The following is a 57,115-nucleotide window of genomic DNA, read 5'->3' on the forward strand; positions in this document are numbered from 1 at the left end:
GTTGTTGCCCACGTTGGCGATGACCGTGTAGCCCTCCAGCTCGACCTCGGCGCGTTGGGCGGTCTTGAACTCCTGCACCGGCTGGAAGAGGTCGCCGAAGTCGCGGCCGTGCAGGCCGTCGACCGGGTAGCCGGCGCGCCGGAGCGAGCAGCGGGTCAGCGAGTCGATGAAGTCCGGGCGGGCGGTGATGAAGATGACCGCGACGCCGCGCGAGTGCGCGTAGGTGGCCAGGTCGAGGGAGGGGCCGACCGCGGGCTGGCTGAAGGGGTGGAAGTGCGTCTGGAGCGTCGTGTTGTCGATGTCGAACACGATGGCCGGGCGGACGGCGGCGTCGGCACCGGAGGTGCGCTGCTCGACGTAGCCGCGGGCCCCGGTGAGGGACGTCCGGACGTCGGCCAGCCACTGGCTCTCCGTCACGGTGGCGCGGGCGGCGGCCTGCGCGACGGCCGGGGCCGACTGGACGGGGGCGGCGGTCGCGGGGGAGGCCAGGCCCGCGACGAACACGCCGGCCAGGGCCACGGGGAGCACTGCTCTGCCGGCCTTGCTGATTCCTGTCATCGGGAGCCCTTCTGTCGTGGTGTCGGGAGCCCGCGCGCATGTTCGACGACGCGGACATGGCGAATGTGACACACCGTGGGGGAGGACAACAGGACCGTGTTGCTTACCAGCAGGTAACAATCTTCTGTGCAGCCGGCGTGTGAACACCGGGCGAGGCTCCGCACGGGTCCGGGTCCGGGCGGCGCGGCGCCCGGACGCGTGCGGTGGTCAGCCCACCAGCCTTAGCCGGGTGGCCGCCACGCCCACGCGGACGGTCTGACCCCAACTGAGCTCCAGCGCGTCGCTCTCGATGCCGTCGCCGAAGGCGACCAGGTGGTCGGATTCGACGGTGAGGACCAACTGCTGCTCGGCGTCGAGCAGTCCGTGGACCCGGCTGGTGCCGGTGGCGGGCGAGGGCCAGGCCTCCCGGACGAACCAGGCGAGCGCGGGCGCGGTCGAACCCGGCAGGGGGAGCGGGCTGCCGCGCTCCAGCCAGGCGGAGCGGCACCAGCCGGTGGCCCCGGTCCCGGTGCCGACCAGCACGCCGGAGGAGGCCTGCGCCTCGCCCGCCCCGCCGCCGGTGTCCGTCCCGTCGGGCCCGCCGCCCGGCCCTTCGACCGCGCCGCCCGCCACCGAGAGCCGGTACCGCGCCGTCTGGTGCCCGGGCTGGCCGACGTACACCTCGTTGAGCGCCAGCAGCCGTTGGGTGTCGTCCGCCACCGCCTCGACCATGGTCCGCTCCTCCAGGTGCCGGTCGGCGCCGTGGTGCGCGGCGGCCGGCAGCAGGAGGGGCAGCGCGTCGGCCCGGTGGCGGACCAGCACGCCGGGGTTGCGGCCCGGGTCGGCGTCCACGCCGATCACCGGCTGGCCGTCGAGGTACTTGGCGACGTTCGCGACCAGGCCGTCCTGGCCGACCACGACCACCACGTCGCCCGGCTCGAAGAGGAACCGCGGCAGGTCCGCGCGCTCGACCCTGGTGCGCCGCCAGTCCAGCGGGACGGCGGCCGCGGCCCGGGCCAGCGCCTCGGCCCGGTGCCGGTGGCGCTGCTCGACCTCCGCGAGGGAGCGCCCGCGCGAGGAGAGGAAGAAGGCGGCCTGCCCCGGGGTTCCGTGGTGGGCGATCAGCTCCTCGTACTCGGTGCGGCGGTGGACGAGGACCGCGCGCGGTGCGAGGCTCACCGCTCGCCCCCGCCGGCGAGCTTGGCGAGCAGGCCGGTGACGACGTCGGGGGAGAGGGTGACGCTGTCGATCCGGGGGAGGTGCTCGGCCAGCCGCATCAGCGCGAGCGCCCGCAGCACGGCCGGATCGGCCTGCTGGTGGGCGGTCAGCCAGGCGCCCTCGGCGGCGGCCCTGGCGTCGCCGAGGGCGCGTGCGGCGTCGGCCTCGGCGGCGGCGAGCCGGGTACGGCGCTCCGCCTCGGCCTCGGTGCGGACCCGGTCGGCGACCGCCTCGTCCTCGGCCTGGAGCCGGGCGTTGGCACCCCGCTGGGTGATCAACTGCTTCTCCCGGCGGGCCAGTTCGATCTGGTTGGCGAGCTCGTTCTCGGCGATTCCGCGCTCGTGCTCGACGGCCACCGCCCGCCGCTCGAAGGTGGCCCGGTCGGCCTCCTGCTGGACCAGCTCGCGGGCGGGGGTGCGCAGCGCCCGCTCCACCTCGGGTTCGGGGCGCAGCGCTACCACCCGGACGGCGATCACGGCGAGCCCGGTCTCGGTGATCCGCGGTTCGGCGGCCAGCCCGGCGGCCATCCGGTCGCGGACGGTGCTGACGCCGTCGGCCAGGGCGGCGGCGAGCGGGGTGCGGGCGAGCAGGCCCAGTGCGTGCTGCTGGGCGGTCTCGGTGAGCAGGGTGGCGATCTGGTCGAGCGGGGCGGCGCGCCAGGCGCCGGTGTCGGGGTCGATCCCGAAGTCGACGCGGACCGCTGCGGTCGCGGGCTCGGTGATCCGATAGGTCAGCGTGGCCTGGACGGTGACGTCCTGGAAGTCGGACGTCCGGGCGTGGAAGAGCATCGCGAGTTCGCGGTCGTCCACCGGCACCTCGGAGAGGGCGGCGCTGAGCGGGCGGAACCAGAACGCCAGGCCGGTGCCGTCGTGGGCGACCTTGCCGCGGTTCAGGTGGCGGATGTGGGCGGTGGGGGCGGCGCGCAGGTGGCGCAGTCCGAAGCGGCGGGTGATGTCGGCCATGGAGGCACCTCTTTTCGTCACTCAGACGATATTGGGCGCCCGCCGCTATCGTCAAGGTGACGAAAAGCGCTGGTCGGAGCAGCCGCCCCGGTCCCCGGCCGGGTGCACCCGCGCGGGCGGGCGCCGCCGTGGGAGGATCGGCGGGTGCTGAGGATGCGAACGAACACGCGGCGGAAGCGGAGCCCCGGGCCGGCGCGCCCTTCGGTGGCCCGGGTCGCGGCCGCCCTGGCCGCAGCCGCCGCCCTCGGAACCCTCGCCGTCGCCCCGCCCGCCCTTGCGGCCGACGGTGCCGGCCAGGCGTTCACCATCACCGACCCACGGATCACCGAGTCCAGCGGGCTCGCGGCCAGCCTCGCCCACCCCGGCGTGTACTGGACGCACAACGACAGCGACGACGGCCCGTACGTGTACGCCGTCGACTCCCGGGGGCGGACCGTCGCCACCGTCACCCTGCGCGGCATCGAGCCGCGGGACGTCGAGGCGATCTCGGTCGGGCCCGGCGGGCGCATCTACGTCGGGGACATCGGCGACAACCTCGGCGGCAAGTGGTCCGAGGTCTGGATCTACTCCTTCGCCGAGCCGACCGAGCTGCGCGACCAGTCGGTGGACGTGATCCGCTACCGGGTGCGCTACGAGGACGGGCCGCGCGACGCCGAGGCGCTGATGGTCCACCCGGTCACCGGCCGGGCCTACATCGCCAGCAAGAAGCAGGGCGGGGGTGCCCTCTACCAGGGCCCGGAGAAGCTCGCGCCGACCGGCATCAACACCTTCCGCCGGATCGCCGACGCGCCCTGGGTCACCGACGGCGCGTTCTCGCCGGACGGCACCCGGCTCGTGCTGCGCGGCTACTTCTTCGCCACCCTCTACCGCTGGAAGGACGGCGCGCCGGCCGAGCTCGGTGCGCTCTCCGCGCCCTGGCAGAGGCAGGGGGAGTCGGTCACCTTCACGGCCGACGGCCGGGCGGTGCTCTACGGGAGCGAGGGCAAGGACAGTCCGGTCTGGCGGGCGCCGCTGGACGACGACGAACTCCCCGACACCGTGAAGCCGTTGCCCGGGTCCTCGCCGTCGGCCGCGGCCGGCGCGGGTGCGCCACCGGTCGGCTCGTCGGCCGACCCGACCTCCGGCGCCTCCGCCGGGGCGGCCGCAGCCGCCTCCTCGGACGGGCCGTCGGACCGGGCGCTCGGCGTGGTGTTCGTCCTCGCCGCCGTCGCCGCCGTCCTGGGCCTGCGCAAGCGGCGGAAGGGGTCCTGACCGGCGCCGGCGTGAGGCCGGAACCCGTTCCGGCGCGGCCCTGTCAAGCGGTCGCGGCCGAACGGCCGTGGGCGAACGGTCCGTTCGTCGCGGGGGTGCGCCGCCGACCGGGTTCCCGGCTGGTCCCGCCGAGGTGAATCTGTCGCCGATTCGTGACAAAGGTTGGCCAACACCCGCCCCACGCGGGGTTTTCGTGGACGTAGTGTTCCGGCTATGTCACGGAAGAGTCGCCGCACCTCCACCCCCGACCCGGGCGACACCTGGGTCACCCGCCCCCGCCGCCGCGAGACGCCGCTCGGCCTGCTGGGCCACGGAGTGAAGTTCCTCGGCTACAGCACGCTCGCCGGCGTACTGCTCGCGGGGGTGGCCCTGCCGGCCGCGGGGGCGCTCGGGCTGACCGCCAAGAGCACCGCCGACAGCTTCGACGGCATCCCGGACGACTTCAAGACCCCGCCGCTGAACCAGGCCTCGCAGATCTACGACGCCAACGGCGGCCTGATAGCCAAGGTCTACGAGCGCGACCGCACGGTGATACCCGCCGACCAGATGTCGCCGCTGATCCGCACGGCGCAGGTGGACATCGAGGACGCCCGCTTCTACGAGCACGGCGCCGTCGACCTCAAGGGCGTGCTGCGCGCGATCACCAAGAACGCCGAGAGCGGCGCCACCGTCCAGGGCGCCTCGACGCTGACGCAGCAGTACGTGAAGAACGTCAACGTGGAGAAGGCCGGCGACGACCAGGCGGCCGTCCTGGAGGCCCAGCGCAAGACCCTCGGCCGCAAGATCCAGGAGCTCAAGTACGCCATCAAGCTGGAGGAGGACCTGACCAAGGAGCAGATCCTCACCAACTACCTGAACATCACGTTCTACGGTCACCAGGCGTACGGCATCCAGGCAGCCGCCCAGCGCTACTTCAGCAAGGACGCCAAGGACCTCACGCTCCCCGAGGCCGCCATGCTCGCCGGCCTGGTGCAGAACCCGTCCCAGTACGACCCGAAGCTCCACCCGGTGGCCGCCCAGAAGCGCCGCGACACCGTCATCGACAAGATGGTCGAGAACAAGCACGTCACCGCCGCCCAGGCGCAGGAGGCCAAGGCCGCGCCGCTGGGCCTGAGGTACAAGGAGCCGCAGAACGGCTGCATCACCGCCAACGCGGGCATGGGCTTCTTCTGCGACTACGTGCGCCACGTGGTGAAGCAGGACCCGGTCTTCGGCAAGACCGCCGCCGAGCGGAAGAAGCTCTGGGCGGAGGGCGGTCTGAACATCTACACCACGCTCGACCCGGCGAAGCAGGCCGCCGCCCAGAACGCCGTGACCAAGCGGGTCAACGTCACCGACCCGGTCTCCGCGGCCATGACGATGGTCGAGCCGGGCACCGGCAAGATCCTGGCGATGGCCCAGACCCGCCCCTACGGCCTGGACCCGAACAGGAACCAGACCGTCGTCAACTACAACGTCGACGCGGCGATGGGCGGTGGCAACGGCTTCCAGCCGGGCTCCAACTTCAAGCCGATCGTGGCCGCCGCGGCACTGGAGGCCGGCCTCCCGCCGACCCAGCAGTACTCCGCGCCGAACCGGATGGACTGGCCGACGATGGCCACCTGCTCGGGCAACTGGAAGAACCTGAAGAAGGGCACCAAGGAGGGCAGCGTCCCCAACGAGTCCGCCAGCGAGGTCGGCCCCTACGACCTGAAGAAGGCGATGGCCCTCTCGGTCAACACCTACTTCGTGCAGATGGAGCAGGAGATCGGCCTCTGCGCGGTCAAGCAGATGGCCAACAAGCTGGGCATCGCCACCACGGCCAGCGGCGAGCCGCTCAAGGAACTGCCCGCGATGGGCCTCGGCACCCAGGAGGTCAGCCCGCTGGTGATGGCGAACGTCTACGCCACCTTCGCCGCCCGGGGCACCTACTGCGCGCCGGTCGCGATCAGCAAGATCTCCACCGTGGACGGCCGCGACGTGCCGGTCACCCCGGTCAAGTGCAACCAGGCGATCGCCCAGACCACCGCCGACGTGATCAACACCGTGCTGCTCGGCGTCACCGAGAAGGGCACCGCTCGCGACCTCGACCTCGACGACGGCCGGCAGATCGCCGGGAAGACCGGTACCGCGGACGAGAAGAAGGCCGCCTGGTTCAGCGGCTACACCGCCAACCTGGCCGCCTCGGTCTGGCTCGGCGGCCCCGCCAAGGGCGTCCCGATGAAGAACATCAGGATCGGCGGCAGGTACTACGACGAGGTCTTCGGCGCCACCGGGCCGGGCCCGATCTGGCGCCTGGGCATGAACCAGGCGGTCAGGGGCATGCCGGAGGAGACCTTCCCGACCGTCTACATCCCGGACCCGCCCAAGCGCGAGCCCACCCCCAGCCCCGGTGCGAGCGGCAGCCCCGGGTGGCCGACCGTCGGTCCCGGCTCCAACCGCCCGGAGACCGCGCCGGGCTGGCCCGGCGGCGGACGCACGCCCAATCCCCGGCCCGGCAACCCCCGCACCACCCCGACCACCGGTGGCGGCCAGGACGGCGAGGGCTGAAGCCCGTTCCCCGCCCGCGCCGGCCTCGCGCCGGCGCGTGCCCGCCGACAGCCGTGCCCGCCGACAGCCGTGCCCGCCGACAGCCGTGCCCCGGTCCGTCCGACGGTCCGGGGCACGGCTGGTTCCGTTGCCGGAAAGGTCAGTCGACGCCCTTGGCGGCCCAGAAGTCCTGGCGGGCCAGGACCGAGGTGTCGGACTGGTCGGTGAAGAAGCCGTCCACCCCCAGCTCGAACAGGTAGCGGGCCCAGCCGATCGCGTCGCCGTAGGAGTTCGGGTCGGTGCCGCGCCGGTAGTCCACCGGCAGGAAGGCGTTCTCGTTGCGGACGGTGTACGGGTGCAGCAGCAGCCTGGCCGCGTGGGCGTCGCGCACCAGCGTGGTGGGCGGCTGGAGCCTGCCGTCGGCGTCCACCGGGGCGATCAGCTGGGTGGTCGGGCCGATGCCGTGCGCGAAGGACGCGATCCAGCGCAGCCCGTCCGGCTCCACCAGGTCGGCCACTGTTCGCGGGTCCCCGGCGAGCACGAAGTCGTACGGCCGGCTGGTCGCGCCGCTCAGCAGCTGGATCCGCGGGTTGTCGACCAGCCTGGCCAGCCGCTGCAGGCTGCTCGGCTCGAACGACTGCAGGATCGCCCGTCCGTTCCGCCCGGCCAGGCCGGTGCGGCGCAGCTCGTCGGCGAGCCGCTCCTCCAGTGGCAGGCCGATCGAGCGGAAGTAGCTCGGGTGCTTGGTCTCCGGGTAGAGCCACACCTCGCGGCCGAGCTCGCGCCCGCGCTTGCGTGCGAAGTCCGCGAGCTCGCGGAAGGTGAGGATCTGCCAGCGGCCGTCGTAGAGGGTGTTGCGCTGGCGCTGCTGAGGCAGGCGCTCCTTGGCGCGCAGCGTCTTCAGCTCGGAGAGGGTGAAGTCCTCGGTGAACCAGCCGGTGAGCGGCTGGCCGTCGATGGTCTTGGTGGTCCTGCGGCCCTCGAACTCGCGGTGGTCGGCGACGTCCGTGGTCTCCGCGATGTTGTTCTCGTGCCGGATCACCAGGTGGCCGTCCCTGGTCGGCACCAGGTCCGGCTCGATGACGTCCGCGCCCAGTTCCAGCGCCAGCTCGTACGAGCCGAGGGTCTCCTCCGGGCGGTAGCCGGGGGCGCCGCGGTGGCCGATGACCAGCGGGTGCGGCAGCCGGTCCAGCCCCGTGCCGGTGCGCACCGGCGGACGGGTCCCGGTCGGGCGGGCGGCGGCACCGCGCCCGTCCTCGCCGGCCGGGCGTCCGGCGTCCGGCTGCTCCTCGCCGCCCGCGGCGAACGCGTCCCCGGCGCCGGCCGCGAGCGCGGCCGCCCCCAGGCCGGCGACGCCGGACGCCCGCAGGAACCAGCGGCGAGAGGACTCGGCGCCCGGCGCGGAATCCGCCGGGCTGTTGCCGTCGAGCGGACGGTACGTCATGGATGCTCCTAGGGCCTGTTTCAAGTTCAGATCTTCGGTTTCGCCGTTTCCGGACGCTCGGCGGTTGCGTCCTGGTAGAAGTTCGGCGTGACGCGTGGTGATCTGACTGATGCCGAGTGGGAGTTGGTGGAGCCGTTTCTGCCGTTGGGCGAGCGCGGCCCGATCCCGGACCTGCGCAGGCACTTCAACGCGGTGATGTGGCGGTTTCGGACCGGGAGTCCGTGGCGTGACATCCCTGAACGCTACGGCTCCTGGTCGACCGTCTATGGCCGGTTCCAGCTCTGGGCGCTGTCGGGCACCTTCCAGACGCTGATGGACGGGATGATCGCCGAGGCCGCCGCTCGGGGGCAGGTCGATCTCAGCCTGGTCAGCGTGGACTCCACAGTCGCCCGCGCACACCACCACGCGGCCGGTATGGTCGTCGACTCCGCGCTCCTGGAGGAGCTGGAGAAGGCCGTCGCGGAGGAAAAGGGGCTTCGCGAAAGGGGCAAAATGCCTCGTTAGCGGAGGCGGCACCCCCTGTCGACGACCCGGCACGTGAGGAACGCCGCCGTGTCCGCCGGCGCCGTAGAGCCCGGCTACGGGCGGCCGAACTGGGCCGCTCGCGCGGTGGGCTGACCACCAAGACCCACCTCGCGGCCGAGCGCCGCTGCCGGCCACTGTCGTTCGTCCTCACGCCCGGACAGTCTGCTGACAGCCCGCGCTTCATCGAGGTGGTCGAGCGAATCAAGGTCCGCGTCCCGGTCGGCCGACCCCGCACCCGACCCGACGCGATAGCCGGCGACAAGGCCTACTCCTCCCGCGCCAACCGCAACTACCTGCGCCGCCGCCGGATCAGGGCGGTCATCCCGGAGAAGGCCGACCAGGCCGCCAATCGTAAGAAGCGGGGTTCACGCGGCGGTCGCCCCGTTGCCCACGATCAGGAGCTCTACAAGGAGCGCAGCACCGTCGAACGCTGCATCAACAAGATCAAGGAGTGGCGGGGCCTGGCCACGCGCTATGACAAGACCCCCGCCAGCTACCTCGCCGGACTCCACCTGCGCGGTGCCGTCATCTGGCTCCGCAGCCTCAAACCCGAATGATCCGAACTTGGAACAGGCCCTAGCTGGCACAGTTGGCGTGGAGGTGCGGGGTCTTCGCCCGCAGACTAGGAGCCGTGACGCCCGGCCGGGTGGCCGTCCGGCGAACTGCGGGAGAAGATCCGCCACCCGTCCACCCGCCGGCGGGCGCCCGGACGTAGCCGGGCAGCCGCCCGGCCGAGCTCTGCCTCAGACCCGAATCCGCAGGTAGTGGCCGACGGTCCGTCAGTTGATCTCTGTGCTGGCCGTTGGCCCGGGTTCAGGGTTTCCGGGTAGGCCGACGGTCCGGCTGTCGTGCCGGGTGGACGGCTTTCCAGGGCGGGGATGGGTGGTTCGGGCCGGTAGGGGCGGTAGGTCAGGTGGCCGTCAGGTGCCGGTGGGCTCGAATCCGGGCCAGCGTGTTGGCGATCAGCTCGCGGGCTTCGGCGGTGAAGTGGAGTTCGTGGCGGCGGGCGGTCGTGGTCCAGCGGGCGGCGCGGCGGATCAGCAGCCGTCGCACGGTGGCGATGCGGCGGCGGGCCCGGCCGATCGGGGCGAGCGTCTGCAGCCAGGCGGTGAGGTTGTAGGCCAGCAGCGCGCCCCACATCCACATGCTGTTGACGGCGTGGGAGCCGGACGGCAGGTGGTTGAGTCCGGCTCCGTGCGCGGTGTCGCGGAACAGTTCCTCGATCCTGGTGCGGCGGCGGAACTCCCACTCCGCCACCGCGACCTCCTCGTCCAGGTCCAACGGCTCGTTGGTGGCGATGAACGAGTAGGCGTATGCCTGTTCCTCCAGGCCTTCCAGGACCAGGGCGAGCTGGTCCTTGCCGACGGTGCGCGAGCGGCGCGAGCGCGGGTCGGCGGACAGTTCGGCGGCGTCGTAGCGCACCCGTCGCGCGATCACCCGGGTGCCTTCGGGCCAGCCGGGTGGCGCGTAGTCCAACAGTGCGACCTGCGCGGCCGGGTAGTCCAGGGCGTCGATCCAGTCGTCGACGTGCACGGCGGCCACCGCCCGCCACAGCGGTCGGCTTCGCGGTACGGCAAGCCTGAACAGCGCCCGGCGGGCGACGATCTTCTCGGCGACCCTCCCCGCGTAGTAGCCCGTATCGCCCTGGATCAGGATCTGCCCGGTGGCTCCGGCCGTGCGCACGGCGTCCACGGCCCGGTCGATCTGGGCAGGGGCGACGGTGCGGCCGTCCGAGCGGCCGTCGAGGAGATCGGCGGCCAGGACGGTGCCGGCCTGGGCCCAGTGCGCGGCGTGCACCCGCCCCGAGACCTCGCCCTTGTAGGAGCGGACGACCCGTTCCTTGCGGGTGGAGAACACCTCGACGTCCTTGGCGTCCAGGTCGATAGTGACCGACCCGGACAGGATCGGGGCCCGATCCCTGGCCGGCAGCGCGGCGAGCGCGCGGGCGGTGACCTTGGCGCACGCGGTCTCGATGCCCTCGCGCTGCACCTGGCCGAAGCGTGCCGCCAAGGTGGCGGCGGTGGTCGCGGCCGGGAGTGGCGCGGGCAGCAGCCCCTCGCCCACCACGTCCGCGCGCAGCCGGTCGAAGCCGACCAGGTGGTCCTCGCCGGTCAGCTGAACCACCGCCGTTGCCAGCGCAAACTCCCCACCCGACAGGCCCCGATCACGTACCTTGACCGGCCCGATCCCGGCATCAAGAGCGGCCGTGACCCCCAGCACCCGGTCCAGCTCGGCCACCAGCACCAGGCCGCCGTTCTCGGTCAGCGACCCGTCCACCCCACCCACCCGAGCGTCCAACCTGGTCCAGCGCCCGCCGGAGGTGCGGGAGGCGGTACGACGACGCGATATCTTCTTCACCAGACAGGTGTCCTTGCAGGTTGAGTGGTTAGGCGTAGAGAACCTCGATCATCTCAAACCAGCACGGGCACCTGTCGCCGTATCAGCCCGACGTACGCCGCACTACCTGCGGATTCGGGTCAGAGTTCGGCCAGCAGCTTCCGCCCCTCGGGCCAGTCGCCGAGCGCGGAGTCCGAGTTGATGTGCCCGAGCGCGCCCACCTCGACGTACCGGGCACCCCAGGCCTCGGCGAAGCCCCGCCCGCGCTCCGGGCTCACCCACGGGTCGTCGGTGCTGTTGACCACGATCGCCGGGAACGGGAGCGGCTCCCGCGCCACAGGGCGGAAGCCGAACAGCGGTGGGACGTCGGCGGTGTCGATGTCGGCGGGCGCGACCAGCAGCGCGCCCCGGACGGGCGCCGTCCGCACCGCCGGTGCGGTGGCCGCCCAGCGGGCCACCGTGGCACAGCCGAGGCTGTGGGCCACGAGCACGACCGCCCCGTCGGCCGCCGCACCGTCCACCGCCGCGTCCAGAGCGGCCACCCAGGCCTCCGGCTCGGGGTGGTCCCAGTCTTCCTGCGCCACCCGCCGGAACGCCACCGGGTCCGCGGCCTCCCAGCGGCTCTGCCAGTGCGCCGGCCCCGAGCTCTGGTAGCCGGGCAGGACGAGGTACGTGGTGCGGTCCGGCATCGGTTGCGGACTCCCTCCCGTGCGGTGCGGTCGCGGGTCCCGAAGTCTAGGGGCGTCGCGACCGGTTGCCGGCACAGGGGTGCGCGGTCCGGTGGGCTGTTCGGATTGTCGTGGACTCGCCGTGCGCGCCGCGCCCGCCCGCGATCCGTCGTGCTGGCCACACTGGGCAGGCGAGACCGGCCTGCCGGTCGGCGCGTGCTGGCCGGCCCGAACCCGGTCCGGCCAGCGACCCGGATCGGTAGAAACCCGGATCGGAAGAACCATGATCTCAGTTGCACCGGCCGCGGCCTCCGCGGTCCTCTTCAAAGGCGGGCCGACCTTCGTCGACCTGCTCCTCGACGCCAGCGAGCTCCGACTCGTCGTCACCGGGCCGGGCATGCTCTTCGAGCGCCTGGACCTGGTGACCGACCTCACCCCTTTCGAGGGGCGCACCGCCCAGCGCCTGAGCCAGCTGGCCGACGCGCTGGAGGGCACCGTCCACTGCGGCCTGATCGGCATCGAGGAGGCCCCGGTGAAGGTGGTCAGCCACCGTGCCGGCGCCGCGCTGCAGATCGGACTCGGGCCGGCCTCGATGTATCAGAGCGAGCTGCTCCTGCGGACCCGCACCGGCGAGACGCTGCGCGCTCTCCTGTACCGCCTGCTGTCCGACGACCCGGGCCGCACGTTCGTCGCTGGCCTGTACCCAGTTCCGGCCACCGGCCACATGGAACACCATGACGACCACGACCACGGCAGCGGTCACCACGACCACGGAGGTTCCGGCCATGGACATCCGTAAGAGCGCGATCCGCCTCACCACCCAGGAACGGGACCACTTCCTGGAGGCGCTGATCCGGTTGAGGCAGCGCCAGGCACCCGGGGCGCCGGCCGGGGTGAGCGTCTACGACCAGTTCGTGGCGCTGCACGGCGCAGTGATGGCGGTGACCGTCCCCGGGTTGCCGCCCGGCGAGCGCGTCAACTTCGGGCACTGGAACATCGGCTTCTGCGCGTGGCACCGCAAGTACCTGCGCGAGTTTCGAGCTGGCCCTGCAGGCAGAGGTGCCCGGTGTCACCCTTCCCTACTGGGACTGGGCCGACCACGTCGGTGCGACCGGCAAGCTGTTCCACAAGGACTTCCTGGGCTCGCTGCGCACCGGCGCGCCCGCGCCGGTGACCGACAGCGTGCTGCGGAGGTCGGTGCCGCCGGCCGAGCGGCCGGCGTGGTGGCCCGCCAACGCTCCCGGGTTCCCGATCCATCCGCTGCTGGAGGACTCCTTCGGTACGTCGCTGGCCCGGGGCAGTGTGCAGGTGAGCTGGCCGCCGCCCCCGGCGTTGATGACCCAGTTGGAACAGCTGGTGGTGGACCAGGAGGGGGTGCACCCCTTCTGGTTCTTCTGGGTGGTCCTGGAACAGGGCATCCCGGCCGTCCTCCCCACCCACAACACGGGCCACAACTTCATCGGTGGCCACATGTCGTCGCAGGCGTTCTCCCCGAACGACCCGGTGTTCTGGCTGCACCACGCCAACGTCGACCGGATCTGGGCGACCTGGCAGGCCGGTCGGTTGGCCGCGGTGGTCGGCTCCAAGCCGTCGGACCACTACCCCCCGCCCGACCAGTTGTCGCCGTTCGACCTGAAGCCGGCACCGCCCGGCCACCGGCTGGGCGACGCGATGTGGCCGTGGGTGGGCGGCGCGGCCGGGTACGACGTGATGAGCCTCGGCCCCCAGGTCAAGGCGATCCTGCCGGACTTCTCCGCGCAGGCCGCGGTGACGGTCGACGACATGCTGGAGGTCGACGCGGTCGGCTACCGCTACGAGCCCCCGGGCGGCCCGTGACGTGACGGGCCGCCGCGTGTGAAGCGGCGGTTCGAGGGTTCGTCCCCGCGCGGCCACACCTGCCGTGGCCGCGCGGGGGACCGGCCTCGCACCCTGGCGGGGAACCCGGTCGGGTCGCCTCAGGCAGGCAGGCAGGCAGGCAGGCAGCCAGGCGCGGTGCTGGGGAGGACCTTCAACCGGTCACGCGTGTGGCGAGGCCTCCTCGGCGAGGCGGGCCTGGCCGTAGTCCCAGACGGTGACCACGCTGCGGTCACCGCCGGTGTTGGCCCGGACCTCGACGTTGACGTCCGACAGGAAGGACGTCAGGTACGGCTGGCGGCCGGACCACCGCTGCGCGAACCAGTCGCCGGTGTCCGGGCGGAGCAGCAGCTCCGCCATCGGGCGCCCGGCGACCACCACCACGTCGCCCGGGACGGTGGGGAAGCGGGACCAGGACAGGGCCGTGGGCGAGGCCGGAAGCCGGTGGGCGCGCAGCGAGCGCTCGGGTTCGAGGACCGCCGTCCACCGCGGCCCCGAGCCCTCGTCGCGCAGCCGCAGCACCGCGCCGTCCCCGATGCCGAAGGCGATGTGCTGGCGGACGCCGTCCCGCTCCCGGTCGTCGAGTTCGGAGAGCACGGCGAACAGGGACGTGGCGGCGGTCCGTCCGCGCTGCGCGTCCCGGCCGCCGAGGAGGGCGGTGGCGCCGTCGGCGACGAGCTGCACCGAGCGGGCGACGCCGCCGAGGGCGACGCCGAGCATGCCGGAGACCTCCGGGTCGTAGCCGGCGCCGAACAGCCTGCCGCGCAACCGCGGCGCGTAGTCAGCGAGTTGCTGGGACAGCGCGCGGCAGGCCGCGGTGGCGGCGGTCTGGCTGAGCGGTTCCCCCGGGGCGCCGGAGGCCACGGAACCGAGCAGGACGGGCGAGCCGAAGCCGTCGATCCTGCTGAGCAGCACCGCGTCCCGGCGGTGCTCCTTGCCACGGCGGTTGCTCTCCCCGCGGACCGAGGCGGCGCGCACCACCAGCGGGCCGAGGTCGGCGCCGTCGACCACGCTGTCGGCCACGGCGTCGCGCCCGAGCGGCAGTTCGCGCGGTACGGCGGGCGACGGGGCCTCGACGGGCTCCGCCCGGGCGGCGGCCAGCTCGTCGAGCTTGGCGCCGAGCGCGCGGGCTTCCTCCTCGGCCCGGGCCCGCCCGCTGCTCTCCGCGGCGAGTTCGGCGCTGAGCGCGTGGATCCGCTCCTCCGCCGTCGCCCGCCCGGACGCCTCCGCGTCGAGCTGGGAGTGCAGCAGGCCGACCCGGTCGGACAGGCTCCGTCTCGCCGCCTCGGTCTCGGCGCTGCCGGACTCGCCGGCGGTGAGCTGGGCGATCAGGTGGGACCGTTCGGCGTCCAGCAGACGAAGGTCGTGCTGCAGCCGGGCGATGTGGTTCTGTGCCGACTCGTCGGCGAGGCGGTGCTGTTCGTCGCCGCGGGACTGACGGACGGCCTGCCAGATGTTGGCCCCGACGCTGAGCATCAGGAGTACGAGCAGGAACACGGTCACGGTCTCTCCTCTCGGGTGCCGCGGTCGTGCGGGCCGCGGTGGGCGCAGTGGTCGTCGGGCGTGGGACGGCCGTCGGGTGCCGGGTGGTCGTCAGGGGAGGGGAGCGGGGCGGAGGGCGGAGCGGGGTGCGGGTCGCCGGTGGCACGGCCCGGCCGGTCCCGGTCGGTCCGCGCGGCGGTCCGCAGCCGGTGGGCGGCGCGGCGGGCCGGCGGCGCGGCGGTGTAGACGTCCAGGCGGTGCCAGAGCTCGGCCCGCCGGGTGAGATCGGGCGGCGCGCCGGACCCCGGAGGGCGGGGCAGCCCGTGAGCGTCCAGCGCCCAGCCGAGTGCGGCCGCCTGTGCCCGCCCCTCCAGCCGCACCTCCTGGAGGGCCGAGGTGAGCCGGGCCAGGGTGAGCGCGGTGACCATCCCCTGCGCGCCGTCGACGGCGGGTCGGACGACCTGGCGCAGCAGGCTCTCCAGGCCCGAGCGGGCCCGGTCCCGGGGCCACCAGTCCGGGACGACGGCGTACACCGGGAGGGCGGCCGCCGCCGGACCCCACCACTCGCGCCGCCAGCGCCGGTGCCAGCCGGCGACGGCCGACAGGCCGACCCCGTGCCAGTCGTGCGCAGCGGCCACCACCATCACTGCCTGCGGTGCCCCCGGCCCGGTGAGTGCGGCCGTGGCCGGCTCGGCGGCCCGGCGTTCCGGGCCGTCCGGCGGGCCGGAGCGGTCGGCGACGGCGAACAGCAGCAGGTGGCTCCTGGCCGGATCGGCCGAGCAGTCCGGCACCGACGGGTCGCCGGGGCCGACAGGGCCGACAGGGCCGACAGGGCCGACAGGGCCGCCGGGCTCGTCGGAGCCGGGGTCGCCGCGGCTGGTCAGTTCGCCCTCCAGCCAGGCCCGGATCGGGGTCGCGGCCGGCCCGGCGACCGCGATCCGCAGCCGGGGCACGGTTCCGGAGGCGAGCAGTGCGGCGTCGCGGGCGAGGCCGGGGTCCAGCCCGCAGGCCCGGCCGAGCGGCAGCCCGGAGAGCAGGCCGGCGGCACGCGCCACCACGGGATCGACCGGCGGCGGGCCGGCCGGGCGGAGCCCGGCGTCGGGGCGGCCCGCGGGCCGGTCGTCCCCGGCCCGGGCCCGGTCGGCGCGGCTCACCGGCCGGTCGGGGCGTGGCCGAGCAGCAGGCGGCCGCGCTCCGAGGCTTCGGTGGGCGGCGCCAGCGGTGTGGTGAGCACCCACAGCACCGTCCGCGCCTGGTCGCTGCGGTGCAGCGCGTTGCCCGTGCACCACTTCGCCCAGTACTCCATGTTCCAGTCGGCGATCTCCTCGGGCGACGCCGCCCGCCGGCCGAGTGCGGCGGCCGGGGCTTCGAGCAGCGCCGACACCCTGGACCGCCACTCCCACCACCAGCTGCCCCGCTGGGCCGGGTCCTCGTGGCAGAGCCGGCCCAGGGTGGCGTCCAGCTTCTGGGCGGACCGTGCGACGGTGGCGGCGCCGCGGACCTTGCTGAGGCTGCTCAGCTTCGCCGTCCAGGCCTGCGGCAGGCGTTCGGCCTGTGCACGCGACCACGGCACGTTGTTCTCGGCGTACCCGCCGAGCGTGCGGTCGACGGCGAGCAGCCGCCTCGCCTGCGCGATCCGCACGGCCCAGGGCAGGACGCGCGCCTCCTCCGGCTCCGGGACCTCCGCGTCGTCGAGCACCGTTCGCACCTCCGCACGGTCGGCCTCGGACGGCTCCCCGGACTCCGGGACGTCCAGCGGGACGACGAACGCCTCCTCGAACACCCCGGGCAGGGCCGGGACGAGGACGTCCGGGCCCCCCTCGACGACCACGTCGAGCAGCAGGGCGGCCTCGGTCAGTTCGGCGCGGCGTACGGCCACTCGCTCGGCCGGGATCTTCAGCACGGCGAGGTGCAACCGGAGCCAGAGCCCGGCCGGGTCGGGGGTGTCGGCGTCGTTCCGGAGCTCGGAACCGTGCCGGAGGTCGGGGTGAGCGGCGGAGATCGCGGCCAGCCGGGCGGTGAAGGCGGCGAGCGGCTCCGCCTCGGACGACGGCTCGGGGCCGGCCTGCCCGCCGTGCTCCGCCTGCCCGTCCTGCTCCGCGGGCTCCTCGTCGGTCGGCCCGGTCCGGTCGGTGGACTGGGCGGACTCGGTGGACGCGGTGGGCGGGGCTGGCTGGGCGGGTTCGGCAGGCGGTTCGGCGTCCACCGAGTCGTCGGAGTCCGCTCCGTCCGTGGCCTCCGTGGCCCCGGGCGGCGTGTCCCCCGGCCCGTCGCCGCCCGGTGCCCGGTCCGCGGTGTCGCCTTCCCCGCCCGGCCGCGCCTGGGGCGGCGCCGGGGCCACGGCCGGGGTCGGAGCCGGCCCCGTCCCGGGCCCTGCCGCCGGTTCCCGCCCGGCCGCCGTTCCCGCCCGGGCAGCGGGCCCCACCACCCGCCACAGCTGCCAGGCGAGCGCGGCGAGCAGCCGTTCGGCCTCCCGTTCGGCCGCCTCCTCCGCCGCCGTCCCCTGCGCCTCCGCGGGCCCGGCGGACGGTGCCACCGCCTCCACCGCGCGGCGGTTGAGGCCCGCCATGAAGGCGTACAGCTCCTCCAGGAACGCCGTCCGCGCGGGGGACGGCAGCAGGAGCAGCTCGTGGGCCAGCTCCGCGGCGTCGTGCAGCAGCAGGCCGAGCCCGTCGGCGGACGCCTCCCCGGGCCCGGGGCTCGCGTCCGGTGTGCTGGTCGTCTCCATCAGTGCCTCCCGCTGGTCGGGTCCCAGTAGCTGTTGAACTCGCGCCGGCCCGGCTCCATCTCGGCGCGGTACACCCACCCCGGCCGCTGCTCGATGTGCTCGAAGGAGTCGGCGTCCGGGTACGGCACGTGGCCGCGGTGCACCCGAAGCCAGCCGTGGGCGTCGAGGGTGAAGCGCAGGTCGTCGGCCGCGGCCTCGCTGTTGGCCGGTGGCACGGCGAGGCGGCCGAGCCGGACCGGCTCGCCCTGTGCGGGCTTCAGCAGCACGTCGAGGTGGGGGGCCGTGCCGGCGGGGCTGCGCAGCCGGGCGCTTCGGCCGGGCACCGGCGGGATCTGCGGGTCCGGCCGGGCCGAGGTGTGGAAGAGCAGGTCGAGGTAGTCGCGCGGATCGGCGCCCTCGGGGTGGGCGGGGAAGACCTCGGTCAGCGCGCCGGGCTTCCCGTCGGGCCGGGCGGGGGAGACGCAGATCGCGCCCGGGACGGAGAGCCGGCCGAGGTAGTGGTCGAACACGAGGGCGCCGTCCGCCGCCCCGTGGAGGTCGAGCCCGAACTCGCCGCTTCCGGTCTCCGCGGCGCCGACGTGGTAGTGCGGGTCACCGTGGCAGAGGAGGACGAAGAGCCGCAGCCGGTTGTCGACCTCCGCCTGGAACCTGATCTCGGGCGTTCCCTCGAAGTCCCAGACCGCGGGGGTGGCGTACCGCTTGTACTCGGGGATGCGCTCGATGTCGAGCAGGCCCCACTGGATGGCGTCGCTCCCCGCACGGGGGCGCTGGACGTCGATCCGGCGCACCACCCGCCGCCAGCTCGAACGCAGGCCGAGCCGCCCGTCGGGGGTGAGCTCCTCGTAGGGCGTGCCGGAGCGGAACAGGCTGTAGAGCACCCCGCTCTGGCCCAGCAGACCGAAGTCGCAGGGCAGGCAGGCGAACAGGCCCTTGGTCTCGACGGCCAGCTCGGAGGCCTGGACCTCGCTGTTCCCGGCGTCGTCCGCGTGGAGGCCGGCGGCGTGGCCCTGGAAGCCGCGGATGGTGTGCAGCCACGCGGCACCGATGGAGGTGGCCTGCTTGGCGAGGTAGCCGGTCTCGGTGTGGATCCGGCTGGGGTTCCAGACGGCGGTGCGGCGGGTGCCGTCGCCCTGCTCGGCGAGCAGGCGGGCGGCGAGCCTGCTCTCCAGCGCCCTGCGCACGCCCTTCATGGCGCTGGTGCGGCCGGAGAGCACGACCTGGTCGAGGACGGGTTCGGCCCGCCCGTTCCCCGGCTCCGCCCTGGCGAAGGCGTCGGCCACCAGAGCGGCGGCCATCGTCGCGGCGTGCTCCAGCACGGGCTGGACGAGCATCCGGAACTCGGCGACCGGCAGCTCCACCGCCGCGGAGGGGTGGGACAGCAGGACGCCCCCGCCCTCGGTGAGCTCGATGATGTCGGCGGGGTCGATCAGGTACGGCCGGTCCTCCTGCCCCAGCACCCGCTTGGCCTGCTCCGCGATCCGCCACAGCCGGTGGAAGCGCTCCTTGCGGACGGCCACCTCGTCGGGGTCACCCGGTGCGGCCGCCCCGGACCAGTCGGTGGGCAGCACCCGCTGGAGCTCGGCCCGGACCGGGCGGGAGACCAGTTCCTTGCGGTGCTCGCCGGTCTGCTCGGCGACCTGGACGGACAGCGGCTTGCCGCCGTGCCCCTCCATCGTCCGGCCGGGCCCCAGGGCGTCCACCAGCCGGGCCTTGATCCAGTACAGGACGTGCAGCGTGAGCAGGTCGCCGCCGAGCTGTCCGTGCCCGATGGTGCCCAGGATCCGCGGGCTCAGCTTGTAGTGGCGGCCCGCGACGAAGGCCCTGGCCGGGTCGGCGAGCCGGGTGTCGTCGGTGAGCGTCATCTCCAGCAGGGCGATGTCGCTGGTGCCGCCGCCGATGTCGACCACCAGCATGATCCGCTGCCACTGGTCGGTGCGGCCGGGCACCGGGCGGGCGGAGGCGCGCAGCGACTCCAGGCCCAGTTCCAGGTTGGCGGTCAGATCCCGCATCAGGAAGTACAGGCCGGCGGCCAGGCCCTCGTCGATGCGCAGGTCCACGGTGTCGATCGACAGGCCGTCCTGGACCAGCCGGCCCAGCTTCTCGCGGTCCTGCGGCAGCGCCGAGGTCGGGTAGGTGAGCAGCGCGGTGCCCATCCTCGGCGGCTCGCCCTCCTCGCCGTCGTCCACGTGCCGTTCGGCGCCCTCGATCAGCAGCCGCAGGAGGTGCTGAATGAGGTGGACCGGTGCCGGCAGGCCGTCCCGGGGGCCGGCGCCGCGGTGCTCGAAGAAGGTCCGCTTGAGGCCGGTCACGCCGTCTGCGTCCTCCGCGCACAGCTCCCAGCCGGCGTCGTCGTACCAGGAGACGCCGGGGCGGTCGAGCGGCTCGGAGGCCCGGCGGATCGCGGTCGCCGGGGCGAAGGTCTCCCCGCCGTGGCCGTCGGGGTACGGCACCGGGCGCAGCGAGTGGATGTCCAGCGGCGGGGTCGCCACGGTGGCGGTGACCAGCCGGTGCAGGCGGTCCGCCAGCCACGTCTGCAGCTGCTCGTCGCCCACGGCGCCGGCCCGGATCGCCTCGACGCGCAGCAGGACGGCGGTGGCGACGTCCAGCTCGCCGAGGCGGCCGAGGGCCTCGGCGCCGGTGAGCGTGCGGTGCTGCTGCCGGTCGAGCTCCAGGTGCTCGGCCCGCAGGCCCTCCAGGGCCCGGCACCAGGACTCCGGGGCGTCCGGCGGCGGGGCGGTCAGCGCGGCGAGCTCGCGGCCGAGGGCCCGCTGCTGGGTCGCGTCCACCGCGCGGTCGGAGATCACCGAGGTGTCGACCACCGTCGCGGTGGACGCGGTGGTGCCGAAGTCCACCGCGACCACCCGGCCCTGCTCGCCCCGCAGCCGGCGTCCCCGGGCGCGGGAGTCGCGCAGGACCAGCGGCGGCGGCTCCACGTCCGGTGCCGCCGAGGGACTCACCCCCGGCGGCAGGAAGGTGAGTTGGACGGCCGCGTGGGCGGCCCCGGGGGCCAGCGCGCCCGAGTAGCCGACCTTCCAGGAGACCACCACGACGAGGGGTTCGCCGGGCGGGTCGGCCGGGTCCCACGGGTCCGGGTGGACCACCTCCAGCGGCAGGCTCGCGCCGGAGACCAGCACCCGGCGGCCGGTCACGGTCAGCCGGGTCGGGTCCGCCGGGGCCCAGACCGCGCGCAGGGCGGCGGCCAGCGCCGCCGGGCAGGGCGCCCCCTCCTCGTCGGCCACCTCCAGCCCGGCCGGCAGATGGGCGGTCAGATTTCCCTGGTAACCCGCCGGTTCGAGGACCACGGTGGGCAGCAGGTAGCCGTTCTCGACCGCGAGGAGCGAGAACTGGCGGGCACCCTCGGCGACGACCGCGTCGCTGCGCAGCGCGCCCCGGTCCGGAGCGGTGAAGCCGATGGTCAGTGCGGAGGTCATGCGTCGCCCTCGTTCCACTCGCGGAGGATGTCGTCGATGTCGCGGACCGCCTGAGGCAGCGGACGCTCCTCGGCACCGTCCGGTGCCCCCAACGGTGCCCGGAAGTCCGCCGGGCTGAGCAGGGACCGGGACGCGTCGGCGAACACGCGCGTCAGCTCGGCCAGCGCGTAGTCCATCAGCCGGTCGAGCTCGTCGCCGACGCGGGCGGCGGCGGCCTCGGCCATGGCGGCCCGCAGCTGCGCCAGCGCCAGCGGGTGGCGCCGGCGCCGGTCGTCGGCGCCGGAGGGCACCTTCATGCTGTGGTGCCAGGGCAGGGCGTGGCGGGACTGCGCGGGGAAGTCCGCCGCCCAGTCGGCGGCCTTCGGCATGGCGTCCTCGGCCAGCGCCGCCTTCAGCTGATCGGTGACCTCGGCCATGTCCAGGGCGAAGGCCACGTAGTCCAGCAGCCCCACGTCGTGCCGGCGCCGCTGGTAGACCTCGGTCAGCAGCCGGGCGGACTCGTCGTCCTCGTCGCGCAGCCAGCGCAGCAGCGGCCCGCAGTCGCTCTGCCAGTACGCGCCCCAGGCGTCCAGCCACTCCTGAACGGCCGCCAGGTTCCGGGCCACCGCGTCGTCGATGGTGGCCTGGAACGTCTCCTGGTAGACGACGGTGACGTCCGGCGAGATCGAGTCGTCCTGGCGCTGGTCGCGTTTGGCTCCGGGCCCGATCTTGCTGCGCCGGGGCACCTCGCTGCGCGACACCAGCAACTCGGGGTTGTCGCAGGCGCGTTCCATCAGATGGTTCCAGGGATCCCAGCGGTAGACCTCGTTGCGGACCTGCCGGCTGACCTCGGCGAAGGACGGCGGCAGCGGGCCCTCGGGCGTCTCGTCCTGCGGGTCGCGCAGCTGCCGGAGCTGGCGGGTCGCGCGGTGGAACACCGCCCGGATCTCCTCGAACCGCGTCGCCGCGCTGACGTACTCCTCGGAGGGGGCCACCAGGTCGAGGCAGAGGCGCCGCCGCAGGTCGCGCAGGGCGGCCTCCAGCTTCTCCTTGGACTGCTGGGCCCGCTCGGCCTTCTGGCCGACGCCGTGCTCGCGCACGTGCGCCTCCAAGAGGTCGCGCAGCGCCTTGAGCCCGCCGTCCTGGTCGTAGCGGTGCAGCCGGGCCGCCCAGTCGTCGCCGGGGTGCTGGGCCTCCAGCCGGGCCACCGTCTCCTGCCAGTGCGGCAGCGGATCGGTGCGCAGACCGGCCAGCACCCGGTCCAGGACGGCCCTGGTCTCGGGCGAGGCGCCCTCGTAGCCCAGCCCGTACGCCTCGATGGCGGCCACGGCGGATACCGCCACGATCCGGTCGGCGCGCCGGCCGACGTACTTGCCGCCCTGGATCCGGATGCCGTTGAGGGCGTCGGTGAGCGGGGCGCTGCCGTCCCCGGCGGGGGGTGCGCCGACCCGGTCGAAGAGATTGGCCGCGACCAGCGCGGCGTCGGCGAGCGCGGCGGGCGTGCGGTCGTCGTCGGTGAGCATGTCCCAGAACGACAACGCCTCACGGGAGTAGGGACGTTGCGCGTGCAGGACGACCAGGATGGTGTGCATGTCGGCCAGCACCCGACGGCTGAGGTTGCGGTCACGCCCGTACGAGCCGACCGCGCCGATCCCCGGGAAGTCCAGGACCTGCACCTCGTGCTCGTGCATCAGCCCGCCGATCTCCCACTCCTCCGGGGAGACGAACACGGTCTGCTCGACCCGCTCGATCAGCGGGAAGCTCGCCCGCAGCGCCTGGCCGTCCTCGGCCACCTTGGCCCGGGTGAAGTGCACGGACTCCACCCGCGGCGCCTCGTCCGGGGTGGCCTCGACCGGCGGCAGCAGCAGCGCGGCGCGTACGGCGGCCGAGTCGATGTCCAGCGCACCGCTGTCCACCAGGTCGCGCTGGCCGCGCAGCGCGTCGCGGATGCGGCAGAGCTCGACCACCGCGTCCCGGTGCGTGGCGGCGATGGTGAGCGGGTTCACCGTGACCACCCCCTGCCCCGGTCGGCCCCACAGGCACGGGTACCAGCTGTTGAACGCGCCCCAGCCGCGTTCGTCGAGCACCGGGTTGTGACCGCCGATCAGCTCCCGGGCCCGCAGCTCGGGATGCCGGGCCTCGATCCCGTCGACCAGTTCGGTGAGGATGTCCCCGACGCAGGAACCGAGCTGGGCGGTGCTCATGTAGCGGATCAGGGTGCGCGGGGCGACCTCGGTCCGGCTGCCCGGCCCGCCGCGCACGAGCCGCAGCACGGTGATGTTGCCGGTGGCGGGCCGCTCCTCCACCGCGAGCAGGTCGGGGCGGCCCAACAGGGTGCCCACCAGCAGTGACTTGCCGACGCTGTACTCGCCCACCACGGCGATCGAGACCGGGGCCTCGGCCCGGGCCCGGAGCTCACCCGCGAGGTCGAGCACCTGCTCGCGCAGGGCGGCCTCCTCCGGGCCCTCCGGAGGGTCGAACCCGGCCAGCAGTACCTCGACGGCCTGGGCGAGATCGCTCAGCGCCGAGAAGTCCATCGAACGCGACAACGGTCAACTCCTTGGAATGCGAGGGGCTTCGGCCGGAGGCGGGCCCGGGGGCCGGCCAGGTCGAAGTGGACGAGTGCCGGGAGCCGAGGGGGAAGGAGCGGGGGCGGGGCGTGTGCGGGGGTTCGGAGGTGCCGGGTGGCCGGGCGCCCGGGTGCTCAGGTGCGGATGAAGAACAGTTCCAGGCGGACCGTCCCGGGACGGCCCTGACCGTCCAGGTACGGGCGGATCAGCCGGCGGTCGTCGGGCGGGAAGAATCCGGGCGCGACCGCGTGCACCAGCGGCGCGGCGGCGTCCGCGAGGTCCTGGCTGCGGCCGAGGTCGACCGCGCAGTGCGAGCAGCCGGCGGCCGTGCCCCAGACGAACACCAGCGCGGCGCTGCGCCCTGTGTACGGCCCGATCTCGGCCTTCAGCCGGTTCGCGAAGGCCGTGCGGGCGGCGGAGCCGCCGCCGACCAGCCCGTCGGCGTCCACCTCGACCACCACCGACGTGCTGTTCGGGTCCAGCCCGGGCGGCGGGGCCGGGGCCGTGGGGGTGGGCTTCGGCGTCGGCTTGGTCGATGCCGGGTCCGACGACGCGGACGACGGGATCGGGGCCGAGGACGAGGGTACGGCGACGGGGAGCGGGGTGCTCTGGCCGCCCAGCACCACCAGCACCATGACGACCATCAGGTCGGCGAAGAGCCAGCCGGCACCGGCCAGCAGCCAGGTTCCGCCGCGCCGGGTCATCCGGCAGCCTCGCCGTCACGGTGGTGGGGGTGACCGAGGTCGGCGGGGCCCGCGGGAGCGGCGTCCTGCGGCGTCGAGGCCTGCGGCGTCGAGGCCTGTGGCGCCGCGGCGGGCGGTGCCGCGGCGTGTGAAACCGCTGTGGGCGGCGTCGCGTCACGCGGCGTCGAGCCGCGAGGCGCGGGGGCCCGGTCCGTCGGAGGATCGTCCGCGCGGCGGTCGGTGACGGCCACCCCGTGGGCGCCCGACCGCGGGTCCGGGAGCTTCGCGGGTGGCGGGGGCACCGGGGGCACGGCGGGCGCCGCTACGGGGTGCGCCTCGGTACCCGTCCGCTCCGACGGACCGGTCGCCGCCGGGGGCGGGGCCGCGTACCCCCGCCAGGACTCCCCGAGCCGCTCCAGCTGCGCCCCGGTCTGCGTGAGTGCCTTCTGCAGACCGTCCGCGGAGTCCACCAACTCGTCCCGGTGGGCGGCCAGTTCGTCCCGGCCGGTTCGCAGCTCCGCCTCCTGCCGGGCCAGGGCGTCGCCCAGCCGGGCCAACTGCTCGCCGAGGGACTCGCCCCGCCCGCCGAGCGCCTCCACCCGGCCGGCGAGCCCGTCCGTCACCGCACGCGCGGCTTCCACCGCCGCGAGCAGCTCGGCCTGCGCGGCGGCGGCGGCCAGCCGGCCCGACCCGCGCCGCTCGCCGTCCTCCCGGATCAGCTCGCCCATGGCGGCGACCCGGTCTCCGATCACCGCCGCGGCCTCCTCCACCTCGCCGCGCAGTGAGGCGGCCAGCGCGGCCACGGCCAACTCGTACGCCGTGCCGATCCGTTCGGCGCCCTCCTCGGCGGCCTCGCCGAGGGCGTGCGGCAGTCCGGATACCGCGCCGTCCAGCCCGGCCACGACGCCGACGAGGTCCCGGGCGCCGGCGTTCAGGGTGTCGGTCGCGCTGGTGAGCAGTTGCTCGGCCGCCCGGCTGCGCTGCTCCAGGGTCTCGGCGTGCAGGACGGCCCGCCGCTCCTGGGTGTCGACGGCGCCGGCGAGCACCTGGTCGAAGCGCCCGGCCGCGGACTCGGCGGCCGCCGCGATCCGGTCGGCGGTGCTCGCGGCGCTGCGCTCCATCCCGGCGGCCAGCTCGGTCACCGCACCGGCGACCCGGTCGCCGAGCAGTTCGCTGCCGCGCGTCAGTCCGGCCGCGGCGGCCGCGGCCCGGTCCGAGGCCTCGGAGACCCGTTCGGTGCCCTGCCGCAGTGCGGTGGTGGCCTCCTCGACGGACCGCATCGCCGCCACCGCCGTGCGTGCGGCCTCGGTGGCCTGCTGCAGGACCTTGCGGGACTGGTCCCCGGCGCCCGTGGAGAGGTCGATCAGTTCGCGCAGCCCCTCGGCCGCCGACTGGAGCTCGGTGGCGAAGCGGCGGGGCTCGGTGTGCGCGGCGGCGGCCGCCATCGCCTCGGTCTGCGCCAGCGCGAAGGCCAGCCGGCGCACCAGCTCGCGTCCCTGGGAATCCTCCTGGTGCGCCAGCACCTGCCGCACGATCCCGGCGGCCACGAGGCCGATCAGCAGCAGCACGGTGTAGCCGACCAGCCAGTCGAACCTGGCCGGTCCGGCGAGGTGCCCGCCGAAGCCCTGCTGCCACAGTTCCAGGAACGACGCGCTGTCCGGTCCGGCCGTGATCCGGCCGGCGGCGCGGTCGTCGAGGTAGTCCTGGTAGGCGGAGACCGCCAGCCCGAGGCCGCCCCAGGTCAGCAGCAGCGGGAGGAGCACCATCGCCGAGGACGCGAGGTGCAGGGCGCTGGCGAGAGTGCCGCGCCGTCCGCCGCGCGGCCCCAGCGCCGTCGCGGTCCCGTACGCGGCGACCAGGCTGCCGCCGGCCCACGGCGCGAGGCCTTTCCCGGTCCGGACCGCCGTCGCCAGATCGCGCAGGACCTCGCCGAACGCCTCCACCCGCGGTTCGGCGGCCAGTGATTCGAGTTCCCGCGCCAACCCGGCCGGGTCCGAGGCCCTCGGCGCCGGCCGGGCCCGCGATTTCCCCCCACCCGGACGGTTCGCTCCCGCACCATTCGGCAGGACCATGTCCCCCAGCCTCTCCGTCCACCCCGTACGGATCATGGGCGCGCCAAAACGCCAGGATCCTCAAGTGAGTTGATGATCAGTCGGCGACGCCGTGGCGACCATCGTAGGGCTATCGCGTAATGGGGCGGTCCGCTTTTCCTCTCATTTATGTAATCGACATCACTTCTCATGGAAGTGGCATGCCCATTACTTCTCGCACGTGTCGTCGGTTGCAGGACGGGCCCGGGCCCGTCCTGCAACCGGCACGGCGTGGGTCGGTGTCGCCCGCGCGCCCGCCGCCCGGCCCGAGCGGCTGGTCCTGCTCGCCGCCGACCGCTCGACGGGCTGTCCGGCGGGCGGCGCGTGGTGCGTGACCCCGGCGTGTGGGAGCGCGTATGCGCCTCTGTGTGACCGGTGCGCCCTGTTGCGGGGCGGCGCCCGGTGCGGGAGGTTGGTCGCGGCGCGCGCCGGTCGCCACCTGGGTGGGCGCGCAGCCTGCCTGACGACCGATCATGTGGAGGGATGGCGCTATGACGTCGAAGGTCCTGCTGGTCACCGGTGACGCCGCGGAGTCGTTGGAGGTGTTCTACCCCTACCAGCGGCTGCGCGAGGAGGGCTACCACGTCGACATCGCGGCGCCGGCCAGGAAGCGGCTGCAGTTCGTGGTCCACGACTTCGTCGAGGGCTTCGACACCTACACCGAGAAGCCCGGCTACCTGGACTAATCGCAGTGCACCGGGCTTCAGCCCGGTGGTGAAGCGATCTGGACTAATCGCAGTGCACCGGGCTTCAGCCCGGTGGTGAAGCGATTCTGAACCCTGCTCTGACCTGTGCGGTGGGCACCCTCCCGCACTGTGGACGGTGCCCACCGCAGACCGTCAAGCCGGACGGTTCTGCTGCTCGATGTACTGCCGGACTATCGACAGCGGCGCGCCGCCGACTGATCCGGCGAAGTACGAACCGGACCACAGACGCTGTGCGCGCCAGTAGTGCTTGACCAGCTCGGGGTACTCCTGCCGCAGCCGGCGCGAGCTGACGCCTTTGAGCGAGTTGACCAGCTTGGACAGGGCGACCTTCGGCGGGAAGTTCACCAGCAGGTGGACGTGGTTGTTCTCGCCGTTGAACTCGACCAACTCCACCTCGAAGTCGGCGCACACGTCCCGCATGATCTCTTCGAGCCGGGTCAGATGCCGCTCGGCGAACACCTTGTGACGGTACTTCGTCACGAAAACCAAGTGCGCATGCAGGGCGAAAGCGCAGTGCCGACCAGTGCGGATGTTCTGATACTCAGCCATAAACCAAAATGGTACGGTGCTGACCGTGCAGCTCAGGTACAGCTTCCGCGTGTACCCGAACGGGCCTCAGCGTTCCGCGCTGGCCAGGGCGTTCGGGTGTGCACGGGTGGCCTTCAATGATGCCCTCCGGGCACGTGAGACCGCCCGCGCCGCCGGGCTGCCGTTCATCCCGTCCGGCGAGCTGTCCAAGCAGCTCACGGCCGCGAAGAACACCCCCGAACGGGCATGGCTCGGCGAGGTGTCCGCCGTGGTGCTGCAACAGTCCCTCCGGGACCTGGACACCGCCTACCGGAACTTCTTCGACGGCCTCAAGGGCATGCGCCCGAAGATGGGACCGCCCCGGTTCAAGTCCCGCAAGGACACCCGGCAGGCGATCCGCTTCACCGCGAACGCCCGATGGAAGATCACACCGGGCGGCGACCTATCGCTGCCGAAGATCGGCGACGTGCGGGTGAAGTGGTCCCGCGCCTTGCCGTCCGTGCCATCCTCGGTGACGGTGATCAAGGACAGCGCAGGCCGGTACTTCGCCAGCTTCGTTGTCGAGACGGACCCCGAGATCCTTCCCGAGACCGAGCCGGTCACCGGTCTCGATCTCGGCCTCGGACACTTCGCCGTCCTCTCGGACGGGCGGAAGATCGACGCCCCGAAGTTCCTCCGGCGCGCAGAGAAGAAGCTCAAACGCGCACAGCAAGCCCTGTCCCGTAAGGCCAAGGGCAGCAAGAACCGCGAGAAGGCCCGTCACAAGGTCGCTCGCAACCACGCACGGGTGGCCGACGCCCGGCGCGAGTTCCACCACCAGGTCTCCACCGGACTGATTCGCGAGAACCAAGCAATCGCGGTGGAAGACCTGGCGGTCAAGGGACTCGCCCGCACACGGCTCGCCAAGTCCGTGCACGACGCCGGATGGTCGGCGTTCGTCACCATGCTGGAGTACAAGGCCGCGAAGTACGGCCGGAACCTGATCAAGATCGGCCGCTTCGAGCCGACCTCCCAGGTGTGCTCCCACTGCGGCGTCAAGGACGGCCCCAAGCCGCTGAACATCCGCGTCTGGCAGTGCCAGGCGTGCGGCGTCTGGCTGGACCGGGACGTCAACGCCGCCGTCAACATAGCCACGGCCGCCGGACTGGCGGTGTCAGCCTGTCGAGCGCGGGTAAGCCGGGGACCCGTCCCCGCACAGCGCGAAGAAGCAGGAACCCACCGAGACGGTCAGACGACCGTGGTAGGAATCCCCGCCCTTTAGGGCGGGGAGCGGAAGTCAAGACCTGAGGGGTAGCGACCCGTGCGCGAGGGTCGGACCTGGGGTGGACACGGTTCGGACCCGGGGCTGACGAAGACCCTCCCGGTCGGCTGGCAGATTGTCAGCCGTCGGTATCGGGGCGGGTGTTGGGCGCGTCCGCCCGTTCGATCGCGGGAGGGCGGCACCATGGCGGGAGCGGCGTACGGGAGGCCGGAGCAGTCCGGGGAGGCGCCGGGGTGCGGGAGCGCGGCACGGGAGGCGCGGCGGCGCGGAGCGGCCGTCCGCGCGGTGGCCGTGGTCCTCGCGGGCGCCGGGCTGGTGGGCGCGTTGGCCCCGCTCGCCGCAGCGGGCACGGCGGGCGGAGCCCGGCCGGCCGTGGCCGTGGACGGCGGGACGGTGACGGTCGCGGGGCCGGAGCCGGTGGCCGAGGTCGCCGGGCGAGCCGACCGGGCGGCCCTGGACGCCGCCGTGCGCGTCATGGTGAGCCCTGGCGGCTCCACCGCCGCCCTGGGCCTGGTCACCGAACGCGGCCGCCCGGTCTGGAAGGGCGCGGCCGGCACGGCGGACCTCGCCAGCGGTGCCCCGGCCTCCCCCGACGGGCGGTTCCGGATCGGCAGCGTGACCAAGACCTTCGTGGCGACGGTCGTCCTGCAGCTCGTCGCCGAACACCGGGTCGGCCTGGACGACCCGGTGGAGCGCCACCTCCCCGGCCTCGTGCCGAACGGGGGGCAGATCACCGTCCGCCAGTTGCTCGGTCACACCAGCGGCATCTTCGACTACACCGACGACGCCTCCTTCTCGTTCGAGGAGAGCGCCGACACGCTGCAGCAGTGGCTCAGCACCGGCCGCTGGCGCTCGTACCAGCCCCGGGAGCTGGTCGCGTTGGCGGCCAGCCACCCGGTGTACTTCGCGCCGGGGAAGGGCTGGCACTACTCCAACACCAACTACATCATCGCGGGGATGCTGGTCGAGCGGCTCACCGGCCGCAGTTGGGCCCAGGAGGTGGAGCGGCGGATCATCCGGCCGCTCGGCCTCTCCGGGACCTCCATGCCGATCGACTCGCCCTTCCTCCCCGGCCCGCACGCCCACGGCTACTACAAGCTGGCCGACGGCCCGGCGGACACGACCCTGCTCAACCCGAGCATGGCCGGCTCGGCCGGCGCCGGGATCTCCACCACGGCCGACCTCACCCGCTTCATCTCCGCACTCCTCGGCGGACGCCTGCTGGGCCCGGCCGAACTGGCCGAGATGAAGAGGGCCAGCCCCGAGAGCGGGCAGGCCTACGGTCTGGGCCTGCAGCGGACGCCGACCGCGTGCGGCGAGTTCTGGGGCCACGGCGGCGGCATCCCGGGCTACACCACCCTGCTGTACGGTGCGGCCGACGGGAAGCGGCAGTTCGCCGGCTCGGTCAACGTCTACGACCTGTCCGACCCGGCGGCCACCGGCACCGCGTTCGAGAACCTGATCGCCACCGGCGTCTGCGGCGGCCGGCCGCCGGCCGCGGCGGCCCCGGTGGTTCCGCCGGTCGCCCCGGAGGACATCCTCGCCGGCACCGGACCGCTCGCCTGACCGGGCGGCTGCGCCGGTGGCGGAGCCGGCGCAGCCGGGGCCCGGCCCGGTCGGGCGACGACCGGGATGCGGTCACGGCCGTCACACGCGACCGGGACATGCGCGTCTCTCCCTGCCGGACAGGGCCGGCACGGGGACAATCGTCGTACCGGGGCGGGACGAGGCAAGATCGCCGACGAGGTGTGGCCCATGCACTCGATCACCGACTGGCTGCGCGGCCTGTCCGGCCCGGTCGTGTACGCAGTCGTCGGTGGCATGGTCTTCACCGAGGACGCCCTGTTCTTCAGCTTCTTCATCCCCGGTGAGACCGCCGCCGTCCTCGGCGGCCTCCTCGCCCACCAGGGCCGCGCGTCCCTCGGGTGGATGGCCCTGGTCGTGGTCTGCGCGGCCGTCCTCGGCGACTCCGCCGGCTACGAGATCGGTCGCCACCTCGGTCCGGCGATCCTTCGCACCCGCCCGCTGCGGCGCCATGCCGGGAAGGTCGGCACCGCGCAGGACCTGATCCGCCGGCGCGGACCGGCCGCCGTCTTCGTCGGCCGTTTCGTCGCCTTCTTCCGCCCTCTGGTGCCCTCGCTGGCCGGTGTGTCCCGCATGCCGTACCGCCGGTTCCTCCTCTACAACGTCCTCGGCGGGGTCGCCTGGGGCGTGGGCTTCACCCTCCTCGGCTACTTCGCCGGAGCCGCCTACAGCAGGGTGGAGGGCGCCGTCGGCCGGGCTGCCGCCATCGCGGTCGCCGGGACCGTCGTCGTCGCGCTGGTGGTCCGGTACCTGCGGCGGCGCCGCTCCCGGGGGCGAGGGCCGTCGGACGACGGTGTCGGGCGGAATCCCTGAACCGGGAGGCGCTGGGAAGGCAGTGCGGCGATCCGACTCCGGTGAGGCAGTCGGGAGGACGTCGGGTCCCTCCCCGTCCGCCCGACCTCGGACTCGCGTCACAGCGGCCCGCCGGGGCACCATGCAGCCCGGACCGGAGAGCCCCGGACGAAGGCGGAATCCCCGCCCTCGGACGGTGGCAGTCGACAGGAGGAACTGAGATGGCAGAGCCGCTGATCGCCGCAGTCGGGAGCCGGGTGCCGTCGGTCGACCCGACGGCCTTCGTCGCCCCCAACGCCGTGGTGGTGGGGGACGTGACGGTGGCGGCCGGGGCGAGTGTCTGGTACGGCGCGGTGATCCGCGGCGACGCGGAGTCCATCGCGGTCGGCGCGGGCAGCAACATCCAGGACAACTGCACCCTCCACGCCGACCTCGGATTCCCGCTGACGGTCGGGGAGCGGGTCTCGGTCGGGCACAACGCCGTGCTGCACGGCTGTGTGATCGAGGATGACGTGCTGGTCGGGATGAACTCCACGGTGCTGAACGGCGCCCGGATCGGAGCGGGCTCGCTGGTCGCGGCGGGCGCCGTCGTGCCGCAGGGCGTGCAGGTGCCGGCGGGTTCGCTGGTGGCGGGTGTGCCGGCCAAGGTCCGCCGTCGGCTGACCGAGGAGGAGCGGGCCTCGATCAAGTTCAACAGCGAGGGCTACCGCCTGCTGGCGGACGGCCACCGGGAGATCGTGCCGGTGGAGCGCCCGGCCGAGTAGGCCCTCGGGTCCGACCGGGTCGTCGGAGCGGCATCCGGGCCGTCGCCCGTGACGCGCGGGCGACGGCCGGGGGTCGCCAGCCGTGGCCGCGCGCGCGAAACTGGGGGCATGTGCCGCAGTATCAAGACGCTCCGACCGCCGGTGACACCCGATGCCACCGAGGAGGACTTCCACGCCGCCGCCCTGCAGTACGTGCGGAAGGTGTCCGGCTTCCGGGCCCCGGCGGCGCACAACCGGGAGGCCTTCGACCGAGCCGTGGACGCCGTCACGGAGGCCACGGCCACGCTGCTCGCCGAGCTGGAGGTGCGCGGCCAGTCCGCCCGTGCCGCCAGGGTCGGCGCCTGACCGGACGCCCGTGCGGCGACCGGGCGGACCCGGCCGCGACCACCAGCAGAAGGAGACCGGTGATGAACCCCGCGGACCGTTACGTACTCACCTTCCCGGGCACCCCCGGAACGCAGGCGCCGCAGGACGTCGTGGTGGTCACGCGCACGAGTGCGACAGGTCCCGGCGGGCACCCGGTGTACGAGGACACCAGCGGCATCGTCCGGGCGGAGATCAGCGACGCGGGCGAGGTCCGGATGCTGGCCAGCGGCGGTCACCAGTCGCCGCACTTCCCCGTCCACGCCGAGCCGCTGCCGTAGCTCCCCCGGGGGGCCGGCCCCGGTCCGCGGTGATTCCGGCCCTATCGGCCGGGCCGTGCGGCAGAATCGGCGCATGACCACAGCAAGCTGGCAGGGCACGGTCATCGCCGAGAGCGATGACACCACCGTCGTCGAGGGCAACCACTACTTCCCGGCCGAGTCCGTGCGCGCCGAGTACCTGCGGCCGTCCGACACCACCACCGTCTGTGGCTGGAAGGGCACCGCGGAGTACTACACCGTCCACGTCGGCGGCGCGAGCAATCCCGACGCGGCCTGGTACTACACCGACCCGAAGCCCGAGGCGGAGCACGTCCGGGGCCGGATCGCCTTCTGGCGGGGGGTGGAGATCACCGAGTAGGGCGTGTCCGACAGGCCGCGTCGCACGCCCGGCGGGAAGTAACGACGACGCCCCAGGGCGTACCGCCCGGCGCCACCGGGTACCCGCACAGCATGGCCATCTTCAGGAGACCGGGGCGGTCCGGCGCGCCGGAGCCGACCCCCGACCTCATCGCCGGTGAGCTCGCCGAACTGGTCGAGGAGCTCGAACGCACGCCCGCCGAGGAGGCCGGGGCCGGCCCGGGCGCGCCGACCCCCGAGGAGCGCGCGGCGCGCGGCCGGCGCCTGGGTGCGGCCCTGGTCGACTCCGTGGCCCGCGCGCTCGCCCGGGGTGCCAAGGGCGGCCGGGCGGCCGCCAAGGGTGCCGCGTACGGCGGGCGGACCATGGCCGACCAGCTGATCCACGCGGCCCCGCGGATTCCCGTCCGGAACCTCGCGACGCTGCGGGCCCAGCACCCGGGTGCGCTCGACGCCGACCAGTTGGCCGACCTGCTGATCACCGGGGCGTCCAGGGCCTCCGGCACGCTCGGCGCCGGGGTCGGCGCGGCCGCGATGCTGCCCGTCCCGCCCGCGATGCCGGTGGAGATCGTCGCCGAGACCCTCGCCGTGGCGGCCGTCGAGATCAAGCTGATCGCCGAGCTGCACGAGGCCTACGGCTTCCCGGCACGGGGGAGCACCGTCCAGCGCGCCGGTGCCTACGTCGGAGCGTGGGCCAACCGGCGGGGGATCGACGCGACCTCGCTGGTGAAGCCGGCCGGGTTCGCCGCGATGGCGCTCGGCGGCGAGGTGCGCCAGCAGGTCCGCAAGCGGCTCACCCGCAGCACCCTGCGCCGGCTGCCCACGCTGATCCCGATGCTGGTCGGCGCGGGTATCGGGGCCACCATCAACCGGCGCGACACCCGCAAGCTGGCCCGCGCCGTCCGGCGCGACCTGAGCTCCCGCCGACCGCTCGACGCCGGCTACTGGGCCGCCGCGGCCCCGCCCGTGCGGGGCGGGAAGGGTCCCTGAGCGGCGGGCCCGTCGCGACCTGGTTGGCCGGACCGTCCGTCGGGGCGCCCGCTGGTCCGCGGCCGGGCCCGGCCGCACCGACGGCCCGCGCCCGTCCCGCACGCGCGGGCCGGACGGGCGGGCCGCCGGGAGAGGGGGGAACGGGGTCACATCCCGGGCGCCGACGGGGCGCCCGCCCCCCTCCCCGCCTTCACGGCGTTGACCATGGCCTGGTGGATCGCCCGGGCGGTGATCTCGTCCCCCGCCGGCACCGGGCTGCCGGCCACGGTGTACCAGTCCAAGGCTCCCGTGTACTGCACGGTCAGCCGGGTCTCGCCGTCCACCCAGGTGGTGTGGACGGTGAGGTCGCCGGAGATCGGTCCGACCTCGGCGGTGGTGACCCCGCCGGGTCCGCTGATGATCGACTGGGTGGTCCAGGTGGCCCACGATGCCCGTGGGTCCGCGGGCGGCTCGGTCGGCCGGCCGCCGGGTGCCGCTGCTGCGCCCTGCTGCTGCTCGCTCATGCGCCCATCCTCCCCCGCGGGGCCGCCGCCGACGCGGCAACGACACCCGCGGTCGCGGAGGCCGCCCGCTGCCGGGCGGCCTCGTGGCAGTTCGTTCGTCGCGGACGGTCAGCTACGGCTCTGGGGTTCCTCCAGGGGTTCGCCCTCCGCCTGCGAGGTGTCCTGCGCGTGCAGGTTCTGCATCGAGGTGATGCCCTCCTCGGGGTCGGCGGCGCGGACGTCCTCCTCGCGGTCGACGCTCACCTCGGACCGTGCGCTCATGTCGGTCATCGCGGGCTCCGTCTCCTCGGCCGGCCGGTGGCACGCGCCGGCGTCGCCGCCGTGTGCGCGCGACGGCGCCGCACGGTCCGCCGGACCGGGTCGTCTGTCTCGCCCTTCCAGCCTGCCCCCGTGCCCGCCCCGGAGCCAACGGAACCCGGGAGCCGCGCCGAGGCCGCCCGGCTCACCAGGTGACCGGGAGCTCCTTCAGGCCGTGGATGAGGGAGTCGAAGCGGAAGGCTGGCTCGCGGTCCGGTGCGGTGAGGCGAAGCCGGGGCAGTCGCCGGAACAGCGTGGCCAGGGCGATCTGCAGCTCCAGCCGGGCGAGCGGCTGGCCGAGGCACTGGTGCACGCCGAAGCCGAAGGCGAGGTGGCGCCGGGCGTCCCGGGCCAGGTCCAGCTCGCCGACCGGCCGGGCGCCGGGGGCGCCGAACGTCGCCTCGTCCTGGTTGGCGGTGGAGAGCATCGCGACGACGCCCTCACCGGCCCGGATCAGGGTGCCGCCGAGCTCGACGTCCTCCAGGGCGACCCGCGGCAGGCCGGTGTGGACGATGGTGAGGTGGCGCAGCAGTTCCTCCACCGCGCCCGGCAGGGCCGCCGGGTCGGCGAGCCGGGAGGCCTGCGCGGGGTCGCGGAGCAGCAGGAGCGCGGAGAGCGCGATCATGTTCGCGGTGGTCTCGTGCCCGGCGACCAGCAGGAGCAGGCCGGTGGCGGCGATCTCCCGGAGACTGAGGTCGTCGCGGGCGACGAGCCGGCTGAGGATGTCCTCGCCGGGCCTGCTCCGCTTCCGTGCGGCGAGTCCGCCGAGGTAGTCCATCAGCTCCTGCTGGGCCACGACCACCTGCGCCTCGTCGGCCGTGGTGCTGACGAGCACCCGGCTGAGGTCCTGGAACAGCTGCCGGTCCTCGTACGGGACGCCGAGCATCAGGCAGATGACCAGCGAGGGGACCGGGAGCGCGAAGGCGGCGACCAGGTCGGCGGAGGGGCCGGTGGCGGTCATCCGGTCGAGCGCCTGGTCGACGATCTGCTGGATGCCGGGACGCATCCCGTCCACCCGCCTGACCAGGAAGTCCTCGGTGACCATGCGGCGCAGCCGGGAGTGTTCGGGGTCGTCGAGGCGGACGAAGGTCGGGTTGGAGGCCGCGAGTTCGCGCCGGCCGGGGAGGAATCCGGGGAAGCCGGGCCGGCCGGCGTCGGCGCTGAACCGGCGGTCGGAGAGCACGGTGCGGACCTCGTGGTAACCGGTGACCAGCCAACAGGAGGAGCCGTCGCGCATCTCGGCGCGGGTGACCGTACGCGTGCGGGCGGCCGCGGTGTAGGCGGGCGGCGGGCTGAACGGGCAGCGACGGTCGTGGGGCGCCGGGAGCAGCGGCGCGGGAGCGGGAGCGGTGGGTGTGCTCGTCAAGGTGGCATCTCCTTGCGTGGCAGCGTGCGCGGCCGCGGTGTCGGCTGCGGCGGCGCGGGTGGGGGAGCGGAGCAGGACCCGCCCGGCAGCGGCGGGTCCGGCGGCGCGGCCGGTGGCGTGCTCGGCGCAGCTACGGCGAGCCCGGTGGCGGCCGTGACCGTGGCGGGTGGTGGGCCGTGGGTGGTGAACAGCGGGTGGTGGCGGGGTGTGCGGGAGGCTGCCGCGGCCCTATGCGGCGCCGCCCACCCCGCTTCCCCCCTCGGCGACGGTGATCGCGCCGCCGGGGCAGAGCTCGGCGGCGAGCCGCACGTCGGCGAACCGCCCCGGCGCCGGGGCGGCGGTGCGGAGTCTGACCAGGCCGTCGCGGTCGTCCTGGTCGAAGAACTCCGGCGCGGTCCGGACGCACTGGCCGGAGCTGCAGCAGCGGTCCCGGTCGACGCTCACCTGCATGTGCGGACACCTCTCAGTGGTGTGGCACCGGATCGTCCGGGCCGGCCGCCCCCGCCGTTGTCGTCAACCTATCCGCCGCTCTGTCGCACACGAAGGGTGTGTCGCCGCTTCTGCGGAGAATGGCCGATTTCGTGCCGGTACGTGAGACTGCCGGGGCGAAGGAGGTTTGAGCGGCCGTCACGGCCTTCACGGCACTGGGCCGCGAACGGCCCCTCGGGCAGGCCGGTCGGGCCGTCAGAGTCCCTCCGCCGCGGCGATCTCCCGGACGGTGGCCACGGTGTCGGCCTCGGCGGCGCTCTTGTCGGGCCGGTAGCGGATCACCCGGGCGAAGCGCAGAGCCAGCCCGGCGGGGTAGCGGGGGCTGCGCTGCACGCCGTCGAAGGCGATCTCCACCACCAGCTCCGGCCGGACCCGGACGGTGTGGGCGTCGCGTTCCACCTCCCGTGCCAGGAGTTCCGTGGTCTGCCGGGCGAGCGTCTCGTCGGTCAGGCCCTTGAAGGTCTTGCCGAGCATCACCCAGGGGCCGAGCCCGGGCTCGCCGGCCGCCCGGGCGCCGAGGTGCAGGTTGCTGAGGAAGCCGCGGCGCCGTCCGCTGCCCCACTCGGCGGCCAGCACGACGAGGTCGAGGGTGTGCCGGGGCTTCACCTTGATCCATCCGGCTCCGCGCCGGCCCGCTGCGTACGGTGCCGCCGGGTCCTTCGCGAGGACTCCCTCGTGGCCGAGTGCCAGGGTGTCGCGGAAGAACGCCAGGGCCTGCTCCCGGTCGGTGGCCCCGCTGCGCGCGACCCGCAGATCGGCGGGGACCGATTCGGCCAGGGCGGACCAGCGTTCCCGGCCCGGCCGGTCGACCAGGTCCTCGCCGTCCCGGTGCAGCAGGTCGAAGAAGAAGGCGTTCAGCGGGACCTCGGCCCGGAGCCGGTCGGGGTCCCGCCGGGAGGCGGTCCGGGCGGAGGTGTCCTGGAAGGGGCGCGGGCGGCCGTCCGCGCCGAGGGCGATCGCCTCGCCGTCCAGGACGGCCGCGTCGAGCGGCAGTGCGAGGGCCGCCTCCGCCACCTCGGGCACCCGGGCGGTGATGTCGTCCAGGCTGCGGGTGAACACGGCGACGTCCCGGCCGTTCCGGTGGACCTGGACCCGGATGCCGTCCAGCTTCCACTCCAGCGCGGCCCGGCCGATCCGGTCCAGGGCGGATCCGACGTCCGGCGCGGACGCGGCCAGCATGGGCCGGACCGGGCGGCCGACCTCCAGCCGGAAGGCGTCCAGCGCGGGCCGGCCGCCGGTGAGCGCGGCCGACGCGACCGCGCGCGCCGAGCCGCGGAACATCAGTGCCCGCCGCACCGCCGCCGCGGGCACGCCCGCGGCCTGGGCGACGGCGTCCGCCACCACCGCGTCCAGCGCGCCCTGGCGCAGCTCGCCGACCAGGACCGCTCGCAGGAAGGCCTGCTCGACGTCGGTGGCCCGTTCGAAGAGTTCGCCGAGCAGCCGGCGCCGCTCGGCCTGCGCCCCGGCACCGTGCACCGCGGCGATCCTCTCCAGCGCCAGCTCGGTCTCCCGCACGCCGAGCGAGGGCGCGGCGGCGGGCGGCGGCAGGTCCCGCAGGGAGGCCGGGCCGATGCCGGTGCGCAGCCGGTGCGACTCGCCGGAGAGCAGAGCCACCGCGGACGGCGCCTCGGCCGGGCCGAGTACGCGCAGGCAGTCGGCGAGCAGGGTGGTCTTGGCCCGGCGGCCGGGTTCACCGGCGACGGCGCGGGAGGTCAGGGCCAGGTGCCGGAGCTGCATGGAGGGTCCTCGGGGAGGGCGTGCCGGGCGCGGGGAGCACCAGCATCGGCGACCGGTCCGGCCCGGGCCGGGAGGACACGCGTCCGCCGGCCGGCACGGGCCCCGCACCGTCCCGGTCGGTCGCCCTGTCGGCCGCCCGCCCCGGTTCCACCGAGCCCGGGACGTCGCCGGGCGGCCCGGGTAGAGTGCGCCGACCGGAGTACGCCGGCCGGTAATCGGATCATCGGAATTTCGTTCGTACTTTCTGTTATCCGAACCCGGGTCGGATGGTCTCCCACGTGTCGGCATCCGTACCGGCCGATCGGACGCCCCGAACACAGGAAGTGTGCCCAGGTGAACAGCGAAGACAGGACGACCATCCTCCCCGCGTCCGGCCGCGGTGCCGCGGACGGCGGACGAGTCGCGAACCGCGCTGCCGACCGGCGCGGTGGCCGGGGGCGGCGCGGGCGGCGGCGCGGCGGGGTCGGGCCGGTCGTGGCCGTGGTCGCCGCGGTGGCCGGCACGGGCGTGGTCGCGGCGCTCGCCGGGGCCGGGTTCGGCGTCTACACCAGTGCCACCGGGGACCGTGAGGAACGGGCCGCCGTGGTGTTCGAACCGCAGATCGCGGCCGAGGCCGGCGACCATGACGGGATCCAGGTCCCCGGCGCAGGCGGCGGGGACCCGGCCGTGGTCGGGGGCCCGAGCGGGGCCCCGGGCGGAACCGACGAGGCGCACGCCGCCACCGCCGACCCCGCGTCCCCGGGCGCCACCGCGACCGCCACCGGCACGCCGACCGCGACCACCTCGCCGAAGGCCTCCGCCACGCCGTCGGCGACCGGTCCGGCGGCTTCCGCCTCGGGCAGGGCGAGCACGGCCCCGAAGGCCTCCCCGACCGCCACGACCGCAGGCCGAACCACCCAGGCCGCTCCGCCGGCGGGCAGCGCGGGTGGCAGCGGCGGTGGCGGGGCGTCGGGCGACTACGCCCAGCAGGTGGTGGACCTGGTCAACGTCGAGCGGGCCAAGGCGGGCTGCGGCCCGCTCACCGCCGAGTCCCGGCTGGCCACCGCGGCCCAGAACCACAGCGAGGACATGGCCAACCGGAACTACTTCGACCACGCCAGCCCCGAGGGCTACCACGCCGACCACCGGATCGAGGCCACCGGTTACCGGTGGAGCAGCTGGGGCGAGAACATCGCCCGCGGGCAGAAGGACCCGGCCGCCGTCATGAACGCGTGGATGAACAGCTCGGGCCACCGCGCCAACATCCTCAACTGCTCGTTCAAGCAGATCGGCGTCGGCGTGCGGACCGGTTCCGGCGGCCCCTGGTGGACCCAGGTCTTCGCCGTCCCGGCCTGATCCCAGCCTCCGCCGACCATCCTTGCCACCCCCGCCCCTGCCCGTGCCCCCGCCGACCGCCGTCGCTGCCCGCCCGCCGCTCGTCCGGGGCCGCCCCACCCCCTTCGGTCACGCTGTCATCACGCGCCATCCGCTCATCCGCCACGATCCCAGCACCATTCCGACTCGCCCGGCGAGCCCCTCCGGAAGCCGCCGGCGGGCCCGGTGACGACCCGTTTTCCGAATCCGCGCAAATTGTTGTTATCTGAGCACTCCTCGGAGGTCTCCGAGGAGGCAGCGGCGGACGGAACACGGCAAGACGGAGTGCGGACCCATGAACGTTGACGTGCAGAACCGGACCGGGACGACCCTTGTGCTGGCGGCCCAGGCGGGCGACCGGCAGGCCAAGGAGGCGCTGGTCGCCACCTGGCTGCCCCTCGTCTACAACGTCGCAGGACGTGCGATGGACGGGCACGCCGACGTCGACGACGTCGCGCAGGAGACCATGATCCGCGCGCTCGACGGCCTCGGCGGGCTGCGCGACCCGGAGTCGTTCCGCTCCTGGCTGGTCGCAATCACCATGAACCAGGTCCGCCGTCGCTTCACGGGCCAGCAGCAGAGCCCCGTCGGCGGCCTGGACGAGAGCTGGGAGGTCGTCGACCCGCGCGCCGACTTCACCGACCTCACCATCCTGCGGCTCGGCCTGTCCGGGCAGCGGCGGGAGACCGCCGAGGCCACCCGCTGGCTGGACCCGGACGACCGCGAGCTGCTCGCCCTGTGGTGGCTGGAGGCGTCCGGCGAGCTCACCCGGGCCGAGCTGGCCGAGGCACTCGACCTGACGCCGCAGCACGCGGCCGTCCGGGTCCAGCGGATGAAGAAGCAGCTGGAGGCGGGCCGGGTCGTCGTCCGGGCGCTGACGGCCTACCCGCGCTGCCCCGAACTGGCCGAGGTGACGACCGGTTGGGACGGCACGCCCAACTCGGTCTGGCGCAAGCGGATAGCCCGGCACATCCGCGGCTGCGCCCGCTGTGACCGGCTGGGCCGCGACCTCTTCCCCGCCGAGGGGTTGCTGGCCGGCCTCGCGCTGGTGCCCGTGCCGACCGACATGCCCATCACCCTGCCCCTCCACCACACGGCCGGCACGGGGAGCGCCGCCGGCTCGCAGGGGGGCGGCTCGGACTCCGGGGCGTCCAACGCCGGCGGCCCGGGTGACGGCGGTGCCGGCGCCGGGAGCGCCGGCCATGGCGGCGGGCAGGCGGCCGGTGCGCAGGCCGGTGCTCCGGCCGACCCGGGCGGCGGGGTCTGGGGCGGCCTGGCGCGGGGGAAGGCCGCCGTCGCGGGTGGCACGGCGGCGGTCCTCGCCGTCGCGACCCTCGTCCTGGTCTGGCCGACCGGTCCGAAGCCCGAGCAGGCTGCGCCCGAGCCCAGCGCGCCCGTTACCGTGCCGGACGCCGTGCCGACCGCCACGCCGGTCGCGCTGCCGGCCCCGGAGCCGACCGAGACCGAGACGCCGACGCAGGCCCCGGTGGTCACCCCGCCGCCGGCGACCGCCACGCCCACCGCCACGCCCACTCCCACGCAGACGCCGTCGCCCACGGCCACGCGCTCGGCGCCGCCGTCTCCGGAGCGGCAGCTCGTGGACCTGGTCAACGCCGAGCGGGCCAGGGCGGGCTGCGGCCCGCTGCGGATCGACCCGAAGCTGCACACGGCCGCCCAGAAGCACGCGGACGACATGGTGGCGCGCGGCTTCTTCGACCACGTCAACCCGGACGGCGTCCATGCGGACGCCCGGCTCACCGCCGCCGGCTACAAGTGGTCGCAGTGGGGCGAGAACATCGACCGGGGCCCGAGTGCCCCGTCCACGGTGTTCTCCCGCTGGATGGACGGCGGCATCCACCAGTCCAACATGCTGGACTGCGGTTTCAAGGACGTCGGTATCGGCGTGGCCTCCGGCCCGGCCGGGCTCCTGTGGACCCAGGACCTCGGCAGCCAGCTCGGCTAGGTCCGGCAGGACCCGGCGGCGTACGCGTGGTCCGGCGTGCGGGACGGGACCGGCTCGGGGCGCCCGGGACCGTCACCGGAGCGGCCCGAGCCGCACGGCCGGCGGGGTGAGCTCCGGTCAGACCGGCAGGCCGACCAGGCCGTCCGCCTGACCCGTGACGTGGCCGGTCGCGTTGCCGACCACGCCGCCGGCGTCGCCGACCTGCCCCCGGACGGCGTCCGGGGCCGAGGTGACCGTCCCGCCCTGCTGGAGCGGGCCGGTCAAGTCTCCCCGTCCGCCGTCCGCGCTCGCGTGCGCGCTGGGAGCGGTCAGGGAGGCCACGACGCCCACGGCGAGCGAGGCGACGGCGAGCATGCTGCGCTTCTTCATGCCCCGTCCAACGAGGCTCCGCCACCCGGGTCACGGGTGCCGATCGGGCGGGTGACGGCGGGTTTCCGGTGGCGGGTGGCATGGGAGGGCGGTGGGATGGGGAAGGGTCGGGGGGCAAATCCGGCAAACCATCGCACTTCGCCGGAGTGAACCAGGTGCGCGGATGCTTTCCCGCTCCGCGCCCGCCGAGGCAACCGCGACAAGAAGGGCATCCGATGTACGCAGCCGAGCTCACGCCGACCGTCCTCGCCGCGCTGCGCCGCCCCAGGCGCTACCCGGCCGTCTCCGTCCTGCTGCCCACCCACCGCAGGGAGCCCGACAACACCCAGGACCCGGTGCGGCTGCGGAACCTGGTCGCCGAGGCCAAGAACCGCCTGCACGCCGACGAGGCCGTCTCCCGGGCCGACCGGCTCGACGTGGTCGACCAGCTGGACCGGGCCCTGCGAGAGGTCGACCTGGTGCACGCGGAGGACGGCCTGGCGATCTTCGCGGCGCCCGGCGAGTTCCAGGTGTGGTCGCTGCCGCGCAACGTGCCCGCCCGCGTGGTGCTCTCCGAGACCTTCCTGACCCGCAACCTGGTCTCGTCGTACATCGCCGGCGCGCCGTGCTGGGTGCTCACGGTGGCCGCCGACCGGGTCGCGCTGTTCGGTGGGACCGGGCCGCGGCTGGTCGAGCACACGTCGGGCCGGTTCCCGCTCGACCAGGTCCTGCCGGACTGGGACGTCGAGCGTCAGGAGCAGATCGGCGACGTGCCCAGCACCTTCCGTGACGAGGAGACCCGTCGCTTCCTGCGCGAGGCGGACACCGCGCTCGCGGCGGTGCTGGAGGCCGACCCGCGCCCGCTGTACGTGCTCGGCGAGGCCGCCGCGCTGGCGCTGCTGGACGAGGTGGGCTCCGCGGTGAAGCGCGCCACCGCCCAGGTGCCGCGCGGCGGCCTCGGGCACGCCACGGCCGCCGCCGTCGCCGAGGCCGTCCGTCCGACGGTGGCCCAGCAGGGGCAGCGTGCCGTCGCGGAGGTCCACAAGCGCCTCGACCAGGCGCGCAGCGACAAGGCGCTGGCCAGCGGCATCGACGAGGTCTGGCAGAGCGTCACCCTGGGCCGGGTGGCGCTGCTGGCGGTCGAGGAGGATTACTGGGAGCCCGTCAGCGTGGCGGACAACCACCTGGTGCCCGCCGGCGCCGACGAGCCCGACGTCCGCGAGGACATGGTCGACGAGATCGTGGAGCGCGCCCTGGACACCGGTGCCACGGTGCGGTTCGTGCCCGCCGGCGAGCTCGCGGACTGCGGCCGGATCGCCGCCGTCCTGCGCTACTGATCGCCGCCTGATCCCATCGGGCCGCGGCCGGGCCCCACCCGCTCGTCAGCGGTAGAACGTCCGCCCGGCCGCGCCCGAGGAGACCGACCAGACCTCGCTGATCCGGCCGGCCGTGATCCGCAGGGTGTCCGTCCCGCTGCGGGCGACCGTCCCGCCCGATTCGTCCGTGAACTCGGCGAGGTACGGCCGGGCCACCAGCCCGGACGGCAGGCCGTCGACCAGTGCGAGGTCCACCACGGCCACCCCCTCGGACCGGAACCGCAGGCCGGGACGGCGACCGTGCCACCCGGCTATCAGAGCGGCGAGCTGCTGCGGCACCCGTGCCTCGTCGAAGGCCTCGGTGCCCGCCTGGGCGTACCGCAGCGTGAACTCCGGGGCCATGATCTCCGCAGCGAGCCCCGTCTCGCCGTTCCACATCGCCGTCCAGCGCTCGTAGGCCTCCACCCCGAACCGCCGCAGCCCGTCGTCCATCCCGTCCCCCGCTTTCGATCGTGCTCGATTCGACGACTGCGACCGTATCAAGGGGCAGTGACAATCCGGCCCGCCCGGCCGGAGCCCGCGCTCCGCCGCCCGCTCCGGAGCCCGCCGGTGCCCGCCCCCTGCGACGTTGCCTGGCGGGAGGCGCCGCGGACACCCTAGGGTGCTGGGTCGGAGCACCGGCCCTGCGGGCCGGGGGAGTTGGCGGAGAGCCTGGGGGCGGCATGCGATTCCTGTTCGTACACGGCACCGGTGTGCGGCGCGAGGGGTACGACCCGCTGTTCGAGCTGGTGGCGCGTGAACTGACGGAGCGTCTTCCGGACGCCGAGGTGGTGCCCTGCTACTGGGGGGACGACCACGGCGTGACGCTGGCCGCCGGCGGCGCGTCCATCCCGGGCTTCGCCGGCCTCCCGGCGGCCTCGGCCGACCCCGGCCGGGTGCCGGCGGAGGCGCTGGTCGACCGGGCGGACGGCGGGTGGACCCTGCTGCTGGTCGACCCGCTCTGCGAGCTGCGGGTGCTGGCCGAACTTCCGGCCGAGGACGAGGCGTTCGGTCCGCCGGGGGTCCGTACCCCGGGCGAGGTGGTGGCCGGGCTGCTGGCCGAGCTGGCCGGCTCCCCGGCGGCCGGAGGCGCGGCCGGACCCGGCGAGCTGGAGGAGCTGCTGGCCGCCACCGGGCTCGCCCCCCACCTCGCCGCCGCGCTCGACCGGCTGGCCGCCGCCGAGGAGTTCGTGCAGGCCTGCGACAGGGCCTTCGAACCGGGGGCCGCGGCCGAACTGACCGCCGCCACCGCCCGCGCGCTCACCGCCGAACTGCTGACCCGGGCCGGCCCGGCCGCGCTCTGCACCGCGGACGAGCGGGACCGGCTGGTCCTCCTCCTCACCGACTGCCTCGGCGGCGCCGCCCGCGGCCCGCTGGGCCGGGCGGCCGGGCTGCTCGGCCGGCTCGGGATGCGGCTCGGTGGACAACGACTGCTGGAGCGCCACCGCGGTGCCCTGACGGTCGGCGCCACCCCGGCGCTCGGCGACATCCTCCACTACCAGGCGCGCGGCGGCCCGCTGCGCGCCTACCTGGCCGACCGGATCGCCGCCGCCCCCGGCCCGACCGTGGTGATCGGCCACAGCCTCGGCGGCATCGCGCTGGTGGACTGCCTGGCGCTCGCCGCCGCCCGGGGCGAGCCGCCGGCCGGGCTTCGGCTGCTGGTGACCGTCGGCTCCCAGGCGCCGTTCCTGCACGAGCTCGGCGCGCTCAACGGGCTGGAGCCGGGCGCCGCGCTGCCCGCCGGATTCCCCGAGTGGCTGAACGTCTACGACCCCGGGGACGTGCTCGGCTACCGGGCCGCCCCGGTCTTCCCCGGCGATCCGCGGGTCACCGACCACGAGGTGAGCAGCCGTCAGCCGTTCCCGTACTGCCACAGCGCCTACTTCAAGCTCCCCGCCCTCTACGACCGGATCGCCGCCGCACTGGACGGCCCGGGCCCCGCGGCCGGGCCGGGGGCCGCGGCGCCGCCCGCCATCCCCCGCACGAGGCGTGCGGGCGACGCCCGGGCCGCCGGGTGACCGTCGCCGCCGACGCCGACCCCGCGGGCCTCGTGCCCGAGCGGGTGTTCGCCCTCGTCGTCGGCATCGAGTCCTACGGCGTGGGCGCCGACTGGAACCTCCGCGGCCCGGCCCGCGACGCCGTGCGCTTCGCCGAGTGGCTGACCGGCCCGGCCGGGGTGCCCGCCGCCAACGTCCGGCTCTTCCTCTCCCCGCTGCCGGCTCCGCCGGTGGTGCCGCCCCGGCCCCGGCCGACGCCGCAGTCGTACGCGCGTCGCGTCGGCGCCGCCGAGGGCGGCCCGGACGGGGTGCGGCCCCGCCCGGGAACGCCCGGCCCTCCGTCGGCCAACGGCGGGCTGCCGCGGGCGGCGCTGCCCGGCCCGGCCCGGCTCCCCGCCGCCCGCCCGGCCACCAGCCGGGAGATCGAGGACGCCCTGCTGCGCGAACTGCCCGCCTGCGACGGCGACCTGCTGCTCATCTACTGGGCCGGCCACGGCTACGCCGGCGAGCACGACCAGCTGCTGCTGCCGTTCGCCGACGCCTCGGCCCCGCCGATCCGCCACCTCGACCTCGACTCGGTCCTGCGGTTCTGGCGCTCCAGCAAGGTCCACCAGCGCTTCCGCCGGGTGGTCTCGATCGGCGACGCCTGCCGCCTGGACGTCCGCTCCGGCGTCCGCTCGACCTTCGGCCGGGTGGACTACGGCACCGGCAGACCGGTGCGCGGTCGTCGCACCTTCGTCCTCTACGCCGCCCGACCCGGCCTGCCCGCCCAGAACCTCGACGGAGGCGGACGCCTCACCGACACCCTGCTGGCCCGGCTGGCCGGCCGTAGCCTCGACGACAGCCTCCGCCACCTGCCCGACATCGCCCGCGAGGTGCACGCCGACCTGGCCGCGCTCGCCGGCCGCGGCCAGGCCTGGCAGCAGATCCAGTGGCGGATCAGCGACTGGGACGGCAATCCGGTCCTCGACGACGGCTGGCCGGACGAACCGGCCGGTGCACCCCGCCTCGACGATCAGGCCTGGGCCGAGCTGGACCGCCTGCTGCCCGGACCCGGACTGCCGCCGGACGCCTACCGCGCCTACCGCTGGGCCTTCGAGGCGGCCGGCTGCGCCCCGCCGGGCCCGGCGCTGCCCGCCGCGGAGCCGATGGCCGTGGTCCGCGACCTCGACCACCGGCTCGGATCCGCCGACCGCCGCCTGCCGTTGCCGCTCGCCTTCGTCCGTTACCTGGCCGCCCGCGAGGCCGACCCGGTGCGCGCCGAGCGGCTGGCGGACTGGGTCCGCCGCACCGGCGGGCGGCTCGGCGCCGAGGCGGTCCCCGCCCCGCCCGCGCCGGAGCGCGACGGCCGCACCGAACTCCACGTCGAACTCGCCGAGTCCAGCGACGACGACGCGTACCTGGCCCGGATCTGGCTGCACCGGCGCGGCTTCGAGGCGCTCTGGGAGTCCGGCCGCCCGCTGCCCCTGCGGGCCGTCCGTGCGGAGCTGCTCCGGCAGCTGTTCGGCCCGGCCGTCGGACCGGACCTGCGGCGGATCGAGTTCCACGTCCCCGAGCCGCTGCTGGAGGAGGAGTTCGAGCGCTGGCCGCTGCCGACCCGGGGCCGGCGCAGTGCCGAACTCGGCAGCGCCTACGAGGTGCTGGTCCGCTGCCCGGACGAGCGGACGCACCAGTCCGGCCGGCGCTGGCGGCGCAAGTGGGCCTGGTACCGGGAGCACGGCGGCCGGCATCCGGACGCCGTCCACACGCTCGCCGAGGACACCGCGCTCGATCCCGGGCTCGCCGACCGGCTCGGCGCCGAGGGCCACCCGGTCTGCACCCTGCTCGACCGGCACGCCGCGCCGGTGGCGGAGCGGCTGGAGCTGGTGCTGGACGCGGGCCTGCCGATGGCGATCTGGCGGCGCGCCGGTGGCACGCGCCCGGCGGGGTGCGACCGCCCGGAGGGCCGCACCGCCGACCGCCCGGAGGACCGCCCGGCCGGCCTGTCCGGCTGCCCCGCCGAGTCCGGCCTGGCCGCCCTCCTCGCGCCCGGCGCCGCCCCCGGTGGCGCCCCCGGGAACGACGGGAACGGCCTCGACCTCGACCGACTGCCCGCCGCCGTCTGGAAGCTGCGCATCGCAGCCGCAGCCGCCGGCTGCGCCGGCTGCCCGTCCGCACGGCGCCTCGGACTGCTCTGGGACGACCCCGACCACCGCCCGCAGACCAGAACGCTGTCCTGACGGGGATCGCCGTCCCGACAGGAAGGGAAGGAAGCAGCACATGAAGGACTGGTGGATCTACCAGGGCGAGGGCACCCCGGAGGAGCGGCTGTCCCGCCTGGCCGGCAAGCAGCCGCCCTGGCGGGACTTCGACGGCACCCCGGACCCGCACTACCGGGCCCCCGGCGCCACCGGGCACGCCTGGGAGCGGACCGCCCGGCGCGGTACCGGCTACGTGCCCGACGAGGTCGAGATCGACACCGTCAACACGGCGCTCTACCTCAGCCGCCCGCTGCTGGTCACCGGCAAACCCGGCGTCGGCAAGTCCACCCTGGCCTACAGCATCGCCACCGACCTCGGCCTCGGCCCGGTCCTGCACTGGCCGATCACCAGCCGCAGCACCCTGCGCGACGGCCTCTACCGCTACGACGCGATCAGCCGCCTGCACGACGCCAACCTCCAGCAGCTGAGCGGTGACGGGGGCACCGGCGCGCCGGCGGCGGCCCGCCCGGCGGAGCCGGACCACTCGATCGCGCCCTACCTGCGGCTCGGCCCGCTCGGCACCGCGCTGCTGCCGCAGGCGCGACCCCGGGTGCTGCTGATCGACGAGATCGACAAGAGCGACATCGACCTGCCCGGTGACCTGCTCACCGTGTTCGAGGACGGCGGCTTCGAGATCCCCGAGCTGGCCCGGATCGCCGCCCGCGAGCCGAGGGTCAGGATCGGCACCCACGACACCCTCGACACCCCGTCCGCTCGGGTGCCGGCCGATCCCGGCCCGGTGCCATCCGGACCGGCGACCGCGGGCCCGGTGGCCGCCACCGTCGGCGTCGACCACGGCCGCGTCCAGTGCCGTGCCTTCCCCGTCGTCGTCCTCACCAGCAACAACGAGCGCGATTTCCCGCCGCCCTTCCTCCGGCGCTGCATCCGCCTGCACGTCGGCCCGCCGGGCCCGGCCAGACTCGAACAGATCGTCAGACAGCGACTCCACCTGCCCACCGAGCTCGACGACCGGCGACGCAGCCTCGTCCAGGACCTCGTCCGGGCCTTCGAGGAGCAGCGCACCGAGGGTGACCTCGCCACCGACCAGCTGCTCAACGCCGTCCAACTCAGGCTCAGCGGAGCCTGGTCGGACGACGGCGAGCGTGACGCCTTCCTCCGGACCGTCCTGCAGAGGCTCACCGGACCGGCCTCGCCATGACCGACCGGCTGCTGCGCGCCCTCGCCGAGGCCGACGCCGCCTCGTCGGCCGGCCTCGGGCCCGAGGAGCTCGCGGACATCCTCTGGCTGGCCGGCTGCCTCGACGACGCCGCCCGCGGCCGGGACCGGCCGGCCGTACCCGCCGACCCCGGCGGGGGCGCCGACGAGGCCGCCCGCGGCGCCGGCCCGAACGGCGGTCCGGTGGACGAACGCGCCCCGGACGAGCCGCCGTTCGAGCAGCACTACGCCACCGCGGACCTCACCGCCCCGCCCTCCGGGCCGGACCCCGCTCCCGAACCCGCTCCCGAACCCGAACCCGAACCGGATCCCGCCCCCGGCGGCCCCGAGCCCGACCGCACCGCGGAGAACGCCCCCGCCGCGCGCCGCGGCGACCTCGTCCGCGTCCCCCGCGCCGCCGCCCTCGCCGACCCGCTCGCCGTCATGCGCGCCCTGCGCCCGCTCGGCCGCCGCACCCTCGCCGACGGCCACGGCGAGCCCGAACTCGACGAGGAGGAGACCGTCAGCGCGGGCGTCGACCTCCGCCTGCTCCTGCCCGTGCTGCGCCCCACGCCCGGCCGCTGGCTCGACCTCGCCCTGGTCATCGACACCCACCGCTCGATGACGCTCTGGCACGACCTCGTCGCCGAGCTGCGCCGGGTGATCGCCCAGACCGGCGTCTTCCGCGACGTCCGCACCTGGTACCTCGGCGGCACCGAGGCCGGCGGGCGGCCCGGCCTGGCCGCCCGCCCCGGCGGAGCGCCGCGCCGTCCCCAGGAGATCGCCGACCCCGCCGGGCGCCGCCTGATCCTGGTGGTCACCGACACCGTCGGCGGCGGCTGGGGCGGCCCGGCGCTGGACACGGTGCTGCGCGGCTGGGGCCGGCACGGCCCGGTCGCCGTCCTCAACGTGCTGCCCGAGCGCCTCTGGTCGCGCGGCTCCGTCCGCCCCACCCCGCTCTGGCTGCGCGCCGCCGGCCCGGCCGCGCCGAACACCGCCTGGGAGGCCGCGGCCACCCGTGCCCGCGGGCGCACCCACCGGAGGCTGCGCGCCGACGCCCCCGACCGCCCGCTGCCCGTGCCGGTGGTGGATCCGAGCCCGGCCTCGCTGGCCGCGCTCGCGGCGCTGGTCTCCGGTGGCGGCCGGCGCAGCCGGCTCAGCTGCCTGCTGGTCGGCGAGCCGGGAGCGGCGCCCGCCGACCGGCCGCCGACCTCCGACGAGTCCGACGGGCCGCCGGCCGCCGGTGGCGGCCGCCCGCCGACCGCCGCCGAGCCGGCGCTGGAACGGTTCCGCGCCAGCGCGTCCCCCCTGGCGCAGGAGCTGGCCGGCCACCTCTCCGCCGTGCCGCTTGTCCTGCCGGTGATGACGCTGGTCCGCCGCGCGATGCTCCCGCAGGCCGACCACGGCCACCTCGCCGAGGTGCTGCTCGGCGGCCTGCTCGCCCCGTGGGAGGCGCCGCCGCCCGGCGCCGACCCGGACGTCGTCGAGTTCGACTTCCTGCCCGGCGTCCGCGACGCCCTGCTCGGCGCCCAGCGCCGCGACACCGTCGCCCGGATCCGCCGCACCGTCCGCCACCAGGTCGCCGCCTACCTCCGCTCGCGCCGTGCCTCGTCCGCCGACTTCCCGGCCGTCCGGGTGGCCGAGGAGACGCACAGCCGCGAGCTGGCACCCGACGCCCTGCCCTTCGCGGAGTCGTCGGCGGCCGTTCCGGCGCGGACACCGGCCCTGGCGGCGGCCTACTATCCGGCCGAGGAGTCCTGGGCGTCCATGACCGTCACCGAAGCCCTCGAACAGCCCGAACTGCTCGGCGTCAGACCCGCCGAGCAGCGGCGCGGCCTGCCGTACCTCACCCCCTACCTCGACCGCCCGGTGGACGCCGAGATCCGTCGCCTGGTCGGCCGGGCCGCCCAGGGCATCTCGACGGTGCTGCTGGTCGCCGGCGGCCCGGCCTCCGGCCGGACCAGGGCGTGCTTCGAGGCGCTGCGCATCCTGCCCGCGGACTGGAGGGTGTGGCGGGCCCAGAGCCTGCCGGGGCGCGAGCTCCGACCGGAGCAGCCCGAGCAGTGCACGGTGGTCTGGTTCGACGAGGCGGAGCGGGTGCTGAACACCCCACAGGGTCAGGAGCCCGACCTGCTCAGGCAGATCTCGGCCTGGGCCCGGTCGCGCCGCTCGGGCCCTCTCCTCCTGCTGGGCACGATCAGGACGGACCGGTACAACCAGCCCCGCCCGGCCGGATCCCCCGCAGGGGGGATGCTCCGGCAGCACGTCCGGATGCTGGAGATGCCCGAGTACTTCGACCGGCAGCAGGCCGCCGACGCCGTCCTCGGCAGCGACCCCCGGCTCGCCGAGGCGGCCCGGGTGGCCGCGGACGGGCGTGTCGTCCAGGCGCTGACGGCCGCGCCCGGGCTGCGGGCCCGGTTCGAGCGGGCGCCCGCGGAGGTCCGGGCCGTCCTCGACGCGGCGCTCGACGCGCTGCGCCTGGGCCATCACCGCTCCCTGCCCGCGAGCCTGCTGCGGGCGGCGGCGCCGGGCTACCTGAACACCGCACCGGCCACGGACACCTGGTTCGAGCGGGCGATGGCCGATGCGACGGCGGAGGGCGCGGGCGGAGCCGGACTGTTCCGGGCGGACCACGGCTCCGGGTTCGAGGGCACCGCCGCCCCCCGGGCGCCGTACACCCTGCACCCGTTGCTGGAGGCCTGGTACCTCGACGGGCGGACGGGCTCGGCGCCGCCGGACGCGTTCTGGGACGCACTGCTGGCGCACGCGGACCGCGGCGACCTCGGCCGGCTCGCCCGTGGGGCCCGCAGCATCGGCGCGGACGCCCGGGCGGAGGAGCTGGCCGCGGCGGCGAGCACCTACTACCGGCACCGGTACGCGCAGTTCGTCGACTCGGGCGGCGGGGTCGAGCCCGCCGGCGCCCGGCCCTACTTCTTCCTGAGCTACGCACACACCCCGCGGGCCGGTGCGACCGGGGCCGGCGATCCGAACCTCTGGGTGCGCCGGCTCTACCGGGACCTCTGCGAAGCGGTGCTGCAGCTGACCGCGGTGCCCGACGGCGCGCCGATCGGTTTCATGGACGAGTCCATGCACCAGGGGGAGCTGTGGGCCGACCGGATCGCGCGGGAGCTGGCCACCTGCCGGGTCTTCGTGCCGCTCTACTCGCCGCGGTACTTCGACAGCCTGCCGTGCGGTCAGGAGTGGTACTCCTTCACCCGGCGCCAGGTGTACGCGGCCCACCGCGAGTCGGGGCACACCAGCGCCATCGTGCCGGTGCTGTGGCAGCCTACGCGGCAACTGCCCGGGGTCGCGCGCGAGTTGCAGTTCGACCACGCCGGGTTCGGGCCGGCCTACGTGAGCGAGGGCCTGTTCGCGCTGATGAAGCTGAGCTACTACCGCTCGGCGTACGAGCTGGCGGTCCACCGGCTGGCCCGGCGGATCGTCGAGGTGGCCGAGGAGACCGTGGTCCCGGTCGGGCGCACGCTGGACCTGAACGCCCAGCCCAGTGCCTTCGAGCCGGTCCGCCGCAGCGTGCGGGAGCTGCGCGTCCTCGTCCTCTCCTGCCGCCGCGACGAGCTGCCGGCCGGCCCGAGCCCCGCCGCGTACGGGCCGCAGCGCACCGACTGGAACCCGTACGGGAGCACCCTCGGCCGCTCGCTGGCCGAGCACACCGCGGGTCTCCTCCGCGGGATGGGCTTCGAGCCCACCGTGCACGACCTCGTCTCCGAGGGCGAGCGGCTGCTGGGGGAGGAGTCGCCCTCCTCCCTCGCGGTGCTGCTGCTCGACCGCTGGGCCCTGCTGGACGCCGAGCGGATCGCGCTGCTGCGCCGGCTCGACCGGCGGAACCACAAGGTGGTGGCGGTGTTGGAGCCGGGCGGACCGGACGAGGCGGGCGACACGGCCGCCGGGGCGGAGCTGGCCGAGCTCAGCCGGTCGGCGCTGGCGGCCGGCGGCTTCCTGCCGCCCGGCCGGCCGCGGGCCGGCCTGCCCGTCCTGGGCTCGTTGAGCGCCTTCGAGGATGCCCTGGCCGGGGCCGCGACGGCCGCTCGCCGCGCGGCCGAGAACCGCTGGCCGGACGGCCCCCGTCGGGGCTCCGACGGCGAGGAGGGCGGGAGCCCCGGCCGCCCGCGCCTGCGCTGACCACCGCCCGGCCCGGGCCTGTCCCGGAGGGCAGGCCGTGGGCCGGGCCGGCTCAGCCGGTCCCGGTGGCGGGCACGTCGATGGCGTCGCCGATGGCCCGCACCGAGTCGAGCATGTCCGCGACCACCTGCACCGCCTTGGTCGATGGCTGGTTCAGACAGGCCGACAGTCGGACCACCGTGACGGCGTCGTCCACCTCGATGGTCCGGTGGCCCACCAGTTCACGGGTGCCGCCACGCAGGGCGCAGGCCTTGTCCACCTGGGTGTCGGCCGGCGGCAGGACGGTCCCGACCACCTTCCCCGCCTCCGCCCACCCGGTGACGAGGGTGATGCTGACCAGGGTGCCGCCGTCGGTCAGGGCGGCGAGCGGCGAGCAGTTCGCTCCTGTGCCGTCGCAGTACACGCCGGGCTCCAGCATCTGGTCGGCCGCGTACCCGACGCCGCTGAGCGGCCTGGTGGACGGCTGGTACATGCTGGCCCAGCCGGGCGGCAGGCTGATGACCACACTGTTGAGATCGGGGAAGCGGATCGACCGCTCGTCGGAGGAGGTCCCGGGCCTGCCGACGGTCGGGCCGGTGTCGTCCGGGGCCGCGTCGGTCCTGCCCGAGCCCCCGGCGGGGTCCGCGTTGCTGCCGGGGATCTTGGCCGGTGTCGGGGACGGCGACAGGGCGGGGTGGGGCGGGGCCGAGGTGGCCGCGCCGGGCCCGGCGGCCGTTCCGGGCGGGCCGACGGCTGCCGGCGTGCGGGCCGAGGGATGCTGGGCGGTCTGGGATCGGCCGGGCGCAAGGGCGGGCGCAGCGGCCAGGGCGGCGGCGACCAGACCCGTGGTCAGTCCTGCGGCCAGGGCGGCGGCTCGCCGCCGGCTGCGGCTCCGGGCGGCCCGCTCACGGATCCGCTCCATCCGGTCGGCGGGCGCGGGCAGGTCCGGGGCGGCCCGCTGCAGCAGGACGCGCAGCTCGCTCTCCACCTCGGCGTCGCTGCGCTCGTCACCGCGACCGGTCGTGCCGCCGCCCGTCGCGTCCCACCTGTTCCGATCGTCCCACTCGGTCCGGGCCCAGCCGGTGTCACGCCGCGTCACGGCGTCCCCCGTCCAGCAGCAGCTCCCTGGCCGGCAGCTTGCCACGCAGCGCGTTCAGCGCGCGGTGCGTGTTGCTCTTGACCGTGCCCGTGGAGCAGCCGAGCGCCTCGGCCGTCTCCTCGACGCTGAGGTCCTCGAAGAAGCGCAGCACCACCACGGCCCGCTGACGGGGCGGCAACGCCCGGACGGCGGCGGCCAGCACCTGCCCGACCACCACGTCCTCGAAGGGGTCCGCCTGCGTCGGAGGCTCCGGCAGCTCGCCGTGCGGCAGCTCCCCGTGCCAGCGGCGGCGCCACCAGGAGACGTGCGAGTTCACCAGCACCCGCCGGACGTACGCCTCCGGCCGGTCGATGGCGATCTTGTCCCACTTCGGCCAGACCTTGGCGAGCGCCGTCTGCAGCAGGTCCTCGGCCAGGTGCGCGTCTCCGGTCAGCAGCCAGGCCATGCGCAGCAGGCGCGGGCTGCGGGCGGCGACGAACTCCTCGAAGTCCGTGTTCGCTTCCCTCATCGTCCCGTCCCCGCCATGCTGCTCCAGTCGTTCCGGTGGTCCGTCCCGGCCCGGCCGCCCGGGTCGTCGGTGTCGTGTGCGTCGTCGGTGTTGGTCCCACAGCAGCTCAACGCGGTGGGAGCCCGTTCGGGTTGCGCGGCGGCGGGGATTTCCGGAACGGATTCGGCGGGTGCCCGGTGGTGCCCGTGGTGCCCGGTGGTGCTAGGGGCGGCCGGCCCGGGGCGCCAGGAGGATGCCGTCCGGGAACGCTGGACGGCCCGCGAGCCGGCCGGGACCAGGCCGGGCGGCGGGCGGGCCGTGGCACCACGATGCGCCCGCCGGCCGGCACCGTCCAGGGGCGCGCGGCGGGCGCCCGAGCGCACCGGCCCGGCGCGTTCGGGCGTACGGGTACGGGCCGCCGGGCCGTCGGGAGGACTCCTACAGCGTCCCGGTGCCGCGCGGGACGGGGGCCGAGCGCCGGGCCGTCGGGTCGACCGGGGCCACCGTCCAGTCCGGGTGGCCGGGCATCGGCGGCGTGCGCTCACCGTGCAGCCAGTCGGCGAGGAAGTCGCTGACGTCCCGGCCGGAGACCTCCGCGGCGGTCCGGATGTAGTCCGCGGTCGTCGCCGAGCCGCCCCGGTACCGTTGCAGGAAGGTCCGCTCGATCCGGTCGAAGGCCTCCGCCCCGACCCGCTCGCGCAGCGCGAACAGCACCAGGGCACCGCCGGTGTACCGCTGGCTGTCGAAGAGGGTGGCGGCGGTCGGTTCGGCGACCGGGCCGGAGTCGTGCCGCCACTGGTCGCCCGCGGCGTACACGTCGCGCATCCGGTCGGCGAGCGTCGTGAAGCCGGCGGAGTCGGCCCAGCCGCGCTCGTAGCGGTACATCAGGCCGTAGAAGTCGGCGTGGCCCTCGTTCAGCCAGAGGTCCGCCCAGCTGCGCGGCGAGACGCTGTCTCCGAACCACGAGTGCACCAGTTCGTGCATCATGTGCGAGCCGATCCGGCGCTCCTCCTGGCGCAGGAAGTTCGGCTTGTAGAGCGTCAGTGTCTGCGTCTCCAGCCCGGTGAAGTCGAAGGCGGCCGGGTCGTCGGTGTCGGCGGGCAGCAGCCCGTAGGTCTCGAACGGGAACGGCCCCAGGTGCTGCTCGGCCCACTCCAACTGCGCGGGGGTCAGGGCGAGGGCGGGCTCCAGGTCGGCGGCGCGCGCGGTCGGGACGACGTCCCGCAGCGGCAGCCCGTCCGGGCCGGTGCGCTCGCGCACCGTGTAGGTGCCGACCGAGACCTGCACCACCTCGGTGGCCACCGGCTCGCGCGAGACGTACCACCGGGTGGTCGTCGGCCCGTCGTCGCGGGCCGTGCCGGTGCCGCCCCCGGCCCCGGCGCGGCCACCGGACGGGCCGCCGTCGTGCCCGGTGGCCGTGAGGCGGCCGGTCGCGACGCCCAGCAGGCCGTCCGGGGCGGTGACGGCGATGGTGAAGCGGGCCTTGTCGCTCGGGTGGTCGTTGCAGGGGAAGACGGTGTGCGCGCCGTCGGGCTGGCCGGCCACCGCGAAGCCGTCTGCCGTCGGCACCCAGCCGGTGTGCGGGAGGTGCGCCCGAGGGTCGGCCGTGTACTCGACCGTCACCTGGAGGACGGCGCCGCGCCGCAGGGGCTGGTCCGGGACGACCGTCAGCTTCTCGTCGTGCGTCCGGAACCCGGCCGCCCGCCCGTCGACCCGGACCGCGTGCACGTCCAGCCCCAGTGCGTCCAGCTCCAGGCTCGGCAGTGCGGTCAGCGCGCGGGCGGTCAGCACGGCCGTGGCGTCCACCGTGCGGCTCGCGGGCCGGTAGCGGAAGGCGAGGTCGTAGGCGAGCGCGTCGTACCCCGTGGTGCCGAGCGAGGGGAAGACCGGATCGCCGACGCCCGCGGGCGCCCCGTTCTCGGCGGCGGCCGCGTCCGGCAGCATGGTGGTGCCGAGCAGCACCGCGGCCAGCGCGAGGGCGACGGGGCGGCTGGAACGGAGCCTGAACAGGGTGATCACCGCTTTCGGACGTCGGGTACGGCGTCGGGCCGCCTGCGACCCCACGCCGCTCCGCGACCATTCGAGCACGGATCGTAGCGGACCGCGCCGGCAGTGCGGCCGGTCCCGCGCGACACGCAGGCGTCCCCCGGACGGCCGACCGTGGTGGCCGATCGGCTGCGCGGTGTCATAGCCTTCGAAGTGCTCCGCCCCCTGACGGACGGGGCCACGGCCGTCGGAGAACCTGGCCAGGTCCGGCGGCCGTCCTTTCTGCCCGCGCCCCGCCCGGTCCCGGACTCCGGGCAGGGCCGGTCTCCTCCGCCGCGTTCGCCCCCGTAGGCTGGTCCGCCGAAGCACCCGGCCCGCGGCCCGCGCCGGCCGCCCGGACGGCAGGAGCAGCAGACGTGACCGGCACCGCCCCGTACTTCCTGGTGGTCGGCGAGTGCGTCGCCGACATCGTCCGCGCCGAAGGCGCCCCCGACCGCGTCCACCCCGGCGGCAGCCCGGCCAACGTCGCCTACGGGCTGGCCCGGCTCGGCCTGCCGACCGTGCTGCTCACCCAGCTCGGCGTCGACGCCGACGGGCGGCTGATCAGGGCGCACCTGGAGTCGGCCGGCGTCACCGTGCTGGCCGAGCCCGCCGAGGGCGGGCGGACGCCCTCGGCCGTCGTCCGGCTCGACGCGGAGGGGCATGCGCAGTACGCCTTCGACATCGGCTG

44 protein-coding genes and 2 pseudogenes (2 of these 46 cut by a window edge) are annotated in these 57,115 nt (G+C 75.0%); 22 read left to right on the top strand and 24 right to left on the bottom strand.

Annotated features, from left to right (window positions below; translation table 11 throughout):
- The 3 genes from ACF9IK_RS33475 to ACF9IK_RS33485 all read right to left on the bottom strand — a co-directional run.
- Positions 1 to 558, bottom strand: partial view of an HAD family acid phosphatase gene (locus ACF9IK_RS33475; protein ID WP_395297820.1) — the 5' portion only. Its footprint begins 72 nt before the window's first position; the window shows 558 of its 630 coding nt (coding positions 1–558); it begins with the start codon at positions 556 to 558; the stop codon falls past the left edge of the window.
- 207 nt (positions 559 to 765) lie between these two features.
- Complete coding sequence (locus ACF9IK_RS33480) at positions 766 to 1,716, bottom strand: hypothetical protein (RefSeq protein ID WP_395297821.1); 951 nt, start codon at positions 1,714 to 1,716, stop codon at positions 766 to 768.
- Entirely contained in the window at positions 1,713 to 2,717 is a 1,005-nt protein-coding gene (locus tag ACF9IK_RS33485) for an SPFH domain-containing protein (RefSeq protein ID WP_395297822.1), read from the bottom strand. Before ACF9IK_RS33485 ends, ACF9IK_RS33480 begins: the two co-directional genes overlap by 4 nt.
- A gap of 153 nt (positions 2,718 to 2,870) precedes the next feature.
- Between ACF9IK_RS33485 and ACF9IK_RS33490 the strand changes: the two genes are divergently transcribed.
- Together ACF9IK_RS33490 and ACF9IK_RS33495 are read left to right on the top strand one after the other, a co-directional pair.
- The gene (locus tag ACF9IK_RS33490; protein WP_395297823.1) at positions 2,871 to 3,968 is read left to right on the top strand and encodes a hypothetical protein; all 1,098 of its coding nucleotides are present in this window, start codon (positions 2,871 to 2,873) and stop codon (positions 3,966 to 3,968) included.
- A 213-nt stretch (positions 3,969 to 4,181) separates the two neighbouring features.
- On the top strand, positions 4,182 to 6,497 hold the full coding sequence (locus tag ACF9IK_RS33495) for a transglycosylase domain-containing protein (RefSeq protein WP_395297824.1): 2,316 nt from the start codon (positions 4,182 to 4,184) through the stop codon (positions 6,495 to 6,497).
- A gap of 139 nt (positions 6,498 to 6,636) precedes the next feature.
- Here ACF9IK_RS33495 and ACF9IK_RS33500 read toward each other — a convergent pair whose 3' ends face one another.
- Positions 6,637 to 7,920 carry a glycerophosphodiester phosphodiesterase gene (locus ACF9IK_RS33500; RefSeq protein ID WP_395297825.1) on the bottom strand — a complete coding sequence of 428 codons (1,284 nt, stop codon included), beginning with the start codon at positions 7,918 to 7,920 and terminating at the stop codon, positions 6,637 to 6,639.
- Between the two features lie 87 nt (positions 7,921 to 8,007).
- On the opposite strand from ACF9IK_RS33500, the pseudogene ACF9IK_RS33505 reads away from it, so the two are divergent.
- A pseudogene (locus tag ACF9IK_RS33505) lies at positions 8,008 to 9,002 on the top strand (IS5 family transposase).
- Positions 9,003 to 9,354: 352 nt separating this feature from the next.
- Here ACF9IK_RS33505 and ACF9IK_RS33510 read toward each other — a convergent pair.
- Positions 9,355 to 10,803 carry an IS1380 family transposase gene (locus ACF9IK_RS33510; protein ID WP_395292754.1) on the bottom strand — a complete coding sequence of 483 codons (1,449 nt, stop codon included), beginning with the start codon at positions 10,801 to 10,803 and terminating at the stop codon, positions 9,355 to 9,357.
- Between the two features lie 119 nt (positions 10,804 to 10,922).
- A complete protein-coding gene (locus ACF9IK_RS33515) occupies positions 10,923 to 11,471 on the bottom strand; it encodes an RBBP9/YdeN family alpha/beta hydrolase (protein WP_395297826.1) in 549 nt (182 codons plus the stop codon).
- A gap of 262 nt (positions 11,472 to 11,733) precedes the next feature.
- Between ACF9IK_RS33515 and ACF9IK_RS33520 the strand changes: the two genes are divergently transcribed.
- Positions 11,734 to 12,249: a hypothetical protein gene (locus ACF9IK_RS33520; protein WP_395297827.1), complete on the top strand. Its 516-nt coding sequence runs from the start codon at positions 11,734 to 11,736 to the stop codon at positions 12,247 to 12,249.
- A 242-nt stretch (positions 12,250 to 12,491) separates the two neighbouring features.
- Positions 12,492 to 13,286, top strand: a complete 795-nt coding sequence (locus tag ACF9IK_RS33525) for a tyrosinase family protein (RefSeq protein WP_395298755.1) — start codon at positions 12,492 to 12,494, stop codon at positions 13,284 to 13,286.
- Positions 13,287 to 13,466: 180 nt separating this feature from the next.
- Here the strand turns inward: ACF9IK_RS33525 and ACF9IK_RS33530 are convergent, their stop codons facing one another.
- From ACF9IK_RS33530 to ACF9IK_RS33560, 7 genes are all read right to left on the bottom strand, one after another.
- Positions 13,467 to 14,807, bottom strand: coding sequence for a protein phosphatase 2C domain-containing protein (locus tag ACF9IK_RS33530; protein WP_395297828.1), 1,341 nt, complete (start codon positions 14,805 to 14,807; stop codon positions 13,467 to 13,469).
- Positions 14,804 to 15,940: a hypothetical protein gene (locus ACF9IK_RS33535; protein ID WP_395297829.1), complete on the bottom strand. Its 1,137-nt coding sequence runs from the start codon at positions 15,938 to 15,940 to the stop codon at positions 14,804 to 14,806. The genes ACF9IK_RS33530 and ACF9IK_RS33535 overlap by 4 nt, the downstream gene beginning before the upstream one ends.
- Positions 15,937 to 17,514, bottom strand: coding sequence for a hypothetical protein (locus tag ACF9IK_RS33540; protein ID WP_395297830.1), 1,578 nt, complete (start codon positions 17,512 to 17,514; stop codon positions 15,937 to 15,939). The genes ACF9IK_RS33535 and ACF9IK_RS33540 overlap by 4 nt, the downstream gene beginning before the upstream one ends.
- On the bottom strand, positions 17,514 to 20,945 hold the full coding sequence (locus ACF9IK_RS33545) for a hypothetical protein (protein ID WP_395297831.1): 3,432 nt from the start codon (positions 20,943 to 20,945) through the stop codon (positions 17,514 to 17,516). Before ACF9IK_RS33545 ends, ACF9IK_RS33540 begins: the two co-directional genes overlap by 1 nt.
- Entirely contained in the window at positions 20,942 to 23,473 is a 2,532-nt protein-coding gene (locus tag ACF9IK_RS33550; protein ID WP_395297832.1) for a hypothetical protein, read from the bottom strand. The genes ACF9IK_RS33545 and ACF9IK_RS33550 overlap by 4 nt, the downstream gene beginning before the upstream one ends.
- Positions 23,474 to 23,628: 155 nt before the next feature.
- Positions 23,629 to 24,198: a hypothetical protein gene (locus ACF9IK_RS33555; RefSeq protein ID WP_395297833.1), complete on the bottom strand. Its 570-nt coding sequence runs from the start codon at positions 24,196 to 24,198 to the stop codon at positions 23,629 to 23,631.
- Entirely contained in the window at positions 24,195 to 26,159 is a 1,965-nt protein-coding gene (locus ACF9IK_RS33560) for a hypothetical protein (protein ID WP_395297834.1), read from the bottom strand. The genes ACF9IK_RS33555 and ACF9IK_RS33560 overlap by 4 nt, the downstream gene beginning before the upstream one ends.
- A 599-nt stretch (positions 26,160 to 26,758) precedes the next feature.
- On the opposite strand from ACF9IK_RS33560, the pseudogene ACF9IK_RS33565 reads away from it, so the two are divergent.
- A pseudogene (locus ACF9IK_RS33565) lies at positions 26,759 to 26,944 on the top strand (DJ-1/PfpI family protein); the annotation flags it as partial.
- Between the two features lie 162 nt (positions 26,945 to 27,106).
- Here the strand turns inward: ACF9IK_RS33565 and tnpA are convergent.
- Positions 27,107 to 27,523, bottom strand: a complete 417-nt coding sequence (gene tnpA, locus ACF9IK_RS33570) for an IS200/IS605 family transposase (protein WP_395292292.1) — start codon at positions 27,521 to 27,523, stop codon at positions 27,107 to 27,109.
- Between the two features lie 25 nt (positions 27,524 to 27,548).
- Here tnpA and ACF9IK_RS33575 point away from each other — a divergent pair, with 25 nt between their 5' ends.
- From ACF9IK_RS33575 to ACF9IK_RS33610, 8 genes are all read left to right on the top strand, one after another.
- Positions 27,549 to 28,763, top strand: a complete 1,215-nt coding sequence (locus ACF9IK_RS33575; RefSeq protein WP_395298428.1) for an RNA-guided endonuclease InsQ/TnpB family protein — start codon at positions 27,549 to 27,551, stop codon at positions 28,761 to 28,763.
- 183 nt (positions 28,764 to 28,946) lie between these two features.
- On the top strand, positions 28,947 to 30,329 hold the full coding sequence (locus tag ACF9IK_RS33580; protein ID WP_395297835.1) for a serine hydrolase domain-containing protein: 1,383 nt from the start codon (positions 28,947 to 28,949) through the stop codon (positions 30,327 to 30,329).
- A gap of 189 nt (positions 30,330 to 30,518) precedes the next feature.
- A complete protein-coding gene (locus tag ACF9IK_RS33585) occupies positions 30,519 to 31,160 on the top strand; it encodes a DedA family protein (RefSeq protein WP_395297836.1) in 642 nt (213 codons plus the stop codon).
- A 200-nt stretch (positions 31,161 to 31,360) separates the two neighbouring features.
- Positions 31,361 to 31,903: a gamma carbonic anhydrase family protein gene (locus ACF9IK_RS33590; protein ID WP_395297837.1), complete on the top strand. Its 543-nt coding sequence runs from the start codon at positions 31,361 to 31,363 to the stop codon at positions 31,901 to 31,903.
- A gap of 108 nt (positions 31,904 to 32,011) precedes the next feature.
- Positions 32,012 to 32,248, top strand: a complete 237-nt coding sequence (locus ACF9IK_RS33595) for a DUF2277 domain-containing protein (RefSeq protein WP_395297838.1) — start codon at positions 32,012 to 32,014, stop codon at positions 32,246 to 32,248.
- Positions 32,249 to 32,310: 62 nt separating this feature from the next.
- Positions 32,311 to 32,547 (top strand): DUF6296 family protein, encoded by a 237-nt coding sequence (locus ACF9IK_RS33600; RefSeq protein WP_395297839.1) that lies wholly within the window; start codon positions 32,311 to 32,313, stop codon positions 32,545 to 32,547.
- A 73-nt stretch (positions 32,548 to 32,620) separates the two neighbouring features.
- Positions 32,621 to 32,905 carry a DUF427 domain-containing protein gene (locus ACF9IK_RS33605; RefSeq protein ID WP_395297840.1) on the top strand — a complete coding sequence of 95 codons (285 nt, stop codon included), beginning with the start codon at positions 32,621 to 32,623 and terminating at the stop codon, positions 32,903 to 32,905.
- A 92-nt stretch (positions 32,906 to 32,997) separates the two neighbouring features.
- Positions 32,998 to 33,891 carry a hypothetical protein gene (locus ACF9IK_RS33610; RefSeq protein WP_395297841.1) on the top strand — a complete coding sequence of 298 codons (894 nt, stop codon included), beginning with the start codon at positions 32,998 to 33,000 and terminating at the stop codon, positions 33,889 to 33,891.
- A 146-nt stretch (positions 33,892 to 34,037) separates the two neighbouring features.
- Here the strand turns inward: ACF9IK_RS33610 and ACF9IK_RS33615 are convergent, their stop codons facing one another.
- The 5 genes from ACF9IK_RS33615 to ACF9IK_RS33635 all read right to left on the bottom strand — a co-directional run bounded on the left by ACF9IK_RS33615 (position 34,038) and on the right by ACF9IK_RS33635 (position 38,283).
- Positions 34,038 to 34,394 (bottom strand): hypothetical protein, encoded by a 357-nt coding sequence (locus ACF9IK_RS33615; RefSeq protein ID WP_395297842.1) that lies wholly within the window; start codon positions 34,392 to 34,394, stop codon positions 34,038 to 34,040.
- Positions 34,395 to 34,502: 108 nt separating this feature from the next.
- Positions 34,503 to 34,664, bottom strand: coding sequence for a hypothetical protein (locus tag ACF9IK_RS33620; protein WP_395297843.1), 162 nt, complete (start codon positions 34,662 to 34,664; stop codon positions 34,503 to 34,505).
- A gap of 172 nt (positions 34,665 to 34,836) precedes the next feature.
- Entirely contained in the window at positions 34,837 to 36,057 is a 1,221-nt protein-coding gene (locus ACF9IK_RS33625) for a cytochrome P450 (RefSeq protein WP_395297844.1), read from the bottom strand.
- 228 nt (positions 36,058 to 36,285) lie between these two features.
- Positions 36,286 to 36,507, bottom strand: coding sequence for a ferredoxin (locus ACF9IK_RS33630; protein ID WP_395297845.1), 222 nt, complete (start codon positions 36,505 to 36,507; stop codon positions 36,286 to 36,288).
- Between the two features lie 234 nt (positions 36,508 to 36,741).
- Positions 36,742 to 38,283, bottom strand: coding sequence for an ATP-dependent DNA ligase (locus tag ACF9IK_RS33635; RefSeq protein ID WP_395297846.1), 1,542 nt, complete (start codon positions 38,281 to 38,283; stop codon positions 36,742 to 36,744).
- A 333-nt stretch (positions 38,284 to 38,616) separates the two neighbouring features.
- On the opposite strand from ACF9IK_RS33635, the gene ACF9IK_RS33640 reads away from it, so the two are divergent.
- Positions 38,617 to 39,618, top strand: a complete 1,002-nt coding sequence (locus ACF9IK_RS33640) for a CAP domain-containing protein (protein ID WP_395297847.1) — start codon at positions 38,617 to 38,619, stop codon at positions 39,616 to 39,618.
- A 313-nt stretch (positions 39,619 to 39,931) separates the two neighbouring features.
- Entirely contained in the window at positions 39,932 to 41,599 is a 1,668-nt protein-coding gene (locus tag ACF9IK_RS33645; RefSeq protein WP_395297848.1) for a sigma-70 family RNA polymerase sigma factor, read from the top strand.
- A gap of 117 nt (positions 41,600 to 41,716) precedes the next feature.
- On the opposite strand, the gene ACF9IK_RS33650 is transcribed toward ACF9IK_RS33645, so the two are convergent.
- Entirely contained in the window at positions 41,717 to 41,968 is a 252-nt protein-coding gene (locus ACF9IK_RS33650; RefSeq protein WP_395297849.1) for a hypothetical protein, read from the bottom strand.
- Positions 41,969 to 42,183: 215 nt separating this feature from the next.
- On the opposite strand from ACF9IK_RS33650, the gene ACF9IK_RS33655 reads away from it, so the two are divergent.
- Positions 42,184 to 43,284 carry a chemotaxis protein gene (locus ACF9IK_RS33655; protein WP_395297850.1) on the top strand — a complete coding sequence of 367 codons (1,101 nt, stop codon included), beginning with the start codon at positions 42,184 to 42,186 and terminating at the stop codon, positions 43,282 to 43,284.
- Positions 43,285 to 43,329: 45 nt separating this feature from the next.
- Here the strand turns inward: ACF9IK_RS33655 and ACF9IK_RS33660 are convergent, their stop codons facing one another.
- Positions 43,330 to 43,755, bottom strand: a complete 426-nt coding sequence (locus ACF9IK_RS33660; RefSeq protein ID WP_395297851.1) for a hypothetical protein — start codon at positions 43,753 to 43,755, stop codon at positions 43,330 to 43,332.
- 230 nt (positions 43,756 to 43,985) lie between these two features.
- Here ACF9IK_RS33660 and ACF9IK_RS33665 point away from each other — a divergent pair, with 230 nt between their 5' ends.
- Genes ACF9IK_RS33665 through ACF9IK_RS33680 form a run of 4 tightly spaced genes read left to right on the top strand, consistent with a single transcriptional unit; the run spans position 43,986 to position 52,834 of the window.
- A complete protein-coding gene (locus tag ACF9IK_RS33665; RefSeq protein ID WP_395297852.1) occupies positions 43,986 to 45,320 on the top strand; it encodes a hypothetical protein in 1,335 nt (444 codons plus the stop codon).
- Entirely contained in the window at positions 45,317 to 47,518 is a 2,202-nt protein-coding gene (locus ACF9IK_RS33670; protein ID WP_395297853.1) for a hypothetical protein, read from the top strand. Before ACF9IK_RS33665 ends, ACF9IK_RS33670 begins: the two co-directional genes overlap by 4 nt.
- Positions 47,519 to 47,558: 40 nt before the next feature.
- Complete coding sequence (locus ACF9IK_RS33675) at positions 47,559 to 48,698, top strand: AAA family ATPase (protein WP_395297854.1); 1,140 nt, start codon at positions 47,559 to 47,561, stop codon at positions 48,696 to 48,698.
- On the top strand, positions 48,695 to 52,834 hold the full coding sequence (locus ACF9IK_RS33680; RefSeq protein WP_395297855.1) for a TIR-like protein FxsC: 4,140 nt from the start codon (positions 48,695 to 48,697) through the stop codon (positions 52,832 to 52,834). Before ACF9IK_RS33675 ends, ACF9IK_RS33680 begins: the two co-directional genes overlap by 4 nt.
- A gap of 52 nt (positions 52,835 to 52,886) precedes the next feature.
- Here the strand turns inward: ACF9IK_RS33680 and ACF9IK_RS33685 are convergent, their stop codons facing one another.
- The 3 genes from ACF9IK_RS33685 to ACF9IK_RS33695 form a co-directional block, all read right to left on the bottom strand.
- Positions 52,887 to 53,912: a hypothetical protein gene (locus ACF9IK_RS33685; protein WP_395297856.1), complete on the bottom strand. Its 1,026-nt coding sequence runs from the start codon at positions 53,910 to 53,912 to the stop codon at positions 52,887 to 52,889.
- Entirely contained in the window at positions 53,899 to 54,420 is a 522-nt protein-coding gene (locus ACF9IK_RS33690) for a SigE family RNA polymerase sigma factor (RefSeq protein WP_395297857.1), read from the bottom strand. The genes ACF9IK_RS33685 and ACF9IK_RS33690 overlap by 14 nt, the downstream gene beginning before the upstream one ends.
- A gap of 417 nt (positions 54,421 to 54,837) precedes the next feature.
- Positions 54,838 to 56,343 (bottom strand): M1 family metallopeptidase, encoded by a 1,506-nt coding sequence (locus ACF9IK_RS33695; protein WP_395298756.1) that lies wholly within the window; start codon positions 56,341 to 56,343, stop codon positions 54,838 to 54,840.
- Positions 56,344 to 56,801: 458 nt separating this feature from the next.
- On the opposite strand from ACF9IK_RS33695, the gene ACF9IK_RS33700 reads away from it, so the two are divergent.
- On the top strand, positions 56,802 to 57,115 hold the 5' end (the start) of the coding sequence (locus ACF9IK_RS33700; protein WP_395297858.1) for a carbohydrate kinase family protein. It continues 604 nt past the right edge of the window; only the first 314 of its 918 coding nucleotides appear in the window; its start codon is at positions 56,802 to 56,804; the stop codon falls past the right edge of the window.

Origin of the sequence: Kitasatospora hibisci (genome assembly GCF_043950205.1) — a bacterium.
Lineage (GTDB): Bacteria > Actinomycetota > Actinomycetes > Streptomycetales > Streptomycetaceae > Kitasatospora > Kitasatospora hibisci.

Excerpts from the sequence above, each read along its gene's own strand:
- ACF9IK_RS33485 (WP_395297822.1), bottom strand. The coding sequence starts at position 2,717 with ATGGCCGACATCACCCGCCGCTTCGGACTGCGCCACCTGCGCGCCGCC.
- ACF9IK_RS33490 (WP_395297823.1), top strand. The coding sequence starts at position 2,871 with ATGCGAACGAACACGCGGCGGAAGCGGAGCCCCGGGCCGGCGCGCCCT.
- ACF9IK_RS33495 (WP_395297824.1), top strand. The coding sequence starts at position 4,182 with ATGTCACGGAAGAGTCGCCGCACCTCCACCCCCGACCCGGGCGACACC.
- ACF9IK_RS33500 (WP_395297825.1), bottom strand. The coding sequence starts at position 7,920 with ATGACGTACCGTCCGCTCGACGGCAACAGCCCGGCGGATTCCGCGCCG.
- ACF9IK_RS33515 (WP_395297826.1), bottom strand. The coding sequence starts at position 11,471 with ATGCCGGACCGCACCACGTACCTCGTCCTGCCCGGCTACCAGAGCTCG.
- ACF9IK_RS33520 (WP_395297827.1), top strand. The coding sequence starts at position 11,734 with ATGATCTCAGTTGCACCGGCCGCGGCCTCCGCGGTCCTCTTCAAAGGC.
- ACF9IK_RS33540 (WP_395297830.1), bottom strand. The coding sequence starts at position 17,514 with ATGGAGACGACCAGCACACCGGACGCGAGCCCCGGGCCCGGGGAGGCG.
- ACF9IK_RS33545 (WP_395297831.1), bottom strand. The coding sequence starts at position 20,945 with ATGACCTCCGCACTGACCATCGGCTTCACCGCTCCGGACCGGGGCGCG.
- ACF9IK_RS33555 (WP_395297833.1), bottom strand. The coding sequence starts at position 24,198 with ATGACCCGGCGCGGCGGAACCTGGCTGCTGGCCGGTGCCGGCTGGCTC.
- tnpA (WP_395292292.1), bottom strand. The coding sequence starts at position 27,523 with ATGGCTGAGTATCAGAACATCCGCACTGGTCGGCACTGCGCTTTCGCC.
- ACF9IK_RS33580 (WP_395297835.1), top strand. The coding sequence starts at position 28,947 with ATGGCGGGAGCGGCGTACGGGAGGCCGGAGCAGTCCGGGGAGGCGCCG.
- ACF9IK_RS33585 (WP_395297836.1), top strand. The coding sequence starts at position 30,519 with ATGCACTCGATCACCGACTGGCTGCGCGGCCTGTCCGGCCCGGTCGTG.
- ACF9IK_RS33590 (WP_395297837.1), top strand. The coding sequence starts at position 31,361 with ATGGCAGAGCCGCTGATCGCCGCAGTCGGGAGCCGGGTGCCGTCGGTC.
- ACF9IK_RS33595 (WP_395297838.1), top strand. The coding sequence starts at position 32,012 with ATGTGCCGCAGTATCAAGACGCTCCGACCGCCGGTGACACCCGATGCC.
- ACF9IK_RS33600 (WP_395297839.1), top strand. The coding sequence starts at position 32,311 with ATGAACCCCGCGGACCGTTACGTACTCACCTTCCCGGGCACCCCCGGA.
- ACF9IK_RS33605 (WP_395297840.1), top strand. The coding sequence starts at position 32,621 with ATGACCACAGCAAGCTGGCAGGGCACGGTCATCGCCGAGAGCGATGAC.
- ACF9IK_RS33610 (WP_395297841.1), top strand. The coding sequence starts at position 32,998 with ATGGCCATCTTCAGGAGACCGGGGCGGTCCGGCGCGCCGGAGCCGACC.
- ACF9IK_RS33615 (WP_395297842.1), bottom strand. The coding sequence starts at position 34,394 with ATGAGCGAGCAGCAGCAGGGCGCAGCAGCGGCACCCGGCGGCCGGCCG.
- ACF9IK_RS33620 (WP_395297843.1), bottom strand. The coding sequence starts at position 34,664 with ATGACCGACATGAGCGCACGGTCCGAGGTGAGCGTCGACCGCGAGGAG.
- ACF9IK_RS33630 (WP_395297845.1), bottom strand. The coding sequence starts at position 36,507 with ATGCAGGTGAGCGTCGACCGGGACCGCTGCTGCAGCTCCGGCCAGTGC.
- ACF9IK_RS33635 (WP_395297846.1), bottom strand. The coding sequence starts at position 38,283 with ATGCAGCTCCGGCACCTGGCCCTGACCTCCCGCGCCGTCGCCGGTGAA.
- ACF9IK_RS33645 (WP_395297848.1), top strand. The coding sequence starts at position 39,932 with ATGAACGTTGACGTGCAGAACCGGACCGGGACGACCCTTGTGCTGGCG.
- ACF9IK_RS33650 (WP_395297849.1), bottom strand. The coding sequence starts at position 41,968 with ATGAAGAAGCGCAGCATGCTCGCCGTCGCCTCGCTCGCCGTGGGCGTC.
- ACF9IK_RS33655 (WP_395297850.1), top strand. The coding sequence starts at position 42,184 with ATGTACGCAGCCGAGCTCACGCCGACCGTCCTCGCCGCGCTGCGCCGC.
- ACF9IK_RS33660 (WP_395297851.1), bottom strand. The coding sequence starts at position 43,755 with ATGGACGACGGGCTGCGGCGGTTCGGGGTGGAGGCCTACGAGCGCTGG.
- ACF9IK_RS33665 (WP_395297852.1), top strand. The coding sequence starts at position 43,986 with ATGCGATTCCTGTTCGTACACGGCACCGGTGTGCGGCGCGAGGGGTAC.
- ACF9IK_RS33675 (WP_395297854.1), top strand. The coding sequence starts at position 47,559 with ATGAAGGACTGGTGGATCTACCAGGGCGAGGGCACCCCGGAGGAGCGG.
- ACF9IK_RS33680 (WP_395297855.1), top strand. The coding sequence starts at position 48,695 with ATGACCGACCGGCTGCTGCGCGCCCTCGCCGAGGCCGACGCCGCCTCG.
- ACF9IK_RS33690 (WP_395297857.1), bottom strand. The coding sequence starts at position 54,420 with ATGAGGGAAGCGAACACGGACTTCGAGGAGTTCGTCGCCGCCCGCAGC.
- ACF9IK_RS33695 (WP_395298756.1), bottom strand. The coding sequence starts at position 56,343 with ATGCTGCCGGACGCGGCCGCCGCCGAGAACGGGGCGCCCGCGGGCGTC.